General features: G+C 62.5%; 45 protein-coding genes and 2 pseudogenes. 25 read left to right on the top strand and 22 right to left on the bottom strand.

All coding sequences use genetic code 11. From position 1 onward, the window contains the following. A pseudogene (locus ABXS05_RS33755) lies at nt 1–153 on the top strand (purine permease); the annotation flags it as partial. Between the two features lie 57 nt (nt 154–210). On the opposite strand, the gene ABXS05_RS33750 reads toward ABXS05_RS33755, so the two are convergent. From ABXS05_RS33750 to ABXS05_RS33730, 5 genes are all read right to left on the bottom strand, one after another. Further along, nucleotides 211–1119, bottom strand: a complete 909-nt coding sequence (locus ABXS05_RS33750) for an aminoglycoside phosphotransferase family protein (protein ID WP_367626929.1) — start codon at nt 1117–1119, stop codon at nt 211–213. Nucleotides 1120–1159: 40 nt separating this feature from the next. Then, nucleotides 1160–2356 (bottom strand): arsenite efflux MFS transporter ArsK, encoded by a 1197-nt coding sequence (gene arsK, locus ABXS05_RS33745; RefSeq protein WP_311942988.1) that lies wholly within the window; start codon nt 2354–2356, stop codon nt 1160–1162. A gap of 17 nt (nt 2357–2373) precedes the next feature. Continuing rightward, nucleotides 2374–2781 (bottom strand): arsenate reductase (glutaredoxin), encoded by a 408-nt coding sequence (gene arsC, locus ABXS05_RS33740; protein ID WP_367626928.1) that lies wholly within the window; start codon nt 2779–2781, stop codon nt 2374–2376. A 413-nt stretch (nt 2782–3194) separates the two neighbouring features. Next, the gene (locus ABXS05_RS33735; protein WP_367626927.1) at nt 3195–3683 is read right to left on the bottom strand and encodes a heme-degrading domain-containing protein; all 489 of its coding nucleotides are present in this window, start codon (nt 3681–3683) and stop codon (nt 3195–3197) included. A 153-nt stretch (nt 3684–3836) separates the two neighbouring features. Further along, complete coding sequence (locus ABXS05_RS33730) at nt 3837–4607, bottom strand: DUF899 domain-containing protein (RefSeq protein WP_367626926.1); 771 nt, start codon at nt 4605–4607, stop codon at nt 3837–3839. A 335-nt stretch (nt 4608–4942) separates the two neighbouring features. Here ABXS05_RS33730 and ABXS05_RS33725 point away from each other — a divergent pair, with 335 nt between their 5' ends. Continuing rightward, entirely contained in the window at nt 4943–6397 is a 1455-nt protein-coding gene (locus ABXS05_RS33725; protein ID WP_367626925.1) for a M20/M25/M40 family metallo-hydrolase, read from the top strand. Nucleotides 6398–6469: 72 nt separating this feature from the next. On the opposite strand, the gene ABXS05_RS33720 is transcribed toward ABXS05_RS33725, so the two are convergent. The 3 genes from ABXS05_RS33720 to ABXS05_RS33710 form a co-directional block, all read right to left on the bottom strand. Further along, nucleotides 6470–7117, bottom strand: coding sequence for a cysteine hydrolase family protein (locus tag ABXS05_RS33720; RefSeq protein WP_367626924.1), 648 nt, complete (start codon nt 7115–7117; stop codon nt 6470–6472). Nucleotides 7118–7275: 158 nt separating this feature from the next. Then, nucleotides 7276–8811 (bottom strand): BCCT family transporter, encoded by a 1536-nt coding sequence (locus ABXS05_RS33715; RefSeq protein ID WP_367626933.1) that lies wholly within the window; start codon nt 8809–8811, stop codon nt 7276–7278. A gap of 284 nt (nt 8812–9095) precedes the next feature. Next, the gene (locus ABXS05_RS33710; protein WP_311943000.1) at nt 9096–9452 is read right to left on the bottom strand and encodes a winged helix-turn-helix transcriptional regulator; all 357 of its coding nucleotides are present in this window, start codon (nt 9450–9452) and stop codon (nt 9096–9098) included. A gap of 149 nt (nt 9453–9601) precedes the next feature. Between ABXS05_RS33710 and ABXS05_RS33705 the strand changes: the two genes are divergently transcribed. Beyond that, a complete protein-coding gene (locus ABXS05_RS33705) occupies nt 9602–10486 on the top strand; it encodes an NAD(P)-dependent oxidoreductase (RefSeq protein ID WP_367626923.1) in 885 nt (294 codons plus the stop codon). A 134-nt stretch (nt 10487–10620) separates the two neighbouring features. Beyond that, nucleotides 10621–11247: a DsbA family protein gene (locus tag ABXS05_RS33700; protein ID WP_367626922.1), complete on the top strand. Its 627-nt coding sequence runs from the start codon at nt 10621–10623 to the stop codon at nt 11245–11247. Nucleotides 11248–11280: 33 nt separating this feature from the next. Here the strand turns inward: ABXS05_RS33700 and ABXS05_RS33695 are convergent, their stop codons facing one another. From ABXS05_RS33695 to ABXS05_RS33685, 3 genes are read right to left on the bottom strand one after another with little or no spacing between them, the layout of a single operon-like run. Further along, nucleotides 11281–12015: an SDR family oxidoreductase gene (locus ABXS05_RS33695; RefSeq protein ID WP_367626921.1), complete on the bottom strand. Its 735-nt coding sequence runs from the start codon at nt 12013–12015 to the stop codon at nt 11281–11283. Between the two features lie 42 nt (nt 12016–12057). Next, the gene (locus ABXS05_RS33690) at nt 12058–12912 is read right to left on the bottom strand and encodes an oxidoreductase (protein ID WP_367626920.1); all 855 of its coding nucleotides are present in this window, start codon (nt 12910–12912) and stop codon (nt 12058–12060) included. 51 nt (nt 12913–12963) lie between these two features. Next, nucleotides 12964–13347: an Atu4866 domain-containing protein gene (locus ABXS05_RS33685; protein ID WP_367626919.1), complete on the bottom strand. Its 384-nt coding sequence runs from the start codon at nt 13345–13347 to the stop codon at nt 12964–12966. Between the two features lie 132 nt (nt 13348–13479). Between ABXS05_RS33685 and ABXS05_RS33680 the strand changes: the two genes are divergently transcribed. The 3 genes from ABXS05_RS33680 (at nt 13480) to ABXS05_RS33670 (ending at nt 16477) form a co-directional block, all read left to right on the top strand. Then, nucleotides 13480–14388, top strand: coding sequence for a LysR family transcriptional regulator (locus ABXS05_RS33680; RefSeq protein WP_367626918.1), 909 nt, complete (start codon nt 13480–13482; stop codon nt 14386–14388). Between the two features lie 160 nt (nt 14389–14548). Beyond that, nucleotides 14549–15433 carry a class I SAM-dependent methyltransferase gene (locus ABXS05_RS33675; RefSeq protein ID WP_367626917.1) on the top strand — a complete coding sequence of 295 codons (885 nt, stop codon included), beginning with the start codon at nt 14549–14551 and terminating at the stop codon, nt 15431–15433. Between the two features lie 6 nt (nt 15434–15439). Next, nucleotides 15440–16477 carry a phytanoyl-CoA dioxygenase family protein gene (locus tag ABXS05_RS33670; protein WP_367626916.1) on the top strand — a complete coding sequence of 346 codons (1038 nt, stop codon included), beginning with the start codon at nt 15440–15442 and terminating at the stop codon, nt 16475–16477. Between the two features lie 65 nt (nt 16478–16542). On the opposite strand, the gene ABXS05_RS33665 is transcribed toward ABXS05_RS33670, so the two are convergent. Beyond that, on the bottom strand, nt 16543–17532 hold the full coding sequence (locus tag ABXS05_RS33665; protein ID WP_367626915.1) for a DUF808 domain-containing protein: 990 nt from the start codon (nt 17530–17532) through the stop codon (nt 16543–16545). A gap of 500 nt (nt 17533–18032) precedes the next feature. Beyond that, nucleotides 18033–19034 (bottom strand): helix-turn-helix transcriptional regulator, encoded by a 1002-nt coding sequence (locus ABXS05_RS33660; protein ID WP_367626914.1) that lies wholly within the window; start codon nt 19032–19034, stop codon nt 18033–18035. 359 nt (nt 19035–19393) lie between these two features. Here ABXS05_RS33660 and ABXS05_RS33655 point away from each other — a divergent pair, with 359 nt between their 5' ends. Together ABXS05_RS33655 and ABXS05_RS33650 are read left to right on the top strand one after the other, a co-directional pair. Beyond that, the gene (locus ABXS05_RS33655; protein WP_367626913.1) at nt 19394–20176 is read left to right on the top strand and encodes a hypothetical protein; all 783 of its coding nucleotides are present in this window, start codon (nt 19394–19396) and stop codon (nt 20174–20176) included. Then, nucleotides 20173–21051: an acid phosphatase gene (locus ABXS05_RS33650; RefSeq protein WP_367626912.1), complete on the top strand. Its 879-nt coding sequence runs from the start codon at nt 20173–20175 to the stop codon at nt 21049–21051. Before ABXS05_RS33655 ends, ABXS05_RS33650 begins: the two co-directional genes overlap by 4 nt. Nucleotides 21052–21314: 263 nt before the next feature. Here ABXS05_RS33650 and ABXS05_RS33645 read toward each other — a convergent pair whose 3' ends face one another. The 6 genes from ABXS05_RS33645 to ABXS05_RS33620 form a co-directional block, all read right to left on the bottom strand. Continuing rightward, on the bottom strand, nt 21315–22349 hold the full coding sequence (locus ABXS05_RS33645) for a DUF1254 domain-containing protein (protein WP_367626911.1): 1035 nt from the start codon (nt 22347–22349) through the stop codon (nt 21315–21317). 548 nt (nt 22350–22897) lie between these two features. Continuing rightward, nucleotides 22898–24283, bottom strand: a complete 1386-nt coding sequence (locus ABXS05_RS33640; protein WP_367626910.1) for an aminotransferase — start codon at nt 24281–24283, stop codon at nt 22898–22900. A gap of 24 nt (nt 24284–24307) precedes the next feature. Beyond that, entirely contained in the window at nt 24308–25363 is a 1056-nt protein-coding gene (locus tag ABXS05_RS33635) for an ABC transporter ATP-binding protein (RefSeq protein ID WP_367626909.1), read from the bottom strand. A 4-nt stretch (nt 25364–25367) separates the two neighbouring features. Next, nucleotides 25368–26216 (bottom strand): carbohydrate ABC transporter permease, encoded by an 849-nt coding sequence (locus ABXS05_RS33630; RefSeq protein ID WP_367626908.1) that lies wholly within the window; start codon nt 26214–26216, stop codon nt 25368–25370. After that, on the bottom strand, nt 26213–27112 hold the full coding sequence (locus tag ABXS05_RS33625; protein WP_367626907.1) for a carbohydrate ABC transporter permease: 900 nt from the start codon (nt 27110–27112) through the stop codon (nt 26213–26215). The genes ABXS05_RS33630 and ABXS05_RS33625 overlap by 4 nt, the downstream gene beginning before the upstream one ends. Before the next feature lie 13 nt (nt 27113–27125). Then, a complete protein-coding gene (locus ABXS05_RS33620; protein WP_367626906.1) occupies nt 27126–28415 on the bottom strand; it encodes an extracellular solute-binding protein in 1290 nt (429 codons plus the stop codon). A gap of 180 nt (nt 28416–28595) precedes the next feature. On the opposite strand from ABXS05_RS33620, the gene ABXS05_RS33615 reads away from it, so the two are divergent. The 8 genes from ABXS05_RS33615 (at nt 28596) to ABXS05_RS33580 (ending at nt 36676) form a co-directional block, all read left to right on the top strand. Further along, nucleotides 28596–29783 carry an ROK family transcriptional regulator gene (locus ABXS05_RS33615; RefSeq protein ID WP_367626905.1) on the top strand — a complete coding sequence of 396 codons (1188 nt, stop codon included), beginning with the start codon at nt 28596–28598 and terminating at the stop codon, nt 29781–29783. A 111-nt stretch (nt 29784–29894) separates the two neighbouring features. Then, nucleotides 29895–30644: a MurR/RpiR family transcriptional regulator gene (locus tag ABXS05_RS33610; protein ID WP_367626904.1), complete on the top strand. Its 750-nt coding sequence runs from the start codon at nt 29895–29897 to the stop codon at nt 30642–30644. Between the two features lie 167 nt (nt 30645–30811). Then, entirely contained in the window at nt 30812–31999 is a 1188-nt protein-coding gene (locus ABXS05_RS33605; RefSeq protein WP_367626903.1) for an ABC transporter ATP-binding protein, read from the top strand. Continuing rightward, entirely contained in the window at nt 31996–32904 is a 909-nt protein-coding gene (locus ABXS05_RS33600; RefSeq protein WP_367626902.1) for a carbohydrate ABC transporter permease, read from the top strand. The genes ABXS05_RS33605 and ABXS05_RS33600 overlap by 4 nt, the downstream gene beginning before the upstream one ends. Continuing rightward, nucleotides 32904–33752, top strand: coding sequence for a carbohydrate ABC transporter permease (locus ABXS05_RS33595; protein ID WP_437178721.1), 849 nt, complete (start codon nt 32904–32906; stop codon nt 33750–33752). Before ABXS05_RS33600 ends, ABXS05_RS33595 begins: the two co-directional genes overlap by 1 nt. 62 nt (nt 33753–33814) lie before the next feature. Further along, nucleotides 33815–35095 carry an ABC transporter substrate-binding protein gene (locus ABXS05_RS33590; RefSeq protein WP_367626901.1) on the top strand — a complete coding sequence of 427 codons (1281 nt, stop codon included), beginning with the start codon at nt 33815–33817 and terminating at the stop codon, nt 35093–35095. Nucleotides 35096–35186: 91 nt separating this feature from the next. Beyond that, complete coding sequence (locus tag ABXS05_RS33585) at nt 35187–35999, top strand: metallophosphoesterase (protein WP_367626900.1); 813 nt, start codon at nt 35187–35189, stop codon at nt 35997–35999. Then, the gene (locus tag ABXS05_RS33580; protein WP_367626899.1) at nt 35996–36676 is read left to right on the top strand and encodes an HAD-IA family hydrolase; all 681 of its coding nucleotides are present in this window, start codon (nt 35996–35998) and stop codon (nt 36674–36676) included. Before ABXS05_RS33585 ends, ABXS05_RS33580 begins: the two co-directional genes overlap by 4 nt. Before the next feature lie 174 nt (nt 36677–36850). On the opposite strand, the gene ABXS05_RS33575 is transcribed toward ABXS05_RS33580, so the two are convergent. The 3 genes from ABXS05_RS33575 to ABXS05_RS33565 form a co-directional block, all read right to left on the bottom strand. Beyond that, on the bottom strand, nt 36851–37723 hold the full coding sequence (locus ABXS05_RS33575) for a phosphonopyruvate hydrolase (RefSeq protein ID WP_367626898.1): 873 nt from the start codon (nt 37721–37723) through the stop codon (nt 36851–36853). Beyond that, a complete protein-coding gene (locus ABXS05_RS33570; RefSeq protein ID WP_367626931.1) occupies nt 37698–38882 on the bottom strand; it encodes a pyridoxal phosphate-dependent aminotransferase in 1185 nt (394 codons plus the stop codon). Before ABXS05_RS33570 ends, ABXS05_RS33575 begins: the two co-directional genes overlap by 26 nt. 177 nt (nt 38883–39059) lie before the next feature. Next, entirely contained in the window at nt 39060–39971 is a 912-nt protein-coding gene (locus ABXS05_RS33565; protein ID WP_367626930.1) for a LysR family transcriptional regulator, read from the bottom strand. A gap of 196 nt (nt 39972–40167) precedes the next feature. Between ABXS05_RS33565 and ABXS05_RS33560 the strand changes: the two genes are divergently transcribed. From ABXS05_RS33560 to ABXS05_RS33525, 8 genes and pseudogenes are all read left to right on the top strand, one after another. Then, on the top strand, nt 40168–41739 hold the full coding sequence (locus ABXS05_RS33560; protein WP_367626897.1) for an ABC transporter substrate-binding protein: 1572 nt from the start codon (nt 40168–40170) through the stop codon (nt 41737–41739). A gap of 21 nt (nt 41740–41760) precedes the next feature. Then, entirely contained in the window at nt 41761–42792 is a 1032-nt protein-coding gene (locus ABXS05_RS33555; protein ID WP_367626896.1) for an ABC transporter ATP-binding protein, read from the top strand. After that, nucleotides 42789–43781 carry an ABC transporter ATP-binding protein gene (locus ABXS05_RS33550; RefSeq protein ID WP_367626895.1) on the top strand — a complete coding sequence of 331 codons (993 nt, stop codon included), beginning with the start codon at nt 42789–42791 and terminating at the stop codon, nt 43779–43781. The genes ABXS05_RS33555 and ABXS05_RS33550 overlap by 4 nt, the downstream gene beginning before the upstream one ends. Further along, nucleotides 43781–44716: an ABC transporter permease gene (locus ABXS05_RS33545; RefSeq protein WP_367626894.1), complete on the top strand. Its 936-nt coding sequence runs from the start codon at nt 43781–43783 to the stop codon at nt 44714–44716. The genes ABXS05_RS33550 and ABXS05_RS33545 overlap by 1 nt, the downstream gene beginning before the upstream one ends. Before the next feature lie 2 nt (nt 44717–44718). Then, nucleotides 44719–45588: an ABC transporter permease gene (locus tag ABXS05_RS33540; RefSeq protein WP_367626893.1), complete on the top strand. Its 870-nt coding sequence runs from the start codon at nt 44719–44721 to the stop codon at nt 45586–45588. 27 nt (nt 45589–45615) lie between these two features. Then, nucleotides 45616–46860, top strand: coding sequence for a M24 family metallopeptidase (locus ABXS05_RS33535; protein ID WP_367626892.1), 1245 nt, complete (start codon nt 45616–45618; stop codon nt 46858–46860). A gap of 37 nt (nt 46861–46897) precedes the next feature. Next, nucleotides 46898–48367 (top strand): alkaline phosphatase family protein, encoded by a 1470-nt coding sequence (locus ABXS05_RS33530; protein ID WP_367626891.1) that lies wholly within the window; start codon nt 46898–46900, stop codon nt 48365–48367. Between the two features lie 178 nt (nt 48368–48545). Continuing rightward, nucleotides 48546–48968: pseudogene (locus ABXS05_RS33525) on the top strand (FadR/GntR family transcriptional regulator); the annotation flags it as partial. Nucleotides 48969–49108: the final 140 nt, after the last annotated feature.

The raw sequence follows: 49108 nt of genomic DNA, 5'->3' as shown, positions 1-49108 counted from the left end.
TCCGACCAGCAATCGGTGTTCGTCGCCGGCATGGAGCGCACTCTGCGCTACCAGGACATCTCGATGCTGCATGAGGGTGACTATTTCCTCAACGGCAAGCTCTATGATGCCAATGGCAGCGAGGTGAAGGTCGAGGGACCGGGCCACCATTGACGTTGGAGAAAAGTGCCGCCCCTGGCCGCACGCGGGTCGGGGGCGGGGGCGGCCCCTTCAAGACGGCGCAGAAGCGCTTCCGGCATGCTCGTCCAGCACCGCAGCGATCACCTTCCTGGCTGACAGCTCGGTCGGCAGCGTACTGCCATGACCGCAGCAGATGAGCAGGGCCTTCCACAGGGCCCAGCCGCGGGCACGGGCCCAGATCGCCTCGTCAAATCCCGCCGCCGACAGTCTTGCCTTGAAAGCCGCACGGCTTTCGCCCCGCAGGAAGGTCCAGGCGATCACCAGGTCGCAGGCAGGATCGCCGACCGCGCTGCTGCCGAAATCGATCACGGCGCTCAGCCGTCCCTTGCGCAGCAGCAGGTTGCCGACGGCGATATCGCCATGCACCCAGACGGGCGGCGATTGCCATTGCGCCGCCAGTGCCGCCTCCCAGACCTGGCCCGCCGCAGCGGCATCGATCTCGCCCGCAAGTCGATCGAGGCAACGCCGCGTCTCGGCGTCGTAGACTGAGAGCGCCCCACCGCGATGAAAATTATCCGCCCCGGCGGCTGGCCCCTCGGCGGGCGCGCGCTGCAGGGCCAGCAGGAACTGCGCAAGATCGGCCGCAAATCCGACGGGATCGGTGAGTTGCTCGAACACCACCGGCTTGCCCTCGATCCAGCGCTGGACCGACCAGGGATAGGGATAGCCTTCCGCCGGGCGGCCGAGGGCAAGCGGGGCTGGGATCGGCAAGGGCAGATGCGGGGCCAGCGCGGGCAGAAAGCGCCATTCCTTCTCGACCTGCGGCACATAGGAGGCGGCGGTCGGCAGACGCACCTTCTTGTCCTCGCCGAGGCGGAAGGTGGAGTTGTCCCAGCCATTGCGCTCGACCGGCCGGACCGGCTGATCGGCCCAATCGGGAAACTGGCTGTCGACCAGGCGGCGCACCAGCCCGACCTCGATCGTCAAGCGGCCAGTCATGCAGCATCCTCCCATTCGAGCCGATTGCCGGCCCCAACCGTCAAGCGGCCCGCGCCGGCCCCACCAGGAAGCGGATCGCCAGGAAGGACAGTCCGCCGAGCCCGCCCAGCAGGGCCGTCACCGCCAGGGACAGGCCGGCGCCGATGGTGGTCAGCGCGAAGGCGAAGGCAAAGGGCGCCATCGCGGCCACGATCAGGCGGGCGGCCATCACCTTGCCCTGCAGCGTGCCATACCCTTCGCTGCCGAACAAAGCCAGCGGCAGGGTACCGATCACGATGCTGAACAGCCCGTTGCCCAGGCCGAACACCACCGCAAACACCATCGCGCCCGTGGTGGAGGGCGCCGTGAGGGCGAGCAGGGCGACGGAGGCCGGCATCAGCGTCGCCGCGATCAGCGCGAGGGCGATCGGCGGCAGATTGCGCCCGAACACCATGTTGACCAGGCGGCTGAGCACCTGGGACGGGCCGAACAGCGTGCCGACCACCGCCGCCGACGTTCCGAGCCCGAGGCCGGACAGCAGCGGGATCATGTGGACCAGGATGGCCGCAACCACTAGCGACAAGGCGGCAAAGCCGACGAGCATCAGCCGAAAGCCTGCCTTGCGCTGGGCGGGCGCGAGCAGGCCCGCCACCGCCGACTGCTGCCCGATGGCCGCACCACCCTGCTTCGACAACCCAAGCGAGAGCCAGACATACAGGGGAAAACAGACCGCCAGATTGAGCCCGGCGAAGACGAGATAGACGTCCTGCCAGCTCATGCGCTCATGCAAAGCGGTGGTAACAGGCCAGAACACAGTGGAGGCAAAGCCCGCGATCAAGGTGAGATAGGTGATGCTGCGCTGGGCAGCCCGCGGGCGGATCTGCACCAGCAAGGCGAAGGCAGCGCCGTAGAGCACCAGGTTGGAGGCTGTCTCCATCGCGATCAGCGCCGCCACGAAGGCCACGCCGCCCGGCGCCAGCGCACAGGCAGCCAATGATGCCGAAGCAGCCAGGGAACCGACCGCCATCACGCGGCCCGCTCCGATCGCATCGATCAGCCGACCGACCCAGGGCGCCGTGGCACCGCCGATCAGCAGCGCGGCCGAGAGCGCGCCGAACACCCATTCGGTGGTCCAGCCCAGGCCCTTCGCCATATCGGCGGCCAGGATGCTGAAACTGTAATAGAGCGTGCCATAGCCGATGATCTGGGTGACGCCTAGGGCGATGATGGCCGCGACGGGCGAGCGTTCCGCATGCATGTCTGGATCAGTCGCAATCAGGTCCGACGATAGGTCACGACTTCATCATCTTCCTTGATGAAGTGCTCGACCGGCCGGTCGAGCAGGTCGAGCACCGCCTCGGAAGGACGGCACAGGCGCGTACCATGTGCCGTCTCGACGATGGGCCGGTTGATCAGGATCGGATGCGCCAGCATGAAGTCGATGATCTGCTCGTCGCTCCATTTCGGGTCACCCAGGCCGAGCTCGGCATAGGGCGTGCCCTTCTCGCGCAGCAAGTCGCGCGGCTGCATCGCCATGGCGGCCAGCAGTGCGACGAGCTTGTCCCGCGAGGGTGGAGTGTCGAGATACTCGACGACCACCGGCTCCTCGCCCGACTGGCGGATCATGGCGAGGGTGTTGCGCGAAGTGCCGCAGGCCGGATTGTGATAGATAGTGACACTCATCGCGGGGGCTTTCGATCGGAACCGCGGAGCTGGCGCCAACGCTGCTCCGACAAAACACCCATCGCATGAGGGCGGCCAGCGGCTCAAGGCCCCTGCCCTGCGCCAAGGTGCCGCCGGAAGAAGTCGAGGAGCTCGGCGTTGAAGCCTCGATGGAAGGCAATCGATCGAAGCCTGCCCCATCCGCGCAGATCTCCGCCTCGCCGAAATCGGCGGCGGCCTTGGCAGACTCGGCGCTACAGGGCGCCAGGAAGGCTAAATGCCCGGCTTTGGCGGCGGCATGCATCTCCGGCAGGATGGCAAGATTGCGTGCCACCGTCTCGGCATCCTTCGGCGCCACGCCGTCGCCACCAACTCGGAAGCCCATAGTTGCACCGGAATGCCGACCGGCACCAGGCCTGCGGGCGGGAGGAGCGCTACAATGCCTTCTTGCCGAAGCGCTGCTCGAGGAAGCGGGTGATGATCTCCACCACCAGTTCATGGTCGGCCTGCTGGGGCAGGCCCGATATGGTGATGGCGCCGACCAGGCCGGTGCCCTCAACGATGATCGGAAAACTGCCGCCATGCGCGGCATATTCCTTGGGGTCGACCATGAAGCGATCGTGGAAGGAGGGGCCGCCCGGCAGCGTCGAATGGCCCATATAGAAGGAGGAATGTGCGAACCGGTAGACCACCGCCGATTTGCGGGCGATCCATTGGTCATTGTCGAGCGAAGTGCCGGCCAGGGCAGCATGGAAGAGCTGCTGGCGGTTGCGCGTAACATTGATCGCCACCGGCAAGGCGCGTTCGCGGGCAATGCCAAGCGCCAGCGTGCCCAGATCAATGGCAATCTCGTTGTCGAAGGCTGGAAAGGTGAGCACCGCCTCCTGGTGCAGCAGCTCGCTCAGCGTGATCTCGTTGGGCATGTCGGCCTCCTTGCCCGACGATCATGCGGGCGCCCGCCAGCCCTGGCAAGCCGGCAAGCGGGCTCCCACACAGGCAAGGCCTGCACCAGCGCGCCGATCTCGCTCCGTCACCGGATGGAATGGAGGCCACCCCGCCGGGAGCCATCGACTTTCTTATTTGCGGAAGCTTGCCTCGCCCACATCTGAGACCTCGACCCAGCGCCTGTCGGGTGCCGCGCCGGCGACATAGGCATCGTTCCAGTTCCACCATTTATAGGGCGGCGTCTGCGGATAGCCTTCGGGCGAATCCTCCCAGACCTCCTGGCGGCCGAGCGGTGTGATGTCGAGATAGTTCCAGGTGCCGCCCATCTGCTCGTCGCCGCGGCTGTTGACCAAATAGGTGCGGAAGATCCGCTCGCCGTCACGGTAGAACACATTGGTGCCGTGCCACTCGCCCACGCCGAAATCCCAGTCGAAATCGTCGAGCACGGTGTACCATGGCATGGTCCAGCCCATGCGCTGCTTCAGCCTGGCGATATCGCCCTGCGGCGCCCGCGAGAGGAAGACAAGCGTGGTGTCGCGGGCATTGAGATGGGAAAGATGGGCGACCTGGTCGGCCACCATCGAGCAGCCTCGGCAGGCATGGTCGGGCCAGCCGAATACGCCCGGCTCGAAGAAGGCGCGATAGGCGATGAGTTGGCTGCGGCCCTCGAACAGCTCGGCGAGACTTGCGCGCCCCTGCGGCCCCTCGAAGACATAGGCCTTCTCCACCGCCATCCAGGGCATGCGCCGGCGCTGGGCAGCCAGGGCATCGCGGGCGCGGGTGTGGGCCTTTTCCATCGCCAGCAGCCGCTCATGGGCCGCCTGCCATTCCTGCGGCGACACCACCGGCGGGGTGTGCATGCCCGTGGCTCCGTTCTGTCCATTTCCGGCTGGAGTGGTCATCGCAAATCTCCTCATCCGGGCGCCCACCGTACCGCATGCTTCAAGCGCATCGGCACGCGCCGCCCTTGGTTCTTTATCGGTGAGGAGAGAGTGCCACCGGGAGGCGGAGGGGTGGGAGTAACAAGTGTGGCGGCATTCGGAAGGAGCCCCGGTCGCAAGCGCAGACCCGAATTCCCGGCAACGGCTTGCATTGTTTCGGCCCGGTCAAGGACAGGCATGTTGTATCGATTTATCGCAGCTTGTCGTAGGAGGTTTTTCGGCTAGGGTAATCAACATAAAGCGCCCGGAAAGAGGAGCAATGTTCGTAAAAAAATAGAATACCAAGAGGAAAAGTTATGAAATTGGGTCCATCTATTCTTTCAAATTGCGCTGCGGCTTTGGGCGTCATCGCCCTTATAGGTTCAACCTCCCCTCTTGCGGTTCAGGAATCCGACAAGACCGTCGCGCTTCTTCAGCAGCTCCTGCGCTTCGACACATCCAACCCGCCGGGACGAACGCTGGAGGAAGTCACCTACCTCAAAAAGGTCTTCGACGATGCCGGCATCGAAAATGAAATCATCAAGACCCCCAAGGATGGGGTGGCTCACTTCATCGCGCGCCTGAAGGGCGATGGCAGCAAGAAGCCCGTGCTTCTGGCTGCGCATTCGGATGTGGTGCCGGTCGAACGGCACACCTGGAGCGTCGATCCGTTTGCCGGCGAAATCAAGGATGGCTACGTCCTGGGGCGGGGCGCCATGGACTTCAAGGGCGGACAGGCGGTGTTCGTCCAGGCGCTCCTCGATCTCAAGAAGAGCGGCGTCGCACTGTCGAGGGACGTGATCTTCCTGGCCGAGGCCGACGAAGAAGCCGGCGACTACGGCACCGACTGGCTGGCGAAAAATCACTGGGACAAGATCGATGCCGAATTCGTCTTGAACGAAGGCGGCTGGATCTTCCAGGACAAGCAAGGGGTCACCCGGCAGGTCAACATCACGACGCGTGACAAGATCTATGCAGGCCTCCGGCTCAAGGTGACGGGTACGCCCACCCACTCCTCGCGCCCGCAACCGGACAGCGCGGTCGGCAAACTGACCCGGGCCCTGGCGAAATTGTCGGTGTGGGACACCGAGCCCACCCTCACCGGCCAGACCAAGGCCTATTTCCAGGCCCTTGCCTCGAGCGCAACCGGGCAGATGAAGCGGGATCTCCAGACGCTGGCCTCGAGCAACCACCCTTCGGCGCTGAAGAAAGCCGGAAAACGCGTCTCCGCCACCGGCGATTATCCGCTGCTCTGGCATGCCCTGATGCGCAATACGGTGGCGACGACGATCATCAAGGCCGGGGTGAAGGAAAACGTCATTCCCGGCACGGCCGAAGCCTATGTGAATGTGCGCCTCGTGCCAGGCTCGACACCCTGGGACGTGCGAAGCCAGGTCGAGAAAGCCATCGCCGATCCGGATATCAAGATCAGCGTCGACTCCAGCCTTTCGGAAGACGATGCCAAGGCCTATTACAAGAAGCGCACGGAAGCCGAGGCATCCCCGACCGATACGCCCCTGTTCAAGGCTCTCGAAACGGCCGGCAAGAAGACCTGGCCCGAAGCCACCGTGGTTTCGGCCCTGTTCGAGGCCGGCACGGATGCTTCCGCCTGGCGGGACCGCGGCATACCGACCTATGGCATCTATCCCTACCCGCTGGACAATGAAACGCTGGAGCGCATGCACGGCAATGACGAGCGCATCGCCGTCAAATCCTTGAAGGAGGGTACGGCTTTCATCTACGACACGCTGGTCAGCGTGGCCGCGAAATGATCGCAGGCCGGCCTTCTAGCAAGTGGGAAGGCCGGTTTGGAATGCGGCGCTGGGCCTCCGGTGCCGCGAGCTTCACTCTGTTGCCCGACCCATCATCCCGATTAGCGTCCCGCTCTGCGTGAGAATGGCGTCGCCCATATAGGCAAGCGAGGTGAAGCTGCGCTCGGCCGCCTCCTTGTGACCGGTGCCACAGGCATCCTCGATGATGATGGGCACGAAGCCGAGATCGGCGCCGTGGCGGGCCGTCGGCTCGATGCCGATCTCGATGGCAACGCCCATGATGGCGAAGGCGGTGAGGCCGCAATCGCGCAGGATGGTGGCGAGCGGCGTGTCGGCAAAGGCCGAGAAGGTGATCTTGTCGAGGATGGCCTCGTCCTCCCGCGGCGCCAGTTCCGGCGTGATCTCGAAGCCGGGCGAGGAGCGCAGGAACCAAGGCTTCACCGCCGCGGGATCCTCGGTGCGCTGCCACGCCATGGCCTGGCGATATTGGAAGCGACCCATCAATTTGGGCGGCATCGACATGTGGCGCAGGAAGACGACGCGGTAGCCGCCGGCCCGCGCGGCCTGCAGCACGGCGGCATTGCGCGCGGTAATGGCGGCACCATCGGCGATCTGGCCGAGGATGCCCACCTGCATGTCATAGACGATGACGGCCATGCGGTCGGGCCGGCAGAGCTCCGCGAGGGAGCCATGGAGTTCGAGACCGAAGGGAGTCTTCATGGGGTTCGGCTCCTTGCGAGTGTGGCAGCCGGCCAGCGACGACCGGTGCCGTGACTGTCCCGCACCTTACGGCGGGCGCGCCCGCAAATCATCCCTCCCGCCCTTGCGAAAACGGGCGGATCCTGCCCACCCGTCCGCATCCCGGAAAATCGGCGAGCTTATTCGGCCGATTGTACTGCCTTGGCGTCATGCAGAACGCCATGTGTCTCCAACTCGTCCAGGAGCCCCTTCCACAGCGAGATGCACAGGCCGATCATCACCAGGAGGAAGGGAGCGGCGGCGATGATCGAGGCCGTCTGCAGGCCGGCGAGGCCGCCCATCACCAGGAGCACGCAGGCCGAGGCGCCGGCGAGCAGGCCCCAGAGCACCACGATGCCCGCCTGCGGATGCGGTGCGCCCCTGCTGGAAAGCATGCCCATCACCACCGAGGCGGCGTCCGCGCCGGAAACGAAGAAGATCGCCACCAGGAACATGGCGATGGTCGAGGTCACCGTCGCCATCGGATATTGGGCCAGCAGGGCGAACAGCGATACCGGCGCGCCCTGGTTCTTGACCGCCTCGACCAAGCCGCCGGCGCCCATCAGCTCCGAATGGAGGGCGGTTCCGCCCATGATGGTGAACCAGATGAAAGTAACGGCGCTGGGAATCAGCAAAACGCCGATCACGAATTCACGGATGGTGCGGCCGCGCGAGATGCGGGCGATGAACACGCCCACGAAGGGTGCCCAGGAGATCCACCAGGCCCAGTAGAAGATGGTCCAGTTGGCCAGCCACTTGCCGTCGCTGAAGGCGGCGGTGCGGAACGACATCGAAACGAGGTCGCTGAGATAATAGCCGAGCGATTCGATCAGCGTGTCGAAAATGAACACGGTGGGACCGAAGGCTGCCAGGAAGAGCAGCAGTACCACCGCGATCACCATATTCATGTTGCTGAGGAACTGGATGCCCTTGCCGACGCCGGACACCGCCGAGAGGATGAAGAGCACCGAGAGCACGGCGATGATGGTGAGGGCGATGGCGGCGGATTCGCCGGTGCCCCACAGATAGTTCATGCCGGAATTGATCTGCTGCGCGCCCAGGCCGAGCGAGGTCGCAGTACCGAACAGGGTGGCGATGATCGCCAGCACGTCGATGGTGCGGCCGATCGGCCCGTGCACCCTGTCGCCGATCAAAGGCTGGAAGGCGCTGGACATCAGCGTCGGCAGATCGCGGCGATAGCTGAAATAGGCGAGCGCCAGGCCGACAACGGCATAGATCGCCCAGGGATGCAGAGCCCAATGGAAATAGGCATATTGCATCGCGACGATCGCCGCTTCCTTCGACTGCGGCTGGGCGAGCCCATGCGGCGGCGCGCCGAAATGCGACACAGGTTCGGCCACGCCCCAGAACATCAGGCCGATGCCCATGCCGACGCTGAACATCATGCAGACCCAGGAGACCGTGGAGAATTCCGGCTTCTCGTCGTCATGGCCGAGCCTGATCCGGCCGAAGCGGCTGAAGGCCAGAAAGCCTGCGAAGACCAGGAAGAACGCCGTCGAGACGACGAAGCTCCAGCCAAAGGTATGGATGATGCCGTTGAGCGTCGCCGTGGCGACACTTGTCAGGCTGGCGGGGAAGAGCGTTCCCCATAATACGAAGCCTACGACAATAATAAGCGCCGGCCAGAAGACACCGGAATCCGATCCACGAAGCATTGTGCGCGACAAAACGATCGTTCCTCCCCCGTTGAAGCGGGCGCTTCATCGTTTGCCAGCCGGGATTTCGACGTTCGCGAGTCCCAATAGCCACGCCCCTACGTCATAGTGCCGCGATATACCTTTGCAATCCGCCCCAGTACCGACCTTCGGGGTTCCGAATCCGACCCCGGATCGCAAAAGCCGACGGACATGCGCGGCAATGGGCGGAGGCGGGCGCGCATCGGCTAGGCTTTCAGGATAGAAAGCCAGGCTCGTCATCGCGAGCCTGGCCAATCGAAGGATCAGGCTCGCAGCGACGGCACGGCGCAGGCAGCCGGCACCGGCTCGCTGAGGCCAAGCTGCTCGCCCCAGCGGCAAAGGGCAGCGCTGCTGGCGATGAGGCCGGCGCCGCGCTCGCTCAGGGAATAGACGACCTTGGCCGGCATCTGCTCATAGACCTTGCGGTGGATGAGGCTGTCGGCCTCCAATTCGCGCAGCTTTTGGGCCAGCATCTTCTCGCTGATCGCCGGAATGGCCCGGCGCAGCCGGCCGAAGCGGCGGGCGCCGGTGTGGAGCTCGCACAGGATGTCGAGCTTCCATTTGCCTTCGAGCATGCGGATCGCCGCCGCAAAGCCGCAATCATTCGCCATATCCGCCATGCCCCTCTCCTTCGCCAGCCCTTACCACCCCGTAACCACTTACGTGGGCGTGCGTATTGAGCGCCGCCACGCCAGCCCCATCTGCCCGAGGACGACGAGAGGCGCGGCAGGCATTCATCAGCCCGCGCCGGTGGATATGGAGTGTCGACATGAAGCTTGCAATCGCGGTGCTGGGAACGGGACGCATGGGATCGGCATTGGCGCGCGCCCTGCTGGGCGCCGGCCACGAGGTGACGGTGTGGAACCGCACCCCGGCCAAGACCGGGCCGCTTGCCGCCCTCGGCGCGGTCGTCGCGCCCTCCGTGGCCGAAGCCGTGGCGGCGGGGGCGGTCGTCATCGTGAATGTCAGCGATTATGACGCCACCGCCGCGCTGCTGCGCGAAGCAAGCGTCGCCCCGGCCCTCGACGGCAAGCTCGTGGTCGAACTCACCTCCGGCACGCCCCAGGGCGCACGCGAGGCGGGAGGCTGGGCCGCCGCGCAGGGCGCCGCCTATCCCGACGGCGCCATCATGGCGACGCCCGATTTCATCGGCACCGAGGCCGGCACCATCCTGTTCGCCGGCTCCAGCCAGGCCTTCGAGGCGAACAAGCCGGTATTCCTCGCCCTCGGCGGCAATGTCCAGCATGTCGGGGAGGATGCCGGCCTCGCCAATGCACTCGACAGCGCCCTGCTCGGCCTGATGTGGGGTGCGCTGTTCGGCACGCTGAACGCCATTGCCGTGTGCCAGGCCGAGGGGGTGGCGCTCGGCATGCTGGGCCGGCTCTGGCAGACCTTGGTGCCGGTAATCGACGGCCAGGTCGCCGACCTGATCAAGCGCAATGAGACCGGGCGCCTGGCCAGCGACGAGCAGAGCTTCGCCTCGATCGCCACCCATCACCACGCCTTCGAACATTTGCTGGTGGTGATGCAGGCCCGCAAGATCGACCTCGGCGTCGTCCTCGGCCAGGACAGCCTGTTCCGGCGGGCGCTCGCGGCCGGCCGGGGTGAGGACGATTTTGCCGCATTGTCGCGCTTCATGATCAAGCGAGATTGAGCGAAGCGTTCACGTGAATGCGATTCACCAGCCGGGAACTGTGATTTGCCGAAGAGGCTGGCGGCGTGAAGAGTGTCGTCGGGCTCGGCGAATCGGGCCGCTCGGGCTCTACAGCCCGCCAGCAAGGACATATCATGACATCTCGGCGCGCTCCGCTCCTGCTTCTCGGTGCCTTTCTCTTCTTCGTCAGCCTGGCCGGCTTCCTCGCGCCGTCCGGCTCCGCCCGCGCGGCCTCTGCCGATATCGACGTGAACGACATCATCACCGATCCTTCTTCCCCCGTGCTCGGCAATCTCAAGGGCAAGGTCACCATCATCGAGTTCACCGATTATCGCTGCCCCTATTGCCGGGTGATGCAGTCGCGCCTCGACGTCCTCCTGCGCGAAAACAAGGACATCCGGCTGGTGATCAAGGAATGGCCGATCTTCGGGGAAGCCTCGGTCTATGCCGCCAGGGTGGCGCTCGCCGCCAATTGGCAGGGCAAATATGGCGCGGTGCATGCCGCCCTCTTCGCCCTGCCGCGCACCATGGACAAGGACGCCGTGCGCGAGGCGGCCGGCAAGGCCGGCGTCGACCTCATCAGGCTCGACAGGGACCTTGCCGCGCGAGGCCCGGAGATCGCCGCCATGCTGGCCAGGAACGACGTCGCCGCCCGCCTGTTCCAGCTCCAGGGCACGCCCGGCTTCGTGATCGGCCATGATGTCTATTTCGGCGCACTCAGCCTGGAGCAGTTGCGGCGCTATGTGAAGGCTGCAAAATAGCCAGGTTAAATAGCCGGCAAATGAAGAACTTCTTCAATGCGGGCTCGCCGTCGGCCGCACCACGATCTCGCTGACATCGACGTCATCGGGCTGGCCGATGGCATAGGCCAGCGCAGCGGCCACGGCCTCCGGGCTGATGGTAACGGCCCGGAACGCCTCCATCGCCTCCCGTGCTGTGGGATCGCCGATCGAGTCGGCAAGCTCGGAGGTGGTGGTGCCCGGCGAGATCACCGTGACACGGATGCGATCCGTCTCCTGGCGCAGCCCGTCCGAAATGGCGCGCACGGCGAATTTGGTGGCACAATAGACCGCGGCGGTGGGCGAGACATGATGGCCGCCGATCGAGGAGACATTGACGATCTGCCCGTTGCCCTGCTCCTCCATGATCGGCAGCGCCGCAGCGATGCCGTACAGCACGCCCTTGATGTTGACGTCGATCATGCGGTCCCATTCCGCCACGCGCAGCGCCGCCAGCGGGGAGAGCGGCATCACCCCGGCATTGTTGACCATCACGTCGAGCCGTCCGAAAGCCTGGCGCGCGAAACCGGCAAAGGCGACGACCTCGGCCTGCGACGTCACGTCGAGCGGGCGTACCCTCACCTCGCCGCCTGCGGCCGTGATCGCCGCAGCGAGGCTCTCCAGCCTGTCGGTGCGGCGCGCGCCGATCACCACGCGGGCACCCGCCGCCGCCAGCACCCTGGCGCTGGCTTCGCCGATGCCGCTGCTCGCGCCGGTGATGGCCACGACTTTTCCTGCAATTGCACTCATCTCATATGGTCCTTGTTGAGGTGTTCGCGCTGAGGCGCGGCATCAGGCCTTCGCCGGCTCGGGAAAATCGGCGCTCAGCGTGGTCTCGGCCCAGGTCTCGAAATTGAGGCTCAGCGCCTCCAGCCTTTGGCGGGCGATGCGCAAGGCCGGCGCCCCGAGCAGCAGGCGCAGCGGCGGTTCCGGCGCTTCGACCGCCTTGATGATGGCAAGCGCGGCGCGGGCGGGATCGCCGGGCTGCCGCCCGGAAACGGCGCGGGTCTGCTCGCGGCGCCTGCCGGCGGTCTCGGCATAATCGGCGATGACGGTGGGCGCCTCCACCATGGAGCGGCCAGCCCAATCGGTGCGGAAGGCCCCGGGCTCGACGATCGTCACCTTGATGCCGAGCGGCGCGACCTCCTGGGCAAGCGATTCCGACAGGGCTTCCACCGCGAATTTGGTGGCGTGGTAATAGCCGGTCGCCGCAAAGGCCACGAGGCCGCCCAGGGACGAGATATTGACGATATGCCCGCTCCGGCGCGCCCGCATGCCGGGCAAGATCCGCTTGGTGACGCCGATCAGCCCGAAGACATTGGTTTCGAACTGGGCCCGGATTGCCGTGTCCTCGCCCTCCTCGATCGCCGCCAGATAGCCATAGCCGGCATTGTTGACGGCGACGTCGATGCGCCCGAAGCGAGCCTCGGCCGCCGCCACGGCCTTCTCGACCGCGCCGGGATCCGTCACGTCGAGTTCGACGGCGAGAGCGCGCTCGCCATGCGCGGCGGCAGGTTCGGCCAGCGCTTCCAGCCGCCGCGCTGCCAGGACCGCCCGCCATCCTCTGGCGAGAACGGCCTGTGCCAATGCCTGGCCGAGGCCTGAGGAGGCCCCCGTGATGAACCAGACCGGTGTTTGCTTTGTCATGTCGGTATCCTCTCTTTCGGCCGGAGCGCAGAGTTCCAACTCGGCAGCCGCTCAGCGGCGCCGAAACACCATGCCGCCGTGATGCAGCGTGTCGCGGTCGACGAATTCGCCATCTGCGGTGAAGCCGGTGTCGTCCCAATAATCGATGTGCGCGCCGCGGACCTCGTAGCGGCCGCGATAGGCACTCCTGCGGCTGCCGCGCGCTTCGTCATAGCGCCCGTTCGCCAGCAATTCCTGCCGGATATGGCCGTCTTCCGTGACCCACATCCCCACATAAGGGTGTTCAGCCATGTTCATCTCGTCTCTCGTGATCTGTCCCGGGGCAGGAGACGGCGTATCCAAGGCCAGTGCCGGGCGCGCCCCTGCCAGCAGGGCCAGGACCACAGCACGGAGCGCATGCCCGGCGAGGCCGTCACCAAAACTGCGACGCGCCATGGCCATCCTCCTCGCGTCCGGTTCCCATTTCGCACGGGGCCGACCATCGGCCCCGCTGGAACGCACCCTAGACCGACGAATTGGCGCGATCGAGTTGCCAATCTGAAATGACTTGGTTAGATTATCTAACCAATGACCGATGTGTTCGAAGGCATGTCCACCTTTGCCGCCGTGGCGGAGGCCGGCAGTTTCCGCCTCGCCGCTGAGCGACTGGGCGTCACCCGCTCCGCCGTCAGCCAGGGCCTGCAGCGCCTGGAGGATCGCCTCGGCGTCGCGCTCGTGCAGCGCACCACGCGCAGCGTGCGCCTGACCGAGGCGGGCGAACAGTTCTATCGGACCGTCAGTCCGGCATTGTCAGAGGTGAAGACGGCGCTGCGGGCAGTTCAAGACGAACGTGGACGCCCAACCGGCACGCTCCGGATCAGTGTCTCCTCGATCGCCGAGACCTTCCTGTCCGGCGCCGCCCTGACGGGGTTCCTGCAGGCCCATCCCGGCATCCGTCTCGACCTCACGGTGACGGACGAGGAAGACGACATCGTGCAGGCCGGTTTCGATGCCGGGGTGCGACTGGGCGAGGTGATTGAACAGGATATGATCGCCATCCCCGTTTCGGGCGAACAGCGCCAATTGGCTGTGGCCTCGCCCGACTATCTTGCCCGCTGCGGCACCCCGCAGCATCCGCGCGACCTCCTGGCCCATGACTGCATCGGCTGGCGCGCCCGGCCGGACCTTGCTCCCTATCGCTGGGAGTTCACCGAGAACGGCCGGGACATCGAGATCGCCGTCGAGCCGAAGGTGACGACCAACGACATGGGCACCATGATCCGGCTGGCCCGCGCCGGTGCCGGCATCACCTTCGGCGTCTACGACACCTTCCGCAGCTATCTCGATCGCGGCGAGCTGCTGCCGCTGCTCGAGGCGTTCGGGCCACCCTTTGCCGGCTTCTATCTCTATTATCCACGCCGCCAGCGCCAGCCGGCGAAGCTGCGGGCGCTGGTCGATCATCTGCACAAATGGATGCGCCATGGCGGCGTGGCGTGAAATATAACGGGGAGATCGCCTTCTCGGCCATGCAAGTTGGCGAAACCGCATAACTCACTGAACCGACTGGATAAGCGACGTAAAATTTACTGCGGATATGATTGACAGCCAGACCCAAACGGACAACTTGGGAAGGAATGCTTCTATAGCGTAGGAAGAAATGGCCAATCCACTTCAGCAGATTTTTCGCCGTGTACGAGCGGCAAAATCGAAAGAAGATATCGAAGAATTCCATTTGACCGATGGATATGTTTTCTCCGAGCCTTCGCCGCAGAATGCAGTCGACTTGATCCCGGGATGGAATCACGCCTTCCCGTCGGAATTGGGCATCCAGGCGGGGCCGGCCCATATGCATGAGGACGGCAGGATCCATTGGGCCATCGAGCAATTCGGGCCCGTCGCAGGCCGGCGCATTCTCGAATTGGGTCCCCTGGAAGGGTCCCATTCGATGATGCTGGACAAGCACGGGCCGGAGGTCCTCGACGCGGTGGAAGCCAATAAGAAAGCGTTCCTGCGCTGTCTGATCGCCAAGGAGATCTTCGGTCTGCAACGCGCCCGTTTTCACCTTGGCGACTTCGTCAAATGGCTGGAGCGAAAGGACCCGCCCTACGACCTCATCGTGGCCTGCGGCGTCCTCTATCATATGGAAGAGCCGCTGCGATTGCTCGAACTGCTGGCAGCAAGGACCGACGCGATATATTTCTGGACGCATTATTTCGACGAAACAGCCATGCCACCCGAAGATCTCAGGCGGGTCCCGTTCAAATCGCAGAAGCCCCCCTATAAAGAGCTTTGCCACGAAGTCGCGTTTCACGGCAGGAATGTCAAATTGCACGAGCGCAGTTATTATGGCGCCTGGAAGAAATCGGCATATTGCGGCGGTCCGGTCAATCGACATTACTGGATGGAGAAGGAAGACCTTCTTGCAGTCCTCGGGGCTCTGGGGTTCGACGACCTGCGCATCGCCCATGACGATCCCCAGCACGTCAACGGTCCGTCATTTTCCGTCTTCGCCCGGCGAACGGTTCAGCAGGCTGAAAGGTAAGACAACGTGTTGGGGCTAGCGAATTTCATCCGTCGGGGCATCAAGACCAAGGCGAAGAAGAACGAGCGCCAAAAGGAAAGTCCCCTGGTGCTCGAGCGAAAATTCCGGGAAGCCTATATCGCGGAGAGGCCGGTCGATCTCGAAGCCGTCGAGGAGTTTCGCGGCGATGCTTTCCCCCTCAGCGGTCCGGCCTGCTGGCTCGACCGGCCCAACGCGCTGCTGGAGGTCGAACGTCGCCATGCCGCCGGCGAGCTCAGCGATGACGAAGCCGCGATGTGCAAGCAATGGATATTCGAGGGTTACTACATCGCGCCCGGCCTGATCGAAGCGGAACTCCTCGATCGCGTCTGGACGGCCTATGAAAAAGCGATCGCCGAGGGGACGATAATCGCCCCCGCCGAAAGCCGAGGCCCCGAGGATATCCATCCCGGCCGTACGCTTGACCCTCACATCCCGGTGCCAGTCCTGCGTGAGCTGCAGCAACACCCCAGGATATTGAGAATTTCCGATGTGCTGTTCGGGCGCAAGACCCTGCCGTTCCAGACCATCATGGGACATAAGGGCAGCTGGCAGAGCCCACATTCCGACACCATCCACATGACGACCTATCCGCTCGGCTATATGCTGGCCAGCTGGATCGCATTCGAGGATGTCGGCACCGATTGCGGGCCTCTGGAATATTATCCGCGCAGCCACAAGCTCGTACCTCCCCTGCTCAGCGGGGAACTCGGCATCCCGCCCCGAGCCTTCAAGGAAAATATGGGCGTCTACAGCTCACGCTACGAACCGACCATCCGGCATTACATCGATATGTTGGGCCTCGAGCCGAAATACTTCCTCGCCAAGGCCGGGGACGTCTTGTTCTGGCATGCCGACCTGCTGCATGGCGGCTCGCCCCGCAAGGATCTCAAGCTTTCCCGCAAGGCAATGGTCTGCCACTATTTCGCACAAGGCGCCTTCACCTATCACGACCTTTCCGGCAATGCCACGCGCCTGCACAAGAACGGGCTCTATGCCCCCCCGGCGATCGACGAGCACCTGTAACGCCCTCCGGCAGGACAATATCGGAAAGATCTGAAAGGTCGCGTGGACGGGATGTACCCTCGAGATCAGGCGCTGCGGGGCTTTGGCTTAAGCCGGCGCCAGATCGGCGTGACGACATAGCTGATCACTGGAATGGTCACCAATCCCACGCCAATGCCTGCCAGTCCGGAGCCCGCCGCCTGGACCAGCCATGATACCACTCCGCCGGCCGCCGGCAGGCTGTGTGCCGCCGCTTCGGCGGTCTCGTGGAGGAAGTGGCTGACAGCCCCCAAGCCATAAGCCTCGAAGCCATGCAGGATGATGCCGCCACCGACCCAGATCATCGCCGCGATGCCGATCAGGCCCAGCACCTTGAGGAAATGGGGCATGCCGACGACGAGAGCGCGACCCATTCCGCGCAGCAGCCGGCCCATTGGCGAAGGAGAAGTCGCCTTCGCCATCGCCACACCGAGATCATCGGCCTTCACGATAAGGGCAACCACGCCATAAACCGCGGCCGTGATCCCGATACCGACCACGGCCAGGATGACGGCCTGCGCCACGAAGCTACTGTCGGGAACGGAGCCGAGCGTGATGGCCATGATTTCGGCGGACAGGATGAAATCCGTCTTGATCGCGCTCGCGACTTTCTGGTCCTCGAAGGATTGCGCATTGGGATTGATCGAAGCGAGCTCCGCTTCATGCTGATGGGCTGCGTGCGGCACGACAAGTTCGTAGATCTTCTCCACGCCCTCATAGCAAAGATAGACTCCGCCAATCATCAGCAGGGGCGTGATCGCCTGCGGCGCAAACAGGCTGAGCGCAAGCGAGGCCGGCAACAGGATCAGAAGCTTGTTCTTGAGCGAGCCGGCGGCGATCTTGCCGATGATCGGCAACTCGCGCTTGGCTGCAAAGCCGGTGACGTAGCGCGGCGTGACGGCCGCATCGTCGATGACGACGCCGGCTGCCTTGGCACCTGCCTTGGCCGCCTGGCCTGCGATGTCGTCCAGCGAGGCGGCGGCAACTTTTGCCAAGGCCGCGACATCGTCGAGAAGGGCGATCAGGCCAACACTCATTGCACCCCCAATTCAGCTCCGTAGCAGTCAATACCGGACGGGGATGCCATGTTTCAAGTCCAAGAACGCCATTGTGTGCGCTTGCTCGCGCGTGCAGCATGGAAGGCCCTCTCCCGTGGCAGCCACTATTCAGGCCACAGGGCTGCGGCGGTCGTGTTTTGTGTTTTACAAGCAAAAACCCCGCGGGCCGAGGCACACGCGAGGTTTGTTGTGTATTGGGTTATATTTGGTTGCGGGGGGCTCGCAACCAAGTCTTACTCCATAACACGCCACAGCATTCGAAACCGCGATTTCCTCCGACAGACTACGATGTCCGAGATTGGCTGAACTGTTCAGTCCACAGATCCACGACTTGCCTTTTGCCCATATAATCTGACCTGTTTGACGCTAAGCCAGCTTGCGGCCAGATCATTGGACCTATCGCGACATGACGATCTCTTGACGGGATACGGGGAAGACTTGGCCTCGCTACCGGACCACCAAGTCAAGCCGAAGCCCGATTATTTTAGCCGCGATCGTTCCCGAAACTGACGTGGCGTTACGCCGGAAATTCGACGGAAGGCTCTGCTGAAATGCGCCGGATCCGTATAGCCGGACAAAAATGAAACGTCGATGATCTTGCAATCGGTATCACGCAAGAGCTTACTCGCATTCTCGAACCTAACCGTATCGAGTATATCTGAATATGTAAGACCGAGATGAGAAAGCTTGCGTTGAAAGGTACGCGTGCTGACGCCTGCCATCTCCGCAACATTGGCAAGGACCGGAATTCCCTGGTCGAGATAGGCCGGCAACATCAGCTTGAGGAGTTCAACGATATCATAAGCAGAAGGACCGTCCTCGGGATCGTCTGGCGGAAGGCCGAATTCGGTGGGACGACCGGAAAGACTGAGATACGAGATCGGCAGGGTGATCCAGGCGGCATGCTGGCCTGACAGGAACCGCACATTTGGCCAGGAAGCCTGCGTCGCCGGGCTCGGAGTGTAACGCGCTTCGAAGGCGATCGTTGGAGGCATCCAATCGGGCCCCGCGAATTGCCGGACGATATATATGGCGAAAATATTCTGGATCCATTGCGCGTGTTCCAGATGCAGGAATCCTTTCGTCCTGGCGAGCTTGCTGCAAATCCGCACGTGGTCGTCATCGTGCTCGATCCACATACTCAGGACCGTATCCTCTCGCGAGGCCCATCTGCAGGCGTGCCGCAACGCCACGAGCAGCGTCGGGGACTGTGCGATCAAGGTTCGGGTTTTTCCCCTCATGTGGGAATAGCGGATCCGCTGGGTGGCCAGAAAGCCGAAATCTTCGATACCCTGGCTTCTCTGCGCAGTTTCCGCGAAACGCAGCGTCGGGAGCAAGGGGATATAGAGATCGCTCTTGTCTTCCAGAGACGATGGCAGTTGGAATTTTTCCAGAAGCGAACTAGTCGGCGCACCAATATCGTCAAGAATTCCAGTGAAAGGCAGCAGAAACTGGCAGCGCGTCAAAGGGATGTTCGCCATCGGATCTCGCCGCAAGGTAGGTTGATACTTCCCATTAGACAGAATTTCGTGGGATTCGCTATCTATGTGAACGGTGAACATCTCCTCGAGCAAAACGCATCTCGATGCATCGACTCCTGTCGCTTGCTTCCAATCAAGAAATGCTTTGGCGATTGGCGCGAAATGGCAAGACCAGCGATCAGCCAATGTCCGAAATGGTCTGAACAAGGTCCATCCGTCGGACCGAAACGATCGGCCCGACTCGGGTGTCGGCTTGCGCCGATGATCCGCCTCCCGGAACGTCGGCCATGCCGTCCGTCCTGCGGCGATCCCTGCTCTCGGCAGCGTGTCGGCGACGGTAAAATTGCCAAGGGAAAATCGTGCGCTATCTCGCTATTGGGATGATTTCGGCATCCTTGCTAACGCCAGTTCGGGCATCCGATTTCTCACGGCCACCCTCGCCGCAACAGCCCCTCGTCGCATCGGGCCCCAGCTTTTTCATCACAAGCTATATCTGGGCGACCGCGATTAACGGAAAGAGTGCAACCTTCCCGCCGCTTCCTGCCGCCCCCATCAATTTGAGCTTCGGCGATGTGCTCAAAGATCTCAACGGCGCGATGATGGCCTCCCTGGAGATGCGTGTCGGCCGCTGGGGTTTTCTGGTCGATGGGCAGTTTTCCCAGGTCACCTCTGCGGGCGCGCTGCCAGGGCCCTTCTTTTCCTCGGTGAAACTGCGTTCCCAAACCACGACCGTCCAGGGCTCCGTCCTTTATCGCGTCTATGAGGGTCCTACCGTTTCACTGGATATGGGCGGCGGCGTGCGGTTCTGGAACCTGAACAACAAGCTGGAAATCCTTCCGGGCCTAGCCAATCTTCGCATCGATCATCGCGACTCGGAGATGTGGGCAGACCCCATCGTCGGCGCCCGCCTCGGGATCAAGCTCGGCGGCCCGTGGAGCCTGACGGTGGCAGGCGATATCGGCGGTTTCGACATCGGCTCGAGGCTGACCTGGCAGGCATTGGGCAGCGTCAACTACGCCTGGAGCGAGAGCTTGACGTTGAAAGCGGGCTACCGGGCGCTCCATGTCGATTGTCGCAATGGTGGCTTTTCATACGACGTGACGCAGCACGGACCGGCCGTGGCGGCAACATATCGTTTTTGAACGATCGATCCGTTATATCAATGACGTTGAAAGGAATGGAAATGTCTATGACTGGGAATGCGGTTCGGGCTGCAGGTGTTTCCGCACTTGCGCTGCTCGCGCTCTGCGGGCAGGCCTTGGCGCAATCGGGCGAGGCCCAGCCCAACATCACCGATCCGCATTTCAAGATCGCGCCAGGCTATCTGAAGAAAACCGACCTGCCGGACAGTCTGATCCTGCTGGGCCCGCCCCCCGAAAAGTATTCGGCAGCACTGGCCAGGGACGAAGAGGCGCGCAAAGCGACGATCTCCCTGCGCGGCACCGCCCGCTGGAAGCTCGCTTATACCGACGCCGATCTCGCTTTCCCGCAGGCAGCCGACAATTTTTCCTGCGCGATGGACATCAAGATCGATGAGAAGCAAACCCCTCGGCTCTATGCGATGATGCGGAAGATGCTGTCCGATCTCGGGCTGTCGACCTACGGCGTGAAGAACAAGTATAACCGCGTTCGCCCCTTCGTCGTTCACAACGAGGCGACATGCAGGGCGGATCAGGAAGCTATATTGCGGACAGACGGTTCCTATCCATCAGGTCATACGGCGGCCGGATGGGGTTGGGCCCTCGTCTTCGCGCAGATCAGTCCCGAACGTTCCAACGAATTGTTCAAGCGCGGCATCGCCTTCGGGCAGAGCCGCGTGATCTGCGACGCTCACTGGCAGAGCGATGTCGATGCGGGACGTATCATGGGAGCGGCGACCGTCGCGCGGTTGCAGACCAATGCAACCTTCCTTGCCGACCTCGAAGCGGCCAAAGCGGAAGTGGCAGCGGCGAAGGCCAAGCACGCTGTTCCGACAGCAGACTGTGCGGCCGAGGGAATTGCACTGTCCGGACAATAAGGCAATTCCGGCCGGGTGAGCCGCCTTCCTGCGCGTCCGTTCGACGCCAGAAGAGCATGAGCACGCAAGAATAGCGTGCTCATGCTGACGGAAGACCAGCGAATGACGGCTTCGATGAGCCGAACAGGCGAGCCATGGCTATGATCCAGCGCCTTCATTGCACGTCAATTCAAAAAACGTGGCAGCTTGAGCAGTGCCTGGCTCGCCTTGCCGTGACTTTATATCGCCGCTTCGACAAAACTAGCCTGCCTCCCCCTTGAGCCTCAGTTCACGGGGATCGCCTCGGGAACCTTCCACGTCCCGCTGACGATGGATTGCTCCGGACGATAGAGCCGGGTGGTGTAGTTCCACCCCTCGACAATCGGCAGGCAGTTGGGGACCTTGCCATCACAGCCGCCGAACTGGATTGTCACCGAGTCGTCCGCATTCTTCTTGGCAGTAATGCTGTTGATCGAATAGGCGTTGTAGGCGTTTTTCTCGAAGAAGCCCTTTGGGTTGTAGACGCTGACAGACCAGAAATCCTTCACAGGCACATGCGCTGGCACCTTGAGGATATGCACGGTCTGGCCGTCGTTTTTGGCGGGAGTGAAACTCACATAGGTGGCGTCCCTGTCGGGAATACCGCCCCATCCGGCGGCCGTGCCGATCAAGTGCTGGACCGGATCGACTTTGCCGCGGGATCCAAAGGCGCCGCGGAAAGATGACTGATGTTTTGCCAAGGCGAGCAGCGCATTGCGGATATCGGTGAGACTGGCTTCATCCCAGTTGGGAAGGTCAAGCCTGCCTGTCTCCTTCTGGCTAACCTTGATCGCATCCTGAAGCTTGTGGACCTCATCGAGATCCTTCGGATCATTGGGATCGACCAGAGTCCGGACGGCAACGAAGGCATATCGGGTACCAACCGATTTCTGGGTCAGTATCACCGGCGCCGTTCCGTAGGCGACGATCGGTAAGTAGTGGTCCTGGTCAACGACCATCATCGACATATAGCGCTTGCCCACGTCCGGCAGCGAAAGCGTTACCGGCCCACCAGCGAGATCAAACACCGCAAACGAATAGAGCGTATCCCGGTTCATGCGAATGACCGTTTGATTGTCGATCGACGCGGGCTCTCGTGAGTGCTGAAACTTGCCCAGCCCACCTATGACCTTTGCATTCATCGCAAGGTAATGGTCGGTCTCAGCGCGAAGGAAATTGTCGACTGTGACCGGCGTTGCACTGCCTGGCATCTGGGCAGATGCTCCATCGGTCAATGCGATTGAAGCAAATGCGAGGCCAATCCCAACCAAGCGAAACATAAGCATATCTCTCCATTCAAAACCGCGCGGAGTAACGACGTGGATTCCACAAGGCGCACCGCGGGGCAACTCAAGCGCTGTCCACCCCGTCACAGTCTGATCGACAAACGAGCTTGTTCGGACCTTTTTGAGCAAAGGCAGACCATCAGTCTTGCCATTTCGCGCCAACTGCCATTCAGCCGTCAGTTCCGAACAGGGCAGTGCAACCTCGATCCGATGAGAGAAATTATTGCATCGATATTTCCGCCGCTCAGGGGCTCGTAGCTCCATCCGAATCGAGGCAGCCTCACGGCGACTAGGAAAGTATTCAGAACGCAAAACGCCACCTGGGCGGTTAGACCCAGATGGCGATTGACTTATGACAGAATTGGTTGCGGGGGCCTGCAACCAAGCCCTACTCTACAGTATCCTATTGTCCCCGAAACCACGATTTCCCGCGTAAAATTGCGATGTGTGTCTCGACCCGAGAGACTATCGGTGCAGTGCTGGGATCAGTCACGTATCGCACACAATGGAATAGTCTATTCCACATAACGTGGGACTATCCGTCAGGCCGTCTTACTAAGATGCGCTTCGAGCTGCCTGATGCTCACGGCGCAGCGTTCGGCGATATCGTCCACATCCTTTTCGTCGATAATCAAAGGCGGCGAAAAACCCAGCACATCGCCCATGCAGCGCGCCACCAGGCCATTGTCGTAAGCAAAGCGGTCGAAGAGAAGTCCGGCTTGGCAGTCCGGTGCGAAAGGCGTGCGGGTTTGCTTGTCGGCGACGATCTCGATGCCGAGCATCAGTCCCTCCCCACGTACTTCGCCGATGATGGGCGAGGTCCTGGCCATTTCATCGAAATGGCCGCGCAGCCTGGCGCCCATTCGACGGGCATGGCTGACGACGTCCATTTCCTCGTAGATGCGGATTGCCTCGAGAGCCACCGCAACGCCGACAGGATGGCCTGAATTGGTGAAGCCATGACCAAAGGCACCACCCTGCCGGTTGAAGCTATGCACGGCATCATAGATCTCGGGTGCCATGACCACGGCCGAGATCGGGAAATAAGCCGAGGACAGCCCCTTGGCCAGGGCCATCATGTGCGGCCGCATGCCGACCGTTTCCTTGCCGAACCAATTGCCGGTGCGCCCGAAGCCACAGACGATCTCGTCATCCAGGCACAGAATGTCATATTTTGTCAGCACCGCCTGGATACGTTCGAAATAACTAGCAGGCGGCACGATGATGCCGCCACCGGCATGGATCGGCTCGGCGATGAAGGCCGCGATCGTCTCCGGTCCTTCGCGCAGGATCAGCCGCTCGAGTTCATTGGCAAGACGCTCGACGAAAGCTGTCTCGTCCTCTCCAGGCAGCATGCCGCGATAGGGCGAGGGGCAGAGCGTGTGTAAAAAACCCGGCAGGGGAAGGCCGAATTCCCGATGCATGAACGGCAGGCCGCACATCGAGGCCGCCGCAATGGTCGACCCGTGGAACGCCTTGTCCCGCGCAATGATTTTGCGCTTGGACGGCTTGCCGCGGGCCGCGTGATAGATCCACGCCAACTTGACCATGGTTTCGTTGGCTTCCGAGCCGGACGTTGCGAAATAGGCCTTGCCGCCCGACATGCCGGTCAATTCCACCAGTTTCTCGGCGAGTTCGGCGACGGCCTCGCCCGTGCGGTGGAAGAAGGTATGATAGAAGCCAAGCTCTTCATATTGACGATTGGCCGCCTCGGCCAGGCGCCGATTGGCAAAGCCCAACGACACGCACCAAAGCCCAGCCATGGCATCGATATAGGACTTGCCGTCGGCGTCATAGATGCGGGCCCCCTCGCCGCGTGTGATGACAAGCGGCCCGGCCTCCTCCAAAAGCTTGGGATTGGTCTGGGAATGCAGATGGAAGGCGATATCGCGGCTGGCGACGGAATTCGATGGCGCGGCTTGATGCATGGCGTTTCCTCTCTCTGATCGGGCTCACAGGCGCCGACCGGTTTCATGGTCGAATATGAGAAGCTGATCGGGGTCGAGCTCAAATCGCACAGCGGTGCCGGGGGCCACTTGCAGGAAGCCCGGCACGCTGGCGACCAGCAGATGGCCGCCGCAATCGAGGGTTACATGCGTCGTCGGCCCCACGGGCTGCACCAGACGCACGCTTGCCGGGATGCCCTGCTCGCCGAGGCGGACATGTTCGGGCCGGATGGCGATATCGACCTTGTGACCAACCGGCAGATGCGCATGACGGGACGGCAGTGGCAGGCCAATGGCACCAAGCCGTATGACCATCCCCGCCTCGATCACGCCTGTTACTGGCTCCACCTGCGGATTGCCGATGAAACGGGCGACATAGCGCGTGGCAGGCCGGGCATAGATGTCCTGCGGCGTGCCCATCTGCTCGACGCGCCCCTGGTGCATGACGGCGATGCGATCCGAAATCGACATCGCCTCTTCCTGGTCGTGCGTGACGAAGATCGAGGTGACGCCGAGGCGCTGGTGCAACTCCTTGACCTCGGCGCGCATGCGAACACGCAGGGAAGCGTCGAGGTTGGAGAAGGGTTCGTCGAACAGGAAGATGCGCGGTTCACGCACCAGGGCCCGGCCGATGGCGACACGCTGCTGCTGCCCGCCCGAGAGTTGCGAGGGCAAGCGCGCCAGCACATGGCTGAGTTCCAGCGAAGCGGCCACGGCCTCTACCCGCCGGCGAATGTCCTCACGCCCGAGGCGCCTCATCCGCAGGGTGAAACCGATATTGTCGGCAACCGTCATATGCGGGTAGAGCGCGTAATTCTGGAACACCATGGCGACGTCCCGTTCGACGGGCGAAAGCGCGTTGACGCGCCGTCCATCCATCAGGATGTCGCCCTGGCTGCAATCCTCGAGCCCGGCGATCATGTTGAGGGTGGTGGTCTTGCCGCAACCCGATGAACCGAGCAGCGTGACGAATTCGCCGGCAGCAATGTCGAGATCGATGTCTCGGCACACCGCCACGGAGCCGAAAGACTTGGAAACCCGGCGCAAGGCAATCTGGGACACGGCGTTAGCCTTTCATCATCCCGTCGGCAAAGCCGCGGACGATCTGGTCTTTAAACAGGATGGCGAGAAGGATCACCGGCGCGACGCTGATCACCGCCGCTGCCATCATCTGGCCAAACACGGTCTGGTATTGGCCGGCGAACTGGGCAATCACCAAGGGCACGGTTTGCGCCGATTGCCGCGTGAGGATGAGGGCGAAGAAGAATTCGTTCCAGGCCTCGACGAAAGCGAAGACCGCGGCTGCCCCCAGGGGCGGCAGCGAGATGGGCAGGACGATGTGCCAGAAGGTCTGGAGGATCCCCGCTCCGTCGACCGCGGCGGCGCGTTCGAGCCCCGTCGGTATGGCCAGGAAGAAACCGCGCAGGATCCAGATCACGATCGGCAGGTTGAACGATAGATAAACCAGACCGAGCGAAACCAGATTGTCGATCATGCCAAGCCGGCTGATCGCGATGAACAGGGGGATGGCAATCGCGATCCCGGGCAGCATCTGCGTGGCAAGGATCAGGAAGGCGATGGCATTGGCGCGCGGCACGGCAAGGCGTGCAAGCGCATAGGCAGCCGGCGCGCCAAGAGCGAGCGCGATCGAGGTCGAGAACAGGGCCACCAGCAAGGAATTGAAAATGCTGCGCCAAAGCGCTGCCGCCGACCCCATCACGGTCGCGAAATTCCCGATGGTGAAATTATGGGCGGCAAAATCCGGCGGGCGGGCGATCAGGGCCATCTGATCGAGCAGGCTGGAAAGGACCAGCCAAACGACGGGAGCGGTCGACCAGATCACGAAAGCTGCAAGACCGGCGCGCACGCAGATACGCATGCCGATTCCTCCGGAGCGGTAGCGTGCAAAACTCATGGCGCCACCCCGGGCCGGGTCAGCCTGACATAGACGATGGCAAGCAGCAAAGTGAGCAGGAAGATGAGGTTGGCGATGGCAGCGCCATAGCCGATATCGAGGAAGTTGAAGGTCACGCGATAGGCCAGGAAGTTCATGAGAACCGTTGCATCTGCCGGGCCGCCGCGCGTCAGAACGAAGACGATGTCGAAGACGCGTAGCGACCAGATCGTCTGCAGGACGACCGCGATGGCAAGGGCGCTGCGGATCGAGGGCAAGGTGATGTGCCTGAAGCTGGCAAACCGGCCGGCACCGTCCATGTAGGCGGCGCGGTAGAGCGTGTCGGGCATGCGTTGGAGACCCGCCAGGATCAACAGGGCGATGAAGGGCACCGATTTCCAGACATCCGCCAGCAGCAGAAAATTGAGGGCGGAAAGCGGTGTGCCGAGCCAGACCTTGTAGGTGTCGATGACACCCAGCGCGGCGAGGAGAGCATTGAGGACACCATAATTGCCGTTGAGGATCCATTTCCACAACACGGCATTGGCAACGGGCGCGATGGCCCATGGCACCACCAGCAACACGCGCAAGACACCCGAACGCCCCAAGGGGTGATTGAGCAGCAACGCCACGCCAAGACCGATGCCAACCACCAGCACGACTTCGAGCAGCGAGAAATAGGCGGTGTTCAATGCTGCCCGGCGCATGGTTTCGTCCATGAACAGGCGTTGATAATTGTCCAGCCCGATCCAATGTCCCTGCGCCACACCGGCGCTCATCTGCACCTTCTGCAAAGCGAGGAGGAAGGATTGCACGATCGGATAACCGAGGATGACGGCGAGCGTCAGCAGCGCCGGCGCGACCAGGAGAACGCCGACCGCGCGGCGGCGGCGCTCAAAGGTGAGAGGGCTCGTCATGATGAGGCCGTGATCAGGAGCGGCGCTTGACGATGGCGCTGACCAGGTCATGCGCGTCGGCGATGGCCGCCGCCGGCGTCTTCTGTCCCTGCAAGGCCTTTTGCACCTCGGTGCCGAGCGCCTGGGTGATCTGGTTGAAATCCGGCGTCACGAAGCTGTCATAGGGGTGCTTGGCCTGCTCCAGCACCGTTTCGGCATTGGGCAGCTTGGCCTTGACTTCCGGATCGGCCAGCACAGAAAGGCGTACCGGCAGCCAGCCAGTATCGAGCGCCTGGCGTTTCTGCGTCTCGGCGTCGAGGTAGAATTCTATGAGCTGCCTGGCTTTTTGCGGATCGCGCGTACTCTTGCCCACCGTCCAGGCATCGGTCCCGTCGATCGAGGCGCTGCCTGCCGGCCCGGCCGGCAGGATCGAGGTCGCCACCTTGCCGACGATCGTCGACTGCTTGGGATCCTGGGAGGCATTCCACATGAACGGCCAGTTCATCATCATCGAGGCACGCCCGGAGAGCAGGACATTGGTGGCGTCGTTGATGCCGACATAGGAGATCGAGCCAGGATCGGTACCCGCTGCGTTGAGGTCGACCATCATCTGCAGGGCGTCGACGCCGGCATCGCCTTTGAACACCGGTAGGCCGTCTTCTCCATACATCCTGCCGCCCGCCTGCTGCAGGAAAGCCATCCAATAGGTGGCGGTACCGCCGATACCGGCCGGATCACCGTAATTGGCGACGAAGCCGTAGCGACCATTACGCGTGAGTTCCTTGACGAAGCGCTTGAGGTCGTCCCAGGTCGAAGGCGGCGCCTCGATACCGGCTTCGGCCATATGTTCCTTGTTGTAGAACATGGTCAGAAGGGAGAGTGTGAAGACGGCACCGTAGCGCTTGCCCTTCCAGGTCACCGTCTCGAAGCTCGATTTGGGCATGTCGTCGACGATCGTTTTGGCCAGATCGTCGGCAAAAGGCAGCAGGAAGGATTCGAATTCCGGTACCCAGCCGCACATATACATCACATCCCATGGCACCGAACCGGACGCGAAGGCGGTCGCCATGCGGTCGTGCAATTGCGGCCAGGCCAGAAGATCATAGGCGACGCCTGCGCCGTGCTGCTGCTTCCACGCCTCGAACGCCGTTTGCGCGAAATTGGCGGCGCCGGGCGGCGCCGGATCGGGAGGCAGCGGACCGAAGACGCTGAGACTGGCGTCCTGTGCCCCTGCCCGGTTGGCGAAGCCGGGTGAAACAGCGACGGCACCGCCGATGGCGGCCGCGCCCTTGAGCACGGTTCTGCGTGAAAACTGCAATGGCATGGATGGACCCTCTCTGGCTTTTGTTTTAGAGCGCGTTCACCCGCCCAGGCGGAGACGCGCGGTCCAGACTTTGGTGAGCGAGCCGTTTCCTATCGGCTCGATCCCCAGATTGGCGCCGAGCGATTTTCGTGTCAATAATTAATCCGTCATTCTGACTTACTAATTCGCATGAGGTCCTGGATGCTGCGTGCCACGAATGTCGTCAAGGGCAAGCTTCTCAATTTGTGGGTCGTCTTCGAGGCCATTCGTATCCATGGCCCTATCCCCAGAACCGGCATTGCCGAGCTGACCGGCCTGTCCAAGCAGGCGACCTCGGATCTCGTCGACGAGCTCTTCTCGCTTGGTTTCCTGCGCGAGGAAAAATCGGAGGAAAAGCGGGTCGGCAAGCCCCCCAAACCCATCACCGTCAATCCGGAAGGCGCGTCCACCATCGGCTTCCATATCAATTCGGACCGCGCCTCGGCGCTGGTCATGAATCTGGCGGGAGAGGCCCTGCACCGCGAGACCTTCACCCTCCGGGACGTCGAGGCGGTCTCAGTTTCACAAGTCCTGGCTGAAACCGCCCAGCGATTGATGGTGCATGTGGTCCCCGACCGCTCGAATTTTCTCGGTATCGGAGTGGCGACGCCAGGCCCCTTCGGCGTCGAGGGCATCAGCCCGCCCCGTATGCCGAACTGGGACGGGCTTGCCCTCCAGCGTCAATTGCGGGTTGACACCGGCCTGCCGGTCAGCCTTGCCAATGACGGTCAATGCGCGGTCACGGCGGAATGGCGGTTTGGTCAGATCGCCAAGAGGCTGAGCAATTTCATCTATGTCTATTTGGGGGACGGGCTGGGAACCGGCATCATGATGGGCGGCTCCACCTTCGGGGGCGCCAATGGCAATGCCGGCGAGTTCGGTCACATGATCGTGGTGCCCGGCGGCCATCGCTGCATTTGCGGAAAAAAGGGGTGCCTGGAAACCTATGTATCGGGCGATTCTCTCCTGCGCTTCCTGGCAGACCACGGCAGCACCATAAAAAGGCTCGATGACCTGGCCGGCCATCTGTCGGCAGACCATGCCCTGGTTTCGGCCTGGCTCGAAGAGGCGGTCGAGCCGCTGCGTCAAGGCCTCAACACGCTGGAAAATCTATTCGATCCTGAGACCATCATGCTCGGCGGCGACGCCCCCGGCTGGCTGATCGACGCCCTGCTTGACCGGGTTCAGCCACTTTATTCCTCGGTTTCCGGGCTTGAGCGCGCCCTCCCCCGCCTCTCCAAATCCGAACTCGGAAGCGATGCCGTCCTGCGCGGTGCCGCAGTGCTGCCTTTGCTGGCCATGCTCAATCCGCATTATCAGCAGCTCGGCATTCGCCGCGAGATGCAATGATGCCCCAGTGCGGCGAATAGGCTAGAAAGCGGCATGACCGACATTGCGCCTCCCATTTCTCGTCGCCTCCCCCTTACCGGCTCCGGACCCCTCGCTTTTCTCGAGGCCAGCATGACAGACCTGCCGACGGCTCTCGGGCGGGCGGCGATCTACATCAGCGAGAACCCGGAGAAAGTGGTCCGTTTTTCGCTCAAGACACTCAGCAGCCTGTCGAAAACCGGCGAGGCGAGCATTGTCCGGCTTTGCCATCTTGCCGGCTTCGAGGGTTTTTCCGACTTCAAGCTGGCGCTCGCAAGCGAGCTGGCGGTCCGTGAGCAGGCCGGCAGGACCGACGAGGAGGGCGAGCGCCATCATCTCATCACGCTCGCGGAGGAATTGGCCGCTTCAATCAATCGTACGGCCGAGGGCCTCGATCCCCTTTTGCTCGAGATGGTCGCCCATCGTCTCAAGCAAAGCGTGAGAATCGACGTCTATGGCTCGGGCGTATCCGGCATCATCGCAGAATTGTTTTCCTACCGCCTGCTGCGGGCCGGCCTGAATGCCCACGCTTTGCGCGACATCACGCTGGCAACCGAGATCGCCAACGGCCTCGGTCCCACGGCGGCAGCCATCGCCATCTCCGAATCGGGCGTCACCGCCAATACGGTGGAATTTCTGCGCTCGGCCCGTACCGCCGGCGCTCATGCGATCGCGGTTACCTGCCAACCGCGCAGTGCCCTTGCCAAGCAAGCCGATGTCATCCTGCCCATGGCAAGGCTCTCCATCCCCGCCTATGGCGGCTATATCAATGCTGTTCCCCGCGCAGTCTATATCGCCGAGGCCCTGGCCGGCGCCGTGGGACCCATCAAGCATCTCGACTGAAATGGAGCGTCACTCCATATTTTTGTCATTCAACTGAAGCATTGCTCCCCTAAGAGGATGGCGTGGCCGGCACGGCTGGGTCCTGATGTGGAGTTTTTCTCCAACATATTTACTTATGATTGGAGTTATGCTCCATATCTGTCATACCGGAAACGAGGAGGAAAGCCATGGAGCCCGCCACGGTGGAAATTCGCAACCTGGGCAAGCGGTTCGACTCGACGGAGGTTCTGCGCGGCCTCGATCTCGAGATCCGGCCCGGCGAGTTTCTCTGCCTGCTGGGCCCCTCAGGCTGCGGCAAGTCGACTTTGCTGCGTATCCTCGCGGGTTTCGACCAGCCCAGTTTCGGCGACGTCATTATCGATGGCCGCACCATTCTGGGAACGGCTCCCAAGGACCGAGACATTGCCATGGTATTTCAGAGCTTTGCGCTCTATCCGCACATGACTGCGCGCCAGAACATCGCCATTCCCCTGATGATGTCGCGCCTTTCCTTTATCCAGCGCCAACCCCTGATCGGTCGCCTCGCTCCCGGCGGTCGCTCGGTCAAGCGACGGATCGAGGCCGAAGTCGAACACGTCGCGGCCTCCCTGCGCATCACGGCCCAGCTCGACCGTAGGCCCGCCCAGCTATCCGGCGGCCAGAAACAGCGCGTCGCCATCGGGCGCGCCATCATTCGCCATCCGCGCCTTTTCCTCATGGATGAGCCGTTGTCCAGCCTCGATGCGGCACTCCGCACCCAGATGCGCGGCGAATTGGTCGAGCTGCAACGCCGGCTCAGCATCACCACGGTCTATGTCACCCATGACCAGACCGAGGCGATGACCATGGCCGACCGTATCGTCGTCATGATGGAGGGCAAAGCCCTGCAAGTCGGCACGCCCCTTGAAATTTTCCATGACCCCCAGCATCTCAGCGTCGCCCAATTCCTCGGCACACCCGCGATCAATCTCCTGCCGGTCGAAGCCAGCCCGTCAGGCGCGCTCGCCTGTCTCGGCCGGGACATCGCATTTCAAGCCGGGTCGCAAGGACGCCGCCCTGTCACCCTGGGCCTGCGGCCGGAGGATCTGCGGGTCGCGGCCGCGCCCGACGGGGAAAACCAGCCCTGGCGCGCGACGATCAAGCGGATCGAACAGACAGGCCACGAAGCCTTGCTGTTTGTGAGCCTCGACGGGGGCGACACGCCGTTGGCGATCCGACTGACCGGCGAGGCGCTGGCTCGCTTCTCGCTGCCCGCCGATGGGCGCATCGGCGTGGATTTCGATCCCATGGCCATCAAGCTGTTCGATGACACCGGCTCCCGGCTGGCGACATCGGCAGCAACGAACATCCTGCGTTTTGGCGGGCAACGCCCATGAGCACGCTCGTAATCCGCCCCCGCCATCGGGACGGCGCAAAGGGTGAAGCCTGGCGCGCCTGGTCGCTTGCCGCACCCGCGGCGATGCTGCTGGCTGGGCTGATCATCGCCCCGCTCCTGGCCGTCTCCGCTCTCAGCCTCACCGACTATGGGCTGGGCGAAACCGATTGGCATTTCATCGGCCTCAGCAATTATGCAGCGCTCCTGACCGACGGACGGGCACTGCGCGCGGTGTTTCATACCCTGTCCTATGCCGGAATTGCGGTGCCGCTCTCGGTCGGGCTCGGACTGGCCATTGCCCTTCTGATCCAGCGCCGCCATCGCTTGCGGCACGTCTACGAAGTCATCTTCTTTCTGCCCGCCACCAGCACCTTCATCGCCATGGCGATCGTCTGGCAGTTTCTGCTGCATGGGCGTATCGGGCCCATTAATGAATGGCTCGCCAGCCTCGGCTTTGCGCGCATCGATTTTCTGACGGACCCCGACACGGCTTTGCCGACCCTAGCGGTCATTGGCGCCTGGCAACTGGTCGGCCAGACCACCGTGCTGTTTCTGGCCGGCCTCGCCTCGATTCCCGCCGACATCTATGATGCGGCAGCGCTCGACGGCATGGATGGCGGCTGGGACAGGTTCATCCGCGTCACCTTTCCTCTGCTCGCGCCGACCATGCTCTTCGTGATCGTGACCACCACGATCACGGCGCTCCAAGCCTTCGACTCGGTGGCCGCCCTCACCCGCGGCGGCCCCGCTGGTACCACCGAGACCCTCCTCTACAAGATCTATCTGGAGGCCTACCAATATACCAATCTGGGCTACGCTTGCGCGCTGTCCATGGTGTTTCTTGCCGCCATCGGCGCCTTCTCGCTCTTTCAGATCCTCATCGCCGACAAGCGGATTTACTACTGATGTCGAAGCACGCAACCATGTCGCTGCGTCGCATCGGCGCAACCATCACCGCCCATACGGTATTGATCGGGCTCGCCGGCCTCATTCTGTTGCCCTATGTCTGGGTGTTGTTGACGGCCGCCCGCGCGCCGAGCGAGATTTTCTCAAACCCGTTCGGCCTGCCGACCGAGCCCGGCATCATCGTGGAGAACTTTCGACGGGCCTTCACCTCGGTGCCGATGCTGCGCTTTCTCGGCAATGGCGCCATCGTCACCGCCAGCCTGCTCATTCTGCAGCTCCTGATTGCCATACCCAGCGCCTACGCCCTGGCCAAGCTGCGTTTTGCCGGCCAGGGCCTGCTTTTTGCCCTGATCATCGCCTCGCTCTGCGTGCCGATCCAGGTCCCGATGCTTCCGCTCTATCTCGGTCTGGCACATCTCGGCGCACTCGACAGCTATTTCGCCTTGATCTTTCCTTTCGTGCTTTCACCCTTTGCCATCTTCCTTCTGCGCCAGCAGTTCAAATCCTTCCCCGACGAGATCATCCAGGCCGCGCGCCTGGATGGCTTCAGTGAATTCGAGATCCTGACGCGCCTGATCGTGCCGAGCGCCAAGCCGGCGATCGCGGCTTTCGCCATCTTCTCCATCACCGCCCACTGGAACGATCTCTACTGGCCGCTGATCGTAGTCTCCTCGCAGTCCATGGCAACGCCGCCGCTCGGCATGCTCTATTTTCGTGACGGAGACCTGGGCACCGACTACGGGGCCATGATGGCGGGAGCTATCGTCGTCATCGCCCCGATCATGATCGTCTTCCTTTTCGCACAGCGCCATTTCATCCGGGGTTTGACCATGACGGGCCTGCGCTGAGCCCATCCGTTCGCCCCTTCCCCAAACACGCCCCTCCCTTCACCCGTAGGAGACACACTCCCATGCCCAGATGGATGTCCCTCATCGCCGCTGGCTTCTTCATGGCCGCCGCAGCCGCGCCAGCCGCTGCCGACCCGGTCACGATCGAGGTCCAATATGCCTGGCCCTCCCACAAGCGCTTCCATGAACCTCTGGCCGAGGCCTTCATGAAGGAGCATCCGGACATCAAGATCGACTTCAAGGCGCCCGCCGCCAACTATGCCGACGGGCAGCAGCGGATCTTGCGTTCCGCCGTCACAGATACGCTGCCTGACCTGTGGTATTCGTCCTACAGCTATCTTGGCGAGCTCGCGCGCACGCTCGGCGCCAAAGGAGAGATCGTCGAGCTCACCCCCTTCCTGCAAGCTGAGGGCAGCGAATGGGTCAAGGACAACTACGCCCCCAACACTCTCGCGCTTGGCCAGATCGGCGGCAAGCAATGGGGCATGCCGTTCACGGCTTCGACGCCAATCATCTATTACAACAAGGATCTCCTGGACTCGGTCGGCGAAGTTCCGGCCTCGCTGACAGACTGGAACGGCATTTTGCGAACGGCCAGGAAGATTGCCGACGCCGGCAAGGCAGACGGCATGTCCTATGCCGTGAATGGTTGGGGCGACGACTGGCTCTGGCAGGCGCTGATCCTCAATGCGGGCGGGCAGATCATGACGGCCGACGGATCGAAAGTCGCCTTCGGCGATGACAGCGGCCGTTCGGCCGTCAATCTCATCCGCCGCTTCGTCACCGAGACGAAAATGCCGTTCCTGGACGAAGACCAGTCGATCCAGCAATTTGCTGCCGGAAAGCTCGGGATTTTCATCGGTTCGACCGCCGAGGTCCGTGTCATGGACGAAGCCGTGGGTGGCAAGTTCAAATTCGCCACGGCCCCCTACCCGGCGCCTGTCAAGGGGCAAGGCGGCCTGCCCGTCGGTGGCTCGGCCGCCGTCATCCTCACCCGGGACCCCGCCAAGGCGAAGGCAGCCTGGGACTACATCAAATTCGTCACCGGGCCGGCAGGACAAAAAATCGTCGTGCTCAATTCCGGCTACATGCCCACCAATCTCAACACCGTGAAGCCGGATTTTCTCGGCAACTACTATGCCCAGCATCCCGATTGGACGACGAGTCTGCGGCAATGGCCGATCGCCAAGGCCTGGTTCGGCTATCCCGCGGGTTCGGGGCCGCGCATCTGGGACGAACAGAAGATCGTCCTATCCCAGATCATGCGCGGTGAAACGACACCGGAGCAGGGCCTTGCCGCGCTCGTCGAACTCACCGGACGGCTGAGCAAAGGCAAGAACTGACAGACCATCCAATTCCGCGGGGGCGGCAGCGCCCCCGCCCCTGCACAAAGGTCATGTCGTGGTGAAAATCATCCATGTCTCAGACATCCATATGGTTCCAGAAGGCGAGCGGGTTCTCGGCTTCGATCCGGCAACACGGCTGGAGTCCGTGATCGATACCATCAATGCCGAACACGCCGAGGCCGAGTTGTGCATCCTCAGCGGGGATCTGACCGATCGGGGGGACGAGGCTTCCTATCGACGGCTTCGAACCTTGTTGGAACGTCTCAGCGTTCCAAGCCATCTCATGCTCGGCAATCACGACCGGCGCGCTGCTTTCCGCCAGGTGTTTCCCGATGCCCATGACGATGGACACGGCTTTGTGCAAGCGGCTCTCCCGCTTGGAAGCCATCGCCTGATCCTGCTCGATACCCTCGATGAAATGCGTCCGAGCGCCGGCTTTCTCTGTCCTCGCCGCCTGGCCTGGCTGAACGGCGAATTCGAACGCAGCCCGACGATCCCGACGCTCCTGTTCCTGCATCACCCACCCTTCCCGCTCGGGATCGAATATTTCCACGCCATGTTGCTCGAAGGGGGAGATGCCCTCGAAAGCCTGCTCGATCGGCATCCGCAAGTCCTGCACACGGCATTCGGCCATGTTCATCTTTCGGTGTCAGGCCGGTCCGGTTCGCGTTCCTTTTCGGCGACGGGCGGCACCTGCCATCCGATCCGTCCGGTCCTGGCGGGCATGACTGCCAGTTACGTCGAGCGACCACCTTGCTTCGACGTGATCCTCGCAGATGCGAACAGGATTATCGTCCATTCGATCGAACCGCTGATGCCCAACGCCCTCATTGCCCGCGAATTCGCCGATGATATCGGCGGACCGGGCGAATTTGAAATCATCCGGACACCCCAGATATGACAGGCACTGCTTTCGATCTGATCATTTGCGACTGCGACGGCGTGCTCGTCGACAGCGAAATACTGGCTTCTCGCATCGATGCCGAAGAACTGCAGCGCCGCGGCTTCGACGACTATCCGTTGAGCGAAATGCTCAGTCGCTTCGCCGGTGTCTCGCAGCGGGATATCATCGCCACTGTCGAGCGGGAAAGCGGCCGCCCGATTGGAGCCGATTTCGCGCAAACCGTCGCCAAGCGCATCGAGGCTGTCATGCACGCCGAGCTTCGCGCCTTGCCGGATGCTGCGCGAACGCTGGCCACGATGCCTCAGCTCAAATGCGTGGCCTCCAGCAGCGCGCCGAGCAAGCTCGACCTGGCGTTGCGCCTTTCGGGATTGAAGCCGCTCTTTGCGCCAAACATTTTCAGCGCAGTCGAAGTGGAGCGAGGCAAGCCTGCTCCCGACCTCTTCCTTCACGCTGCGCGGCGGATGGGCCGGTTGCCCGAACGCTGTTGCGTCATCGAAGACAGCGTTGCCGGCGTTACCGCAGCCGTGGCTGCCGGGATGACGGTAATCGGCTTTGTCGGGGGAGCCCATTGCGCGCCGGGACACGCCGAACGCCTGACACAGATCGGCGCCGTGGCGGTCGTCGACCATTGGAAGAAGCTGCCCGAGGCCATGGGGGCCGCGCGCGTGAACTGAGCCACCGCATGAGAAATACCACTCTCGTCCTATAATTCCGCGACACAGCCGGCAATCAGGCATTGCACGGCGTAAAATCGGGGACGACCCCAATCATGGACCGCAGCGCCAGTTTATCGGAGCAGGATCCTCGCTGGAGATTTCGGTCGCGGCGGCGCGGCCAGCTTTACATTGTCAGCGCAGGAACAGGCCCTCGTCTTTCTTGATCCTTTCCATGCCCTGGATCCGGAAGATTTCGTCGACAGGCACGATGTCGTTGTTCACGCCCTGAATCCCCCTGTCTTTGATCACACGGGCGAACACATCCTGCATCGCGGTGGTGGATGCACGGATTGCATGGTTGCCATAGATGACCATCGCGATCTTCCGCAGCGCGCGAATTCGCCGTTCATTCATTTCCGGATAGGCCGTCGGAACGATGACGAGGGGGACCTTGCCCGCCCACTCCCTCACGAAGCCTTCGACTTCGTCCGGCGTTTTTTGCTTGGAATGAATGAGGATCATATCGGCACCCGCAGCTTCATAGGCGAGCCCGCGACGCAGCGCCTCGGTCTCGCCCAGGCCTGCAATCAGGGCCTCGGTTCGGGCGATGACCAGGAAATCCTCGCTTGTCCGGGCTGCCACCGCCGCGCGTATCTTGCCTTCGAACTCTTCGCTTCTGACAAGCTCCTGCCGGCCGCCGGCAATAAGGCTGGTGACTTTCGGGAATGTCTTGTCCTCGATGACGACAGCCGCTGCGCCTGCTCGTTCGTATTGGCCGATCGCATGGATGACGTTGATGGCATTACCGAAGCCGGTATCTATGTCGGCGACGACCGGGAGCGACGTGGAGCTCGCTATCGCGCGCAGCATGTCGAGATGCTGAGTCATGCTGATCAAGCTCACATCGGGCAATCCATACAAGGCCGAAAGTTCGAAGCCCGATGCCCAGATTCCGTCGAACCCAGCCTCCTCGGCCAGGATCGCCGAGAGGGGGCTATGGGCTGCCATGATGTGGACGAGGCCGCGTTCGGCCATGGCGTCACGCAATTGTTTGGCTTTGCTCATGGGTCTTCTCATTCTCGCAGAGGGCGTCGCAGGCAGCCAGGATGCGGCCGCACGCCTGCTGCAGGTCGTCCATCGAGGACGCATAGGAGATACGAATATAGGGCGAGGCCATGAAGCCGCTGCCGGGCACGACGGCAACGCCGAACTGCTCCAGCAGATACAGCGCGAAATCCATGTCGGTCTCGATCACCCTGCCCTGCGCCGTGATCTTGCCGAGAATGCCAGCACAGTTGACGAACACGTAGAAGGCACCGTCCGGCATGCGGCATTGCAGGCCCCGTGCTTCATTGATTTTTTCGACCACAAAGTCACGCCGCTTGCGGAAATCCGATACGAAGCCGGCAATGTAATTCTGGTTACCCCCGATCGCTTCCATCGCGGCATATTGCGAGATGGAACTGGTATGAGACGACGTCTGTCCCTGAATCGTGTTCATCGCCTTGATCAATTCCTTCGGCCCGGCGCCATAGCCGAGCCGCCAGCCCGTCATGGCGCTGGACTTGGAAACGCCGTTGATCGTGAGCGTCCGGTCGATGAGGTCGGGCGCAGCGTCAGCCATGGTGGTGAAGTCCATGCCGTAGACGAGCTTTTCGTAGATGTCGTCGGCAAGCACATGCACTTGGTCATGCCGACGCAGAACGGCGGCAAGCGCTGACAGTTCCGTCTTGGAATAGACCGCGCCGGTCGGGTTGTTGGGCGAGTTCAGCATCAGCCATTTGGTGCGGGGCGAGATCGCCGCCTCCAGGTCTTCCGGTTTCAATTTGAAGCCATGGCGCTCATCGCAGCCGACGAGGACCGGATCGCCACCGGCCAGCCGCACCATGTCGGGATAGGACACCCAGCAAGGCGTGGGAATGATGACCTCGTCGCCCGGATCGAGGCTGGCAAACAAGGCGTTGAAGACCACCTGCTTTGCGCCGCAGCCAACCGTGATCTGGTCGATGTCGTAGCTCAGGCCGTTGTCCCGCTGGAGCTTTTCGCTGATCACCTCGCGCAGCCGTTTTATACCGGCGACCGGCGTATAGCGTGTTCTACCGCCACGTATGGCGGCAATACCGGCGTCGCAAACCGCGGCGGGCGTGTCGAAATCCGGTTCGCCCTGGCTCAGCGCTATGACATCGACGCCTTCTTCCCGCAAGGCGGCGGCCGCAGCGGTCATGGCCTTGGTCTGGGAAGGACGGACGGCTTGCAGCCTCCTGGCGATGAGTGGCAACGCAGCTCTCCCTGCACACTGGATCTGTCCCAGCACTACCCAGGGAGGCGGTCACCCGCCAGTTCAGCTATCGTACAAACAGGTGAAAATCATCGTATTTTGCGATATTAGGACAACCGGGCGCTATTTGATGGCAGCGCCTTCCTCCGTCATTCTCCGGCACAGTCGCGTTAGCCATCGGCAGAAGGCGCGGGCAACGTCCGGATTGCTGCTGCGATCAATCGCATAGGCGCGATACTGCATGCCGCTGGGCGCTCGCGAACCTGGAAGGATCTCCAGAAGGCCCTGCCGGACCAGATCCGCGACGACGATATGAGGCGTCACCAGCAGGCTCTGGCCCGTCGATACGGCCGGCAAGGCGAGATAGTGGTGATCATAGCGTGAGCCGGAGACGACATCGGATGTTTTCATTGCCATGCCGCGAAGCCAGGTCGGCAGAATGTCCGGCCGGGACGTCACGGCGATGACGGGTGTATTGCGCAAGGCCTCGAGCCCCCGGCTTGCGATACAATCCGGCGCGCCCACACAGACGAGCTGCTCATCATAGACATCCCAGCGATCCGCCGGTTCGTTCAGCATCAGGTCTCGGGTTAAAAGCACGTCGAAGCTGTCGGTGGAGGTAGGAGCCGACAAGGTGCTGATCACATCGACCGTCACGCCGCCCATTTCCGTGGAGAACTCCCGCAAATTGGGAATGAGCACCGTATAGGCGAAAGTCGCCAGGGACGTTCGCATGACCAGGCGATTGACATCGTGCCTGCCGGCGCGGCGCATGCGCTTTGCCGTGAACAAGATCGTATCGAGCGGCTCGGCGATGGCGTCGGCGAATAAACGGCCAAAATCGGTCAACTGGCTCTGGCGGCCTCGCCTCTCGATAAGAGCTGCTCCAAAATATTCCTCCAGCACGGCAAGGTGGCGGCTCACCGAGCTTTGGGTGATGCCGAGCGTTTTTGCGGCACGCGTCACGCTGCTATCCCGCGCGACCTGCACAAAAGCCCTGACGGCATTGAGCGAGAGTGCCTTGTCTTCGGTCATGGGCCACTCCCAACTACCGCACGAAACCCAGCCATCCAAATTGGCCCGGTTTCTATCGCATTTTGCGATGATTGTCATTTCATTGTTACGGCGCCCCCGAATATGGTCACGGTCGGCCTCCGGCATGATGGCCCAAGCGCCTGGCATCAATCGTCAATCCCGATCCCAACCGCCATTCGGCAAGGATCTCAAGACCATGCATGATCAGACATTCACAAGACGTGAGATACTCGCAGCCGGAACCGTCGGCGCCTTGATGTCGATGAGCGGGCTGCCCGCGGCCGCCGCTCAGGCTCCACAGCGACGCGCGCTCAAGATCGCCATGTCCGCCTTCCCGCCGGCCGTGGAGTCGGCCCTTTTCAATCATACCGCGACGCGGCGTGTCGTCCCGCAGATGTTCGATACGCTCGTCAGCTTTGATCAGACGGAAAAGATGGCATTGCGTCCGGGGCTTGCCGAACGCTGGGAACGCATCGACGGGACGGCGCTGCGCCTGTTTCTGCGCAAGGGCGTCACTTTCCACGATGGTAGTCCGTTCACGGCTCACGACGTGGCCTTCTCGCTCGGCCCGGATCACCTGCTCGGCCCTGGCAAGGCCGGCAAGACCGTCGCCATGCAGACACTCGATACGCTCGACCGCATCGAGATCGTCGACGATCACACGGTCATCATTCACGCCAAGGGTGATGACGCCCTTTTGGAAAAGCGCCTGTCCTCCTGGGCGGCCGAGATCGTCGGCAGCCGCGCTTTCGCAGCAGCCGGATCCTGGGACAAATGGGTCGCAGCGCCAGTGGGTACCGGTCCCTATCGCATCCTCAGCCAAAAGCTCGACGTCAACATCGTGTTGGCCGCTTTCGATGACTATTGGGGCGGCACGCCGCCCTATGCCGGCATCGAATATCGCATCGTCCCGGAGCTCGCCTCACGCATCAACGCACTTTCGGCCGGGGAGGTCGATTTCATCACCGACCTGACTCCGGACATGTTCTCCGGGATCGAAAGCAGGCAGGGCCTCGAAGTTGCAGGCGGCGCAGTCCAGAACATACGTTCCCTGGCGATCGACACCACGGGTCCTGTATTGTCGCGGCTTGGCGTGCGGCGGGCACTCAGCTTGGCACTTGACCGCAAAGCGCTGGTCGAAGCGCTCTGGCAGAACCGGATTCCGGTTCCGAATGGCTTCCAGTTCCCCAGCTTCGGCGACGGCTATATCGAGGATTTCCCGGCCTTGGCCTACGATCCCGACCTGGCCCGCAAGCTCCTGGCTGAAAGTGGCTACAAGGGCGAAACTGTCACCTACAAGCTCTTGAACAACTACTATCCAAACCAGGTCGCCGGTGCCCAGATCATGGTCGAGATGTGGCGGGCCGTCGGCCTCAATGTCGAGATTCAGATGATGGAGAACTTCGCCCAGATTCAGCGGCCGCCGGTCAACGCGATCTACGACAATTCGACCACTGCGATTTTTCCGGACCTGCTCGCCCATGCCTGGCGCCTGCTGGGCTCGAACGGCGAGCTCCCGAAACTCGGCCTCTGGCAGGACAAGGCCTTTTTTGCACTGGGCGAGAAACTCAAGACGACGGCGGAGCCAGCGGAGCGGCGCAAGATTGTCCGCAAGATGCTTGATGTCATCGATCATGAGAACCCGCCCTGCATCGTGCTGCATGGTTCGGGGCAATTCTACGCCAAGCGCAAGGACATGGCATGGCTGCCGGGACAGACGCTGGATCTGAATTTCGGCCCCTTCAACGCAGCCTATCCACGTAACTGACGGTGATAGGGAGGGATGGCGATGACACATCGCACCGATGCGATAGCGGCGGCATCGCCGGAAACATTGCTGGCCATCGAAAGCCTGACCGTCGATTTCAACGGCGTGCGGGTCCTTCGCGGGATCGACCTTGCGCTTTCACGGGGAGAGGCGCTCGGCATCGTTGGCGAGTCGGGAAGCGGAAAGTCGGTGACCTGGCTCGCCGCCCTGGGGCTGCTGCCGAAGACGGCGGCCGTGTCGGGGAAGGTCTCGCTGGGTGGGGAGGCGCTTTTGGGCCTCGCCGCATCGCGGCTCGACCACATCAGAGGCGGACGTATAGCCATGATCTTTCAGGATCCGTCGAGCGCGCTGAATCCCGTCATTCGGATCGGCCGGCAGATCGGTGAAGTTCTCGCGCGCCACCAGGGCGTTTCGGGAGCGGGCATTCGGGCGGAAACCAAGCGTCTTTTCGATCTCGTCAGCCTCCCCGATGCGGCGCGCCGGTTCGATGCCTATCCCCATGAACTGTCCGGCGGCCAGAACCAGCGTGTCATGATCGCAATGGCACTCGCCGGAAAGCCGGACGTCCTGGTTGCCGATGAGCCGACGACCGCTCTCGACGCCACCATCCAGGCCCAGATACTCGACCTGCTGACGACCCTCAGGCGCGACACCGGCATGGCTCTTGTCCTGATCAGCCATGATCTCGGCGTCGTTTCCGAAAACTGCGAACGCATTATGGTCATGTATGCCGGCAGCGTCGTCGAGGCGGCACCGTCCGAGGCGATCTTTGCATCGCCGCAACATCCTTACACAAGGGGCCTGCTGGCAGCCTTGCCGCCTTTCGAAGGCGAATTGCAACGGCTGGTTCCCATCGAGGGGCAGGTGCCGGAGCCGACGCACATGCCGCCGGGATGTGCGTTTGCACCCCGCTGCCCGCAGCGGATGATTGCCTGCCAGACCAACCTTCCCTTGCTCAGGCAGACGCGAGCAGCCCATTTCACCGCCTGCATGGCAGGACCCGACGCGCTCGCCGCGTTCCCGGCTACAATCGGGGAAGGTATGCCGGCATGACGGCGAACATTCTTGAACTGCATGGCGTTTCGCGAAGCTATGTCACGCGCCGAGGCCTGCTCGGCAAGAAGGTCCCTGTGCACGCCGTCGACGGCGTATCGCTGTCCCTGCAACCCGGCAAGACACTCGCGCTGGTCGGCGAGTCCGGTTCAGGAAAATCGACGACGGGGCGGATCGCGCTCGGCCTCGAACGACCCCAGAATGGCCATGTGCGTTTTCAGGGCGCTGCCCTGCCGCCAGCCGATACGCCGGCGTGGCGCCATCTGCGCGCTCGAATGCAGATGATCTACCAGGACCCGCTCGCGGTGCTCGATCGGCGGCTGTTCATCCTCGATCAGGTGCGCGAACCACTTGACATCCATGACATCGGGCCAGTCTCCAATCGGAACGACAAGGCACTGGCGATCCTCCAGGCCGTCGGTCTGAACGCCCGTCACGCGGCGAGCCTGCCGCATCAGCTATCGGGCGGACAACGTCAGCGTGCCGTCCTCGCCCGAGCGCTGATCATGCAGCCGGCCCTCCTGGTCTGCGACGAACCGGTCTCAGCGCTCGACGTCTCGATCCAAGCTCAGATCGTGAACCTTCTGATGGACCTGCAACAAGAGCTGCACCTCAGCCTCCTCTTCATCAGCCATGATTTGAAGGTCGTCCGCCAGATCAGCCAGACCATGGCCGTGATGTATCTTGGTCGCATCGTCGAATATGGCGAGACAGGCCGCCTGCTTTCCGATCCCTTGCACCCCTATACCAGGGCCCTGGTCTCGGCGGTCCCGGTTGCCGGCCGGCGGACCAACCAGCGCATCCTCCTGAAAGGGGAACCACCCAACCCCGCGGCAAGGCCGACCGGTTGCGCCTTCCACCCGCGCTGTCCCATCGCGCGTGGCGAATGCCGGAGCATTTCACCCCCATTCTCGACGCTGCCGGATGGACGATCGGTGGCATGCCATGCCGTTGAGGCCGATACGCGGACCAAGGAGGCCGGAGCCTGATGTTTCGGTATTTTGCCATCCGCGCCTTGCGTGCGGTATTGACCATTGCTCTGGTCGTCACCTTCGCCTTCGTCGTCCTGAGGCTGTCCGGAGACCCGGCCCGCAGCATCATGGGCGAGGACGCCTCCCTCGAGGCCATGGCCGCCTTTCGCCGCGAGTGGGGGCTCGATCAGCCGCTCTGGATCCAATATCTCCAGTACTTTTCGGCGATCTTTCACGGTGAACTCGGCCGGTCCATGCGTGGGGGCGGCCCTGCTCTCGAGCTTGTCCTGGGACGCATCCCGGCAACGCTCATGCTGACGCTGCCGGCCCTGGCGATGAAGCTGGCGATCGGCATTCCGGCCGGGGTCTATGCCGCCCTGCACCGGGACAGTACCGCCGATCGCGCCGTCATGGTCACGGCCGTTGGGGGCTATACGATCCCAAGTTTCGTGCTTGGCCTGACGCTGGTTCAAATCCTTTCAATCTGGCTGGGGTGGCTGCCAACCGGTGGGGCTGGCGGTCTGCAGCATCTGATTTTGCCGATCATGACCCTCGGCGTTGGCGGCGCCGCCATTCTGGCTCGCTTCGTTCGAAGCGCGATGCTGGAGGTCCTCGGACAGGCCTATATCCGGACGGCGAGTGCCAAGGGGCTGCCCTGGGCCGCTGTCGTGCGCGGTCACGCCCTGCCGAACGCCGCGATCCCGACTGTCACCATTGTCGGCTTCATGGTCGGCAACCTGATAGCCGGATCCGTCGTGGTCGAGAGCGTGTTCTCCTGGCCTGGGGTCGGCAATCTTCTGGTCGTGTCGGTGACGGCGAGAGACCTGGCGGTCGTGCAGTGCATTCTCCTTGTGGTGGCCGCCGTCATGGTGCTTTCCAACCTCGTCGTCGACTTTCTCTACGGTTTGCTCGATCCGCGTCTGGCTCATGCCCATGCGACCGGAGGGCATTGACCATGAGCCTGCTCGACAAAGTGGCCGGAAGGGCAATCGGCAAGCCATGGGGCAGCAAACGCAGCCGGCCCCCGATCTCCGTTATCGCCAGCGTCCTGTGGATCGCCTTCATCATCGTTGTCGCACTTTTCGCCGAATACATCGCTCCCTATCGTTATGCCGCATTGGATCTGCCGAACAGGCTGGCTCCGCCCCTGCATCCCCAGCACTGGCTCGGGACGGATGAGCTGGGGCGGGACGTGTTGTCGCGACTGATCTTTTCGCTTCGCATCTCGGCCCTGGTTGCCCTGGGAGCCACGCTGATTTCGGCCTGCTTCGGTACGACGATGGGCTTCGTTGCCGCGCATTTTCGCGGCCGTGTCGAGCAACTGGTCCTGATGCTCGCCGATTTTCAGGCCGCCATGCCTTTTCTCATTCTCTCCCTGTCCGTGCTCGCCTTCTTCGGCAACACCTTGCCGTTGTTCATCGGACTGATGGGCCTCTATGGCTGGGAACGCTATGCCCGCATTTCCCGCGGCCTTGCGATCGCCGCCGGCGCCCAGGGATATGCCGGCGCCGTCCGTCAGCTGGGGGCAGGACCGGCCCGGATCTATCTGCGGCACATCCTCCCCAACATCTCCTCGACCCTCATCGTTTCCATGACGCTGACCTTTCCCGAGATCATCCTGATGGAAAGCAGCCTGTCCTTTCTGGGTCTCGGTGTCCAGCCGCCGATGACGAGCCTCGGCAATATGGTCGGTTACGGCCGGGAATACATGACCCGCGCACCCTGGATCATGTTTGCGCCTGCCGTGCTCATCGCCCTGACAACCCTGTCGATAAGCTTGCTGGGCGACTGGCTGCGCGACCGCCTGGACAGAAGCGCACGCTGAGGATCGCAACGTTCGAAGGAGACACCCATGGCCTTCCTCCGCCCCCTCAACCGGCAGCGTGCACAGCTCCTCATGGAGAAGGACGGGCTGGATGGTCTTGTACTGATCCAGCCTGAGTCGATCCTCTATGGCGCGGGAGCCCGCCCCGGGAGCGCCGCCGGTTGGCGGCGGGCCGGCGCTGCCTTTCTTGTCGTCCCCGCGGATGCCCAAGAGCCCCTCACGGCGATCGTCGGCGATTTCTACGCGGAAGAATTTCGTGCCGCCTCCGGTCTCGACGACATCATCCCCTTTCCTGTCTGGGTCGATCTGATCGACATCCGCGACGTCCCAAGCGGCCCTCTCACGGCACGCCTTTCGTCGGCCCGGCCACCGGGTCAGGTTCGGCCCAGACCGGCAAATTTCGACCCGAGGCAGACATTTGCGCTGCTCGCCGACGCCCTGGCGCGTAAGAGCCTTTCAACCGCGCGGCTTGGGACGGAATATGCTTTCCTGCCGGTCGCCGACCGGGCCCATTTCACGGACACTTGCCCGAACGTCCGCTGGACGGATGCCTCGAACCTGGTCAACCGCCTTCGCATGATCAAATCCCCTGGCGAAATCGAGCGGCTAACTCTTGCCGGCCAGTGCGCCGAGGCCGGCGTCATGGCGGCCATTGCCGACATTTGTCCCGGCCGTACGGCCGACGAACTCTTGTCCGTCTTCCGCGATGCCGCCAGCCGATGCGCAGCCGACCGCGGATATGACGGCATGATTTTGGCCAATGGCGCCATCACCATCGGACCCGGCGCGACCGGCAAGGGACGGCCGGCCGAACGTGGCGATGTGATCCGCCTCGACCTCGGCTGCATCATTGACGGCTATACGTCCGATTGCGCCCGCACGGTGGTGCTAGGTCCGCCGACCACGGATCAGAAGGCAATCTATGGTGCCCTGCGCACTGCCTTTGAAGCAGGCCTGGAGCGGCTTCGCCCCGGTGTGCCCTTGCGAGAAGTCCATAGGACGGCCATGTCAGCCATGCATGCCCAAGGCTTCGAGATGTATTGCCGCGGCCATTTTGGCCACGGGCTGGGAGCCTCGATCTTCGTCGAGGAATGGCCTTTCATCGCAGCCGACGAGATGACGCAGATCGAACCCGGCATGGTGCTGGCCTATGAACTCCCCTGGTACATCCGCGGCCTCGGCGCCTTCATGCTCGAGGATCAGTTCACCGTCGGCGCGCAATCGATCGACGCCTGCTGGTCATTGTCGCGTGAACTGACGGTCTGTGACTGACGGGCCGCCACCCCGCAGCAATATCGAGGAAAGCATTATGCGATTTGTCATCGTCAGTTTCGACGGCCTTCGTCCCGACCTTGTCGCCCCGGAACTGACGCCGAATATCTGTCGCCTGCAGTCGCTGGGCGTGACGCTCGCAAACCACCGCACCGTCTACCCGAGCGAAACCCGTTCGGCCTTTCCGAGCCTAGTCACCGGCACCGCCCCCGGGCGCCATGGCATGGTGGGCAACAAATATCTCGACCGCTCGGTCATGCCCCCGCGCTATGTCGACACTTCGAACGCCGTACTGCTCCGCAGGCTTGACGTCGAAAGCGGCGGGCGGCTGATATCCTCACCCAGCCTCGGCGAAGTGCTCACGACGACCGGCCGCAGCATGGCAGTATTGGCCACCAACACGCCCGGCACGACCCGCCTTTTCCACCACAAGGCGGAGGACTTTGGGCATGTGCGGCTCTCGGGCCATTTCCGCGAAGCCTGCACGCCCGATGATGTGCTGGCGCAGGCCGAAGCGCTTGTTGGGAGATTGACACCCGCCCCTCCCGACGACGAGCCTGACAGGTCTGGACAAGACTGGGTCACCGAAGCATTCCTCGGTCTGGTCTGGCCGAAATATCGCCCGGACCTCACGGTTCTTTCTTATGGTGAGCCTGACAGTACCTCGCATTTTCATGGCACGGGCGCCGAGACAACCCGCGCCATCATCGCGCATTGCGACCGCCAATTCGGACGCGTGCTCGACTGGTGGGAAGCGCAGGGCCGTGCCGAAGGGGTGCAGCTCATCGCGATGTCCGATCATGGCCACATCACCGGCCATACCCGAGTGTCTGTGATCGACAGCCTGCAGGAAGGAGGTTTTCGCACGGGTACCGCACCGGGACCGGACATCGATGTCGTCGTCGTCCCTGGTCAAGTCGGTGCGCTTTATCTCACCGAGCCTGGCGACGAACGGATTGCGCGGCTCGTGGCGACCCTTACCGGCCAGCCGTGGTGCGGCCCGGTATTCACGCGTGCAAAAAACGATGTCGAGGGCATCGCCCCGGGAAGCCTGGGCCGCCACCTCGTTCTTGCCGATCACATGCGGGCGCCGGACGTGTCTTTCGCCTTTCGAGCCGACGATCGGATCGACCCGTTTGGCCTTGTCGGTGGAACTTTCTACGATAGTGGCCTTCCAAGGAACCTGGGCGTCCACGGCGGACTGCACCGAAAGGAGCTTGCGGCGCTTTGTATCGTCGCTGGATCGGCCTTCCCGGCATCCGGCACCGTTTCCACCCTCCCCTCCGGTATCTGCGACTTCGCTCCAACCATTCTGCACATCCTTGGAATTACCGGACCGGCCACGATGAGTGGTCGCGTGCTGCACGAAGTGCTTGAAGGCGGACCGGAGGCGAGTCTATCGATGCGAAGCCAAGTCTTTGAAGCAAAACTCGGCAGCTTCCGGCAAGTTCTTCACCGAACCTTGATTGGGGAAACCATCTATATCGATGCCGGCTCGGCGGCGTGACGGGTGACGTAGTTTTTTCGGGAAAGCCACGACCTGTCGCCTCTCCATTGATGACTATTCGCTTTAGCCGTTCTTTAGCCTGACGAACCCTGCGTGTTCAAAGGCCGCCAATTCGACAGTTCTACAATTCTGCTACGCGCGAGGTTGTCCGGCAATATGGCAGATGTAATGGCACGATGCTGCGGGGCTGGCCGCTTCGCGGCGTTCCTGGGCGCAGGAATCGAATATCTGGAATGCTGCTCGCCAATTCGAGGCGTCGCTGGATGAAGAAAATTCTCTCGATCAGCTCGATTTTGTTTTCCATCGCTCGATTGCCGAAGCGACCAATAACGGAGCCTTCATCGAGTTCTTCACCCTTATGAGCTTGAAGATCCTGCCGCAGCCGGCCTTCTCTCGGGAGTTCAATCCAGCGCTGATCACACCGGACTATATACAGAATACGGTCGTCGAGCACCGTGCCATATGCGAGGCAATCAGCGCCGGGGCTGCGGAGCAGGCGCGCGAGGCAATGCGTGCCCATCTGAATAGGAGCCATCTGCGCTACCGGGGGTTTTCCGACGGCACCGCCTCGCCATTGAGCAACGTAGCCAGGGAGGACTGACGCAGGCGTTGGCTTACGTCAGTTCGTGACTGGTAGAGGAACAGGGCCGCCAGCAAGGCGGCCCTCAGACTGCTGACAAACCAGTAGCGTTAGTCAGCAGTTTTTGATTCAGTGGGTCATGTTGAAGAAACCCGGCCCCG

The organism is Labrys neptuniae (assembly GCF_040797145.1).
GTDB classification, from domain to species: domain Bacteria; phylum Pseudomonadota; class Alphaproteobacteria; order Rhizobiales; family Labraceae; genus Labrys; species Labrys neptuniae.
The sequence above is the reverse complement of the archived record's forward strand: the minus strand, read 5'-3'. Positions and strand labels throughout refer to the sequence as shown.

Coding starts and splice junctions, on each gene's coding strand:
- ABXS05_RS33750 (WP_367626929.1), bottom strand. CDS start 1,119: ATGACTGGCCGCTTGACGATCGAGGTCGGGCTGGTGCGCCGCCTGGTC.
- arsK (WP_311942988.1), bottom strand. CDS start 2,356: ATGCATGCGGAACGCTCGCCCGTCGCGGCCATCATCGCCCTAGGCGTC.
- arsC (WP_367626928.1), bottom strand. CDS start 2,781: ATGAGTGTCACTATCTATCACAATCCGGCCTGCGGCACTTCGCGCAAC.
- ABXS05_RS33735 (WP_367626927.1), bottom strand. CDS start 3,683: ATGCCCAACGAGATCACGCTGAGCGAGCTGCTGCACCAGGAGGCGGTG.
- ABXS05_RS33730 (WP_367626926.1), bottom strand. CDS start 4,607: ATGACCACTCCAGCCGGAAATGGACAGAACGGAGCCACGGGCATGCAC.
- ABXS05_RS33725 (WP_367626925.1), top strand. CDS start 4,943: ATGAAATTGGGTCCATCTATTCTTTCAAATTGCGCTGCGGCTTTGGGC.
- ABXS05_RS33720 (WP_367626924.1), bottom strand. CDS start 7,117: ATGAAGACTCCCTTCGGTCTCGAACTCCATGGCTCCCTCGCGGAGCTC.
- ABXS05_RS33715 (WP_367626933.1), bottom strand. CDS start 8,811: ATGCTTCGTGGATCGGATTCCGGTGTCTTCTGGCCGGCGCTTATTATT.
- ABXS05_RS33710 (WP_311943000.1), bottom strand. CDS start 9,452: ATGGCGGATATGGCGAATGATTGCGGCTTTGCGGCGGCGATCCGCATG.
- ABXS05_RS33705 (WP_367626923.1), top strand. CDS start 9,602: ATGAAGCTTGCAATCGCGGTGCTGGGAACGGGACGCATGGGATCGGCA.
- ABXS05_RS33700 (WP_367626922.1), top strand. CDS start 10,621: ATGACATCTCGGCGCGCTCCGCTCCTGCTTCTCGGTGCCTTTCTCTTC.
- ABXS05_RS33695 (WP_367626921.1), bottom strand. CDS start 12,015: ATGAGTGCAATTGCAGGAAAAGTCGTGGCCATCACCGGCGCGAGCAGC.
- ABXS05_RS33690 (WP_367626920.1), bottom strand. CDS start 12,912: ATGACAAAGCAAACACCGGTCTGGTTCATCACGGGGGCCTCCTCAGGC.
- ABXS05_RS33685 (WP_367626919.1), bottom strand. CDS start 13,347: ATGGCGCGTCGCAGTTTTGGTGACGGCCTCGCCGGGCATGCGCTCCGT.
- ABXS05_RS33680 (WP_367626918.1), top strand. CDS start 13,480: ATGACCGATGTGTTCGAAGGCATGTCCACCTTTGCCGCCGTGGCGGAG.
- ABXS05_RS33675 (WP_367626917.1), top strand. CDS start 14,549: ATGGCCAATCCACTTCAGCAGATTTTTCGCCGTGTACGAGCGGCAAAA.
- ABXS05_RS33665 (WP_367626915.1), bottom strand. CDS start 17,532: ATGAGTGTTGGCCTGATCGCCCTTCTCGACGATGTCGCGGCCTTGGCA.
- ABXS05_RS33660 (WP_367626914.1), bottom strand. CDS start 19,034: ATGGCGAACATCCCTTTGACGCGCTGCCAGTTTCTGCTGCCTTTCACT.
- ABXS05_RS33645 (WP_367626911.1), bottom strand. CDS start 22,349: ATGTTTCGCTTGGTTGGGATTGGCCTCGCATTTGCTTCAATCGCATTG.
- ABXS05_RS33640 (WP_367626910.1), bottom strand. CDS start 24,283: ATGCATCAAGCCGCGCCATCGAATTCCGTCGCCAGCCGCGATATCGCC.
- ABXS05_RS33630 (WP_367626908.1), bottom strand. CDS start 26,216: ATGAGTTTTGCACGCTACCGCTCCGGAGGAATCGGCATGCGTATCTGC.
- ABXS05_RS33625 (WP_367626907.1), bottom strand. CDS start 27,112: ATGACGAGCCCTCTCACCTTTGAGCGCCGCCGCCGCGCGGTCGGCGTT.
- ABXS05_RS33620 (WP_367626906.1), bottom strand. CDS start 28,415: ATGCCATTGCAGTTTTCACGCAGAACCGTGCTCAAGGGCGCGGCCGCC.
- ABXS05_RS33615 (WP_367626905.1), top strand. CDS start 28,596: ATGCTGCGTGCCACGAATGTCGTCAAGGGCAAGCTTCTCAATTTGTGG.
- ABXS05_RS33610 (WP_367626904.1), top strand. CDS start 29,895: ATGACAGACCTGCCGACGGCTCTCGGGCGGGCGGCGATCTACATCAGC.
- ABXS05_RS33605 (WP_367626903.1), top strand. CDS start 30,812: ATGGAGCCCGCCACGGTGGAAATTCGCAACCTGGGCAAGCGGTTCGAC.
- ABXS05_RS33600 (WP_367626902.1), top strand. CDS start 31,996: ATGAGCACGCTCGTAATCCGCCCCCGCCATCGGGACGGCGCAAAGGGT.
- ABXS05_RS33595 (WP_437178721.1), top strand. CDS start 32,904: ATGTCGAAGCACGCAACCATGTCGCTGCGTCGCATCGGCGCAACCATC.
- ABXS05_RS33590 (WP_367626901.1), top strand. CDS start 33,815: ATGCCCAGATGGATGTCCCTCATCGCCGCTGGCTTCTTCATGGCCGCC.
- ABXS05_RS33585 (WP_367626900.1), top strand. CDS start 35,187: ATGGTTCCAGAAGGCGAGCGGGTTCTCGGCTTCGATCCGGCAACACGG.
- ABXS05_RS33580 (WP_367626899.1), top strand. CDS start 35,996: ATGACAGGCACTGCTTTCGATCTGATCATTTGCGACTGCGACGGCGTG.
- ABXS05_RS33575 (WP_367626898.1), bottom strand. CDS start 37,723: ATGAGCAAAGCCAAACAATTGCGTGACGCCATGGCCGAACGCGGCCTC.
- ABXS05_RS33570 (WP_367626931.1), bottom strand. CDS start 38,882: ATGACCGCTGCGGCCGCCGCCTTGCGGGAAGAAGGCGTCGATGTCATA.
- ABXS05_RS33565 (WP_367626930.1), bottom strand. CDS start 39,971: ATGACCGAAGACAAGGCACTCTCGCTCAATGCCGTCAGGGCTTTTGTG.
- ABXS05_RS33560 (WP_367626897.1), top strand. CDS start 40,168: ATGCATGATCAGACATTCACAAGACGTGAGATACTCGCAGCCGGAACC.
- ABXS05_RS33555 (WP_367626896.1), top strand. CDS start 41,761: ATGACACATCGCACCGATGCGATAGCGGCGGCATCGCCGGAAACATTG.
- ABXS05_RS33550 (WP_367626895.1), top strand. CDS start 42,789: ATGACGGCGAACATTCTTGAACTGCATGGCGTTTCGCGAAGCTATGTC.
- ABXS05_RS33545 (WP_367626894.1), top strand. CDS start 43,781: ATGTTTCGGTATTTTGCCATCCGCGCCTTGCGTGCGGTATTGACCATT.
- ABXS05_RS33540 (WP_367626893.1), top strand. CDS start 44,719: ATGAGCCTGCTCGACAAAGTGGCCGGAAGGGCAATCGGCAAGCCATGG.
- ABXS05_RS33535 (WP_367626892.1), top strand. CDS start 45,616: ATGGCCTTCCTCCGCCCCCTCAACCGGCAGCGTGCACAGCTCCTCATG.
- ABXS05_RS33530 (WP_367626891.1), top strand. CDS start 46,898: ATGCGATTTGTCATCGTCAGTTTCGACGGCCTTCGTCCCGACCTTGTC.